The 57,671-nt window shown below is 46.7% G+C and carries 50 protein-coding genes (1 of these 50 running past the window's edge); 30 read left to right on the top strand and 20 right to left on the bottom strand.

Annotation, left to right across the window (positions count from 1 at the left end; genetic code table 11):
- From J3B89_RS15190 to J3B89_RS15175, 4 genes are all read left to right on the top strand, one after another.
- On the top strand, positions 1-631 hold the 3' portion of the coding sequence (locus tag J3B89_RS15190) for a TIGR04063 family PEP-CTERM/XrtA system glycosyltransferase (protein WP_215398456.1). The gene continues 575 nt to the left of window position 1, outside the view; 631 of the gene's 1,206 nt are visible here — the last part of the coding sequence; the start codon falls outside the window, past its left edge; its stop codon occupies positions 629-631.
- A gap of 58 nt (positions 632-689) precedes the next feature.
- Positions 690-1,733 carry a glycosyltransferase family 4 protein gene (locus J3B89_RS15185; RefSeq protein ID WP_251372474.1) on the top strand — a complete coding sequence of 348 codons (1,044 nt, stop codon included), beginning with the start codon at positions 690-692 and terminating at the stop codon, positions 1,731-1,733.
- Positions 1,730-3,088: a phenylacetate--CoA ligase family protein gene (locus tag J3B89_RS15180; protein WP_215398454.1), complete on the top strand. Its 1,359-nt coding sequence runs from the start codon at positions 1,730-1,732 to the stop codon at positions 3,086-3,088. Before J3B89_RS15185 ends, J3B89_RS15180 begins: the two co-directional genes overlap by 4 nt.
- A 79-nt stretch (positions 3,089-3,167) precedes the next feature.
- On the top strand, positions 3,168-4,517 hold the full coding sequence (locus J3B89_RS15175; RefSeq protein WP_215398453.1) for a putative O-glycosylation ligase, exosortase A system-associated: 1,350 nt from the start codon (positions 3,168-3,170) through the stop codon (positions 4,515-4,517).
- 50 nt (positions 4,518-4,567) lie between these two features.
- Here J3B89_RS15175 and J3B89_RS15170 read toward each other — a convergent pair whose 3' ends face one another.
- The gene (locus J3B89_RS15170; RefSeq protein ID WP_215398452.1) at positions 4,568-5,287 is read right to left on the bottom strand and encodes a tetratricopeptide repeat protein; all 720 of its coding nucleotides are present in this window, start codon (positions 5,285-5,287) and stop codon (positions 4,568-4,570) included.
- 158 nt (positions 5,288-5,445) lie between these two features.
- Between J3B89_RS15170 and J3B89_RS15165 the strand changes: the two genes are divergently transcribed.
- From J3B89_RS15165 to J3B89_RS15135, 7 genes are read left to right on the top strand one after another with little or no spacing between them, the layout of a single operon-like run.
- Positions 5,446-6,879: a lipopolysaccharide biosynthesis protein gene (locus tag J3B89_RS15165; protein WP_215398451.1), complete on the top strand. Its 1,434-nt coding sequence runs from the start codon at positions 5,446-5,448 to the stop codon at positions 6,877-6,879.
- A gap of 15 nt (positions 6,880-6,894) precedes the next feature.
- Complete coding sequence (locus J3B89_RS15160; RefSeq protein WP_215398450.1) at positions 6,895-7,812, top strand: polysaccharide pyruvyl transferase family protein; 918 nt, start codon at positions 6,895-6,897, stop codon at positions 7,810-7,812.
- 1 nt (position 7,813) lies between these two features.
- Complete coding sequence (locus J3B89_RS15155) at positions 7,814-8,779, top strand: glycosyltransferase (RefSeq protein WP_215398449.1); 966 nt, start codon at positions 7,814-7,816, stop codon at positions 8,777-8,779.
- Between the two features lie 45 nt (positions 8,780-8,824).
- A complete protein-coding gene (locus J3B89_RS15150) occupies positions 8,825-10,636 on the top strand; it encodes an asparagine synthetase B family protein (protein ID WP_251372472.1) in 1,812 nt (603 codons plus the stop codon).
- The gene (locus J3B89_RS15145; protein ID WP_215398447.1) at positions 10,626-11,570 is read left to right on the top strand and encodes a polysaccharide deacetylase family protein; all 945 of its coding nucleotides are present in this window, start codon (positions 10,626-10,628) and stop codon (positions 11,568-11,570) included. Before J3B89_RS15150 ends, J3B89_RS15145 begins: the two co-directional genes overlap by 11 nt.
- A complete protein-coding gene (locus J3B89_RS15140; RefSeq protein ID WP_215398446.1) occupies positions 11,563-12,633 on the top strand; it encodes a GNAT family N-acetyltransferase in 1,071 nt (356 codons plus the stop codon). Before J3B89_RS15145 ends, J3B89_RS15140 begins: the two co-directional genes overlap by 8 nt.
- The gene (locus tag J3B89_RS15135; RefSeq protein WP_215398445.1) at positions 12,630-13,631 is read left to right on the top strand and encodes a GNAT family N-acetyltransferase; all 1,002 of its coding nucleotides are present in this window, start codon (positions 12,630-12,632) and stop codon (positions 13,629-13,631) included. The genes J3B89_RS15140 and J3B89_RS15135 overlap by 4 nt, the downstream gene beginning before the upstream one ends.
- Before the next feature lie 31 nt (positions 13,632-13,662).
- Here the strand turns inward: J3B89_RS15135 and J3B89_RS15130 are convergent, their stop codons facing one another.
- On the bottom strand, positions 13,663-14,712 hold the full coding sequence (locus J3B89_RS15130; RefSeq protein WP_215398444.1) for an aspartate aminotransferase family protein: 1,050 nt from the start codon (positions 14,710-14,712) through the stop codon (positions 13,663-13,665).
- Between the two features lie 177 nt (positions 14,713-14,889).
- On the opposite strand from J3B89_RS15130, the gene J3B89_RS15125 reads away from it, so the two are divergent.
- The 4 genes from J3B89_RS15125 to J3B89_RS15110 are packed head-to-tail and all read left to right on the top strand — an operon-like array spanning position 14,890 to position 20,224.
- Complete coding sequence (locus tag J3B89_RS15125) at positions 14,890-15,720, top strand: alpha/beta hydrolase family protein (RefSeq protein WP_215398443.1); 831 nt, start codon at positions 14,890-14,892, stop codon at positions 15,718-15,720.
- Positions 15,713-16,555 carry a hydrolase 1, exosortase A system-associated gene (locus J3B89_RS15120; protein ID WP_215398442.1) on the top strand — a complete coding sequence of 281 codons (843 nt, stop codon included), beginning with the start codon at positions 15,713-15,715 and terminating at the stop codon, positions 16,553-16,555. Before J3B89_RS15125 ends, J3B89_RS15120 begins: the two co-directional genes overlap by 8 nt.
- 47 nt (positions 16,556-16,602) lie before the next feature.
- Positions 16,603-18,933, top strand: a complete 2,331-nt coding sequence (locus J3B89_RS15115; RefSeq protein ID WP_215398441.1) for a VanZ family protein — start codon at positions 16,603-16,605, stop codon at positions 18,931-18,933.
- A gap of 7 nt (positions 18,934-18,940) precedes the next feature.
- Positions 18,941-20,224, top strand: coding sequence for a hypothetical protein (locus tag J3B89_RS15110; RefSeq protein ID WP_215398440.1), 1,284 nt, complete (start codon positions 18,941-18,943; stop codon positions 20,222-20,224).
- Between the two features lie 11 nt (positions 20,225-20,235).
- Here J3B89_RS15110 and J3B89_RS15105 read toward each other — a convergent pair whose 3' ends face one another.
- Genes J3B89_RS15105 through J3B89_RS15085 form a run of 5 tightly spaced genes read right to left on the bottom strand, consistent with a single transcriptional unit; the run spans position 20,236 to position 26,578 of the window.
- Entirely contained in the window at positions 20,236-21,198 is a 963-nt protein-coding gene (locus J3B89_RS15105) for a sulfotransferase (RefSeq protein ID WP_215398439.1), read from the bottom strand.
- Positions 21,199-21,258: 60 nt separating this feature from the next.
- Positions 21,259-22,650, bottom strand: a complete 1,392-nt coding sequence (locus J3B89_RS15100) for an MBOAT family O-acyltransferase (RefSeq protein ID WP_215398438.1) — start codon at positions 22,648-22,650, stop codon at positions 21,259-21,261.
- Positions 22,647-23,699 (bottom strand): SGNH/GDSL hydrolase family protein, encoded by a 1,053-nt coding sequence (locus tag J3B89_RS15095; RefSeq protein ID WP_215398437.1) that lies wholly within the window; start codon positions 23,697-23,699, stop codon positions 22,647-22,649. Before J3B89_RS15095 ends, J3B89_RS15100 begins: the two co-directional genes overlap by 4 nt.
- A 30-nt stretch (positions 23,700-23,729) precedes the next feature.
- Positions 23,730-24,989 (bottom strand): pyridoxal-dependent decarboxylase, exosortase A system-associated, encoded by a 1,260-nt coding sequence (locus tag J3B89_RS15090; protein ID WP_251372470.1) that lies wholly within the window; start codon positions 24,987-24,989, stop codon positions 23,730-23,732.
- Positions 24,986-26,578 (bottom strand): acyl-CoA ligase (AMP-forming), exosortase A system-associated, encoded by a 1,593-nt coding sequence (locus J3B89_RS15085; protein ID WP_215398436.1) that lies wholly within the window; start codon positions 26,576-26,578, stop codon positions 24,986-24,988. The genes J3B89_RS15090 and J3B89_RS15085 overlap by 4 nt, the downstream gene beginning before the upstream one ends.
- A gap of 156 nt (positions 26,579-26,734) precedes the next feature.
- Here J3B89_RS15085 and J3B89_RS15080 point away from each other — a divergent pair, with 156 nt between their 5' ends.
- From J3B89_RS15080 to pepA, 4 genes are all read left to right on the top strand, one after another.
- The gene (locus J3B89_RS15080; protein WP_092790935.1) at positions 26,735-26,977 is read left to right on the top strand and encodes an acyl carrier protein; all 243 of its coding nucleotides are present in this window, start codon (positions 26,735-26,737) and stop codon (positions 26,975-26,977) included.
- A 64-nt stretch (positions 26,978-27,041) separates the two neighbouring features.
- Positions 27,042-28,286: a UDP-N-acetyl-D-mannosamine dehydrogenase gene (gene wecC / locus J3B89_RS15075; RefSeq protein ID WP_215398435.1), complete on the top strand. Its 1,245-nt coding sequence runs from the start codon at positions 27,042-27,044 to the stop codon at positions 28,284-28,286.
- Positions 28,287-28,317: 31 nt separating this feature from the next.
- A complete protein-coding gene (prsT, locus tag J3B89_RS15070; RefSeq protein ID WP_215398434.1) occupies positions 28,318-31,074 on the top strand; it encodes an XrtA/PEP-CTERM system TPR-repeat protein PrsT in 2,757 nt (918 codons plus the stop codon).
- Between the two features lie 242 nt (positions 31,075-31,316).
- Entirely contained in the window at positions 31,317-32,078 is a 762-nt protein-coding gene (gene pepA, locus J3B89_RS15065) for a flocculation-associated PEP-CTERM protein PepA (RefSeq protein WP_215398433.1), read from the top strand.
- Between the two features lie 104 nt (positions 32,079-32,182).
- Here pepA and J3B89_RS15060 read toward each other — a convergent pair whose 3' ends face one another.
- The 5 genes from J3B89_RS15060 to psrA all read right to left on the bottom strand — a co-directional run bounded on the left by J3B89_RS15060 (position 32,183) and on the right by psrA (position 38,638).
- Positions 32,183-34,150: a ThiF family adenylyltransferase gene (locus J3B89_RS15060; RefSeq protein WP_215398432.1), complete on the bottom strand. Its 1,968-nt coding sequence runs from the start codon at positions 34,148-34,150 to the stop codon at positions 32,183-32,185.
- A gap of 4 nt (positions 34,151-34,154) precedes the next feature.
- Positions 34,155-34,928 carry a PEP-CTERM/exosortase system-associated acyltransferase gene (locus J3B89_RS15055; RefSeq protein ID WP_215398431.1) on the bottom strand — a complete coding sequence of 258 codons (774 nt, stop codon included), beginning with the start codon at positions 34,926-34,928 and terminating at the stop codon, positions 34,155-34,157.
- Positions 34,929-35,062: 134 nt separating this feature from the next.
- Positions 35,063-35,560, bottom strand: a complete 498-nt coding sequence (locus tag J3B89_RS15050; RefSeq protein WP_215398430.1) for a GNAT family N-acetyltransferase — start codon at positions 35,558-35,560, stop codon at positions 35,063-35,065.
- Positions 35,561-35,634: 74 nt separating this feature from the next.
- Positions 35,635-37,950 carry an acyl-CoA dehydrogenase gene (locus tag J3B89_RS15045; RefSeq protein WP_215398429.1) on the bottom strand — a complete coding sequence of 772 codons (2,316 nt, stop codon included), beginning with the start codon at positions 37,948-37,950 and terminating at the stop codon, positions 35,635-35,637.
- A gap of 1 nt (position 37,951) precedes the next feature.
- Positions 37,952-38,638, bottom strand: a complete 687-nt coding sequence (psrA, locus tag J3B89_RS15040; RefSeq protein WP_215398428.1) for a TetR family transcriptional repressor PsrA — start codon at positions 38,636-38,638, stop codon at positions 37,952-37,954.
- 184 nt (positions 38,639-38,822) lie between these two features.
- Between psrA and J3B89_RS15035 the strand changes: the two genes are divergently transcribed.
- The gene (locus tag J3B89_RS15035) at positions 38,823-40,079 is read left to right on the top strand and encodes a cyclic di-GMP phosphodiesterase (protein ID WP_215398427.1); all 1,257 of its coding nucleotides are present in this window, start codon (positions 38,823-38,825) and stop codon (positions 40,077-40,079) included.
- A 167-nt stretch (positions 40,080-40,246) separates the two neighbouring features.
- Here J3B89_RS15035 and J3B89_RS15030 read toward each other — a convergent pair whose 3' ends face one another.
- Entirely contained in the window at positions 40,247-42,466 is a 2,220-nt protein-coding gene (locus J3B89_RS15030; protein WP_215398426.1) for a S9 family peptidase, read from the bottom strand.
- A 117-nt stretch (positions 42,467-42,583) separates the two neighbouring features.
- Between J3B89_RS15030 and upp the strand changes: the two genes are divergently transcribed.
- Genes upp through J3B89_RS15015 form a run of 3 tightly spaced genes read left to right on the top strand, consistent with a single transcriptional unit; the run spans position 42,584 to position 45,277 of the window.
- Complete coding sequence (gene upp / locus J3B89_RS15025) at positions 42,584-43,210, top strand: uracil phosphoribosyltransferase (RefSeq protein ID WP_215398425.1); 627 nt, start codon at positions 42,584-42,586, stop codon at positions 43,208-43,210.
- Positions 43,211-43,220: 10 nt separating this feature from the next.
- Positions 43,221-44,111, top strand: a complete 891-nt coding sequence (locus J3B89_RS15020) for an alpha/beta fold hydrolase (RefSeq protein WP_349814228.1) — start codon at positions 43,221-43,223, stop codon at positions 44,109-44,111.
- Between the two features lie 59 nt (positions 44,112-44,170).
- Positions 44,171-45,277: an META domain-containing protein gene (locus J3B89_RS15015; protein ID WP_215398423.1), complete on the top strand. Its 1,107-nt coding sequence runs from the start codon at positions 44,171-44,173 to the stop codon at positions 45,275-45,277.
- 79 nt (positions 45,278-45,356) lie between these two features.
- On the opposite strand, the gene rplT is transcribed toward J3B89_RS15015, so the two are convergent.
- The 4 genes from rplT to thrS all read right to left on the bottom strand — a co-directional run bounded on the left by rplT (position 45,357) and on the right by thrS (position 48,514).
- Positions 45,357-45,716: a 50S ribosomal protein L20 gene (rplT, locus tag J3B89_RS15010; protein ID WP_068235207.1), complete on the bottom strand. Its 360-nt coding sequence runs from the start codon at positions 45,714-45,716 to the stop codon at positions 45,357-45,359.
- 17 nt (positions 45,717-45,733) lie between these two features.
- Positions 45,734-45,931 carry a 50S ribosomal protein L35 gene (gene rpmI, locus J3B89_RS15005; RefSeq protein WP_027672243.1) on the bottom strand — a complete coding sequence of 66 codons (198 nt, stop codon included), beginning with the start codon at positions 45,929-45,931 and terminating at the stop codon, positions 45,734-45,736.
- Positions 45,932-46,019: 88 nt separating this feature from the next.
- The gene (gene infC, locus J3B89_RS15000) at positions 46,020-46,562 is read right to left on the bottom strand and encodes a translation initiation factor IF-3 (protein ID WP_215398627.1); all 543 of its coding nucleotides are present in this window, start codon (positions 46,560-46,562) and stop codon (positions 46,020-46,022) included.
- 41 nt (positions 46,563-46,603) lie between these two features.
- Positions 46,604-48,514 carry a threonine--tRNA ligase gene (gene thrS / locus J3B89_RS14995; RefSeq protein WP_215398422.1) on the bottom strand — a complete coding sequence of 637 codons (1,911 nt, stop codon included), beginning with the start codon at positions 48,512-48,514 and terminating at the stop codon, positions 46,604-46,606.
- 263 nt (positions 48,515-48,777) lie between these two features.
- Between thrS and J3B89_RS14990 the strand changes: the two genes are divergently transcribed.
- The 3 genes from J3B89_RS14990 to J3B89_RS14980 are packed head-to-tail and all read left to right on the top strand — an operon-like array spanning position 48,778 to position 50,696.
- On the top strand, positions 48,778-49,638 hold the full coding sequence (locus J3B89_RS14990; RefSeq protein WP_215398421.1) for a fructosamine kinase family protein: 861 nt from the start codon (positions 48,778-48,780) through the stop codon (positions 49,636-49,638).
- Between the two features lie 60 nt (positions 49,639-49,698).
- Complete coding sequence (locus tag J3B89_RS14985; protein ID WP_215398420.1) at positions 49,699-50,460, top strand: pteridine reductase; 762 nt, start codon at positions 49,699-49,701, stop codon at positions 50,458-50,460.
- 35 nt (positions 50,461-50,495) lie between these two features.
- Complete coding sequence (locus J3B89_RS14980) at positions 50,496-50,696, top strand: CPXCG motif-containing cysteine-rich protein (protein ID WP_215398419.1); 201 nt, start codon at positions 50,496-50,498, stop codon at positions 50,694-50,696.
- A gap of 44 nt (positions 50,697-50,740) precedes the next feature.
- On the opposite strand, the gene J3B89_RS14975 is transcribed toward J3B89_RS14980, so the two are convergent.
- Positions 50,741-51,364, bottom strand: coding sequence for a riboflavin synthase subunit alpha (locus tag J3B89_RS14975; protein ID WP_215398418.1), 624 nt, complete (start codon positions 51,362-51,364; stop codon positions 50,741-50,743).
- A gap of 59 nt (positions 51,365-51,423) precedes the next feature.
- Between J3B89_RS14975 and J3B89_RS14970 the strand changes: the two genes are divergently transcribed.
- Together J3B89_RS14970 and J3B89_RS21525 are read left to right on the top strand one after the other, a co-directional pair.
- Entirely contained in the window at positions 51,424-52,782 is a 1,359-nt protein-coding gene (locus tag J3B89_RS14970; protein ID WP_215398417.1) for an MATE family efflux transporter, read from the top strand.
- Positions 52,783-52,867: 85 nt separating this feature from the next.
- A complete protein-coding gene (locus J3B89_RS21525) occupies positions 52,868-53,266 on the top strand; it encodes an MATE family efflux transporter (protein ID WP_215398626.1) in 399 nt (132 codons plus the stop codon).
- 66 nt (positions 53,267-53,332) lie between these two features.
- On the opposite strand, the gene J3B89_RS14960 is transcribed toward J3B89_RS21525, so the two are convergent.
- Both J3B89_RS14960 and J3B89_RS14955 read right to left on the bottom strand, forming a co-directional pair.
- Positions 53,333-54,166, bottom strand: a complete 834-nt coding sequence (locus J3B89_RS14960; RefSeq protein WP_215398416.1) for a hypothetical protein — start codon at positions 54,164-54,166, stop codon at positions 53,333-53,335.
- A 2-nt stretch (positions 54,167-54,168) separates the two neighbouring features.
- Positions 54,169-55,872 (bottom strand): hypothetical protein, encoded by a 1,704-nt coding sequence (locus tag J3B89_RS14955; protein ID WP_215398415.1) that lies wholly within the window; start codon positions 55,870-55,872, stop codon positions 54,169-54,171.
- Positions 55,873-55,935: 63 nt separating this feature from the next.
- On the opposite strand from J3B89_RS14955, the gene J3B89_RS14950 reads away from it, so the two are divergent.
- Positions 55,936-57,117, top strand: coding sequence for an Eco57I restriction-modification methylase domain-containing protein (locus tag J3B89_RS14950; RefSeq protein WP_215398414.1), 1,182 nt, complete (start codon positions 55,936-55,938; stop codon positions 57,115-57,117).
- A gap of 216 nt (positions 57,118-57,333) precedes the next feature.
- The coding region (locus tag J3B89_RS14945; protein ID WP_251372469.1) for an MATE family efflux transporter at positions 57,334-57,671 on the top strand (338 nt) is incomplete at its 3' end.

Raw genomic sequence — 57,671 nt, 5'->3', positions numbered from 1 at the left:
TGACCCTGAGCAGTTTCAGCTTATTCGTGAAAAAAACACCGTGCTAGAGTTGCAGTTTAAACTGAAGAACAAGCCGGTACTGGGCTTTCTTGGTTCGTTTTACGCCTATGAAGGCTTGGATCTGCTGATCAGGGCTCTGCCATTGATCAGGCAAAAAGTGCCGGATGCCATGCTATTACTTGTTGGCGGCGGGCCACAACAAGAGGCATTGCAGCAGTTGGTTAGCGAGCTTCAGCTTGAAGACGCCGTAATTATGCCGGGCCGGGTAGCACACCGCGATGTGATGCAATATTACAGCCTGGTCGATTTACTGGTATATCCGCGTAAAGCCATGCGCTTAACAGAGCTGGTAACACCACTAAAACCGCTGGAGGCTATGGCGCAGGGTATGATGCTGCTGGCATCTGATGTCGGCGGCCATTTAGAGCTGATTGAACATGCCAAAACCGGCTGGTTATTTCAACGCGACAATATTGATGATCTGGCCGAGCAAGCTGTCAGAGCACTAAAAAATTTCAGCACCAACGACAGTATTATTGATAATGCACTGCACTATATCCAGACAGAACGTAACTGGGCGGTATCTGTGAACCGTTACGCTGATGTTTATGCGGGGCTGACTCGTGTCTGATAGCGTAAGCAACCTACATATCTGCCTTGTTGGCCCTATCCCGCCGCCCGCTGGCGGCATGGCAAACCAAACCCGGCAACTTAAAGCGTTGCTTAAACAAGATGGTGCTACCGTTGAACTGGTTGCAGTAAATGCGCCTTACCGCCCAGCGTTTATTGGCCGTATTGCAGGCCTGCGGGCCCTGTTCAGGCTGGTGCCTTATATTATTAACCTGTATCAGGCTGTTGGCAGAGCACAAGTGGTACATATCATGGCAAACTCTGGCTGGTCATGGCACTTGTTTGCTGCACCCGCTATCTGGATAAGCTACCTGCGGCGCACACCGGTTATCGTAAATTACCGTGGCGGGCACGCCGAAACATTTTTTGCCGCCAGTTGGCGCAAAGTGCATTTCTCACTGCGTCGTGCCAGTGCCGTGCTGGTACCGTCTGCTTTTTTGCAGCAGGTATTTGCCAGCTATGATCAGCCATCTGCGATAGTGCCAAATATTCTTGACCATACGCTGTTTTATCCGGCCTCAGCCACCAAAACAGAACCGGTAACAGCACCGCACTTTATTGTTACCCGTAATCTGGAAGCCATTTACGATGTAGCTACGGCACTAAAAGCCTTTGAGCTGATTTATCTGCAGTACCCACAGGCAAAGTTAACCATTGCCGGTACCGGCCCTTTGTTAGCACAGTTGCAACAACAGGTGCAACAAAGCGGCTTAACTCGGGCGGTACACTTTGCCGGTAGGCTGGACACACCACAAATGGCCGAACTGTACCGCAGCGCTGATATCATGCTAAACAGCAGCCTGGTTGATAACTCCCCTAATTCGGTTATTGAAGCCATGGCCTGCGGTGTGCCGGTAATAAGCACCAACGTTGGCGGTATTCCACGCCTGGTGACAGACAAAACCGATGCTCTGCTGACAGAGCCGGGCGATTATCAGGCTATGTTTATCTGTGCACAACAACTGCTGACCTCTCCGGCATTACGCCGGCATTTAGTGCAAAACGGCCTGCTAAACAGCAGCCGCTTTCACTGGCACATAGTTGGCAGGCAACTGGCCGGACATTACAATACGGCAATACGCGCCATGGAGCACCAGGCATGACAGCGCTTTATACCCGGTTTATCTCAGCCGTTATTTTTCCGCTGCAGGAATTTCTTAAAAAGCATGATAGCGTGCGCCGCCGCCGTCAGTTAGAGCAAAGCCAGTGGTTAGCAGCGGAAAAACTGCAGCAACTGCAAAACCACAACCTGCAGCGCTTTATTACCCAGCTTTACCAGCAGGTGCCGTACTACCGTAGTCTGATGCAACAACACAGCCTTACACCTGATGATATTCAAACTGCGGCCGACTTAAGCAAATTGCCATTTTTAACTAAAGCGCTGATCAGCGAGCATTTTACTGAGTTAAAAGCTGGCAACGCCGGTGAGCTGAAACGCTTTAATACCGGCGGTTCCAGTGGCCAGCCACTGATTTTTTTACTCGGCAACGAGCGGGTATCGCACGATGTAGCAGCCAAATGGCGGGCAACGCGCTGGTGGGGTGTAGATATTGGTGACAAAGAAATTGTAGCCTGGGGCTCACCCATTGAGCTTAATGTCCAGGACAAAGCCCGCATCTGGCGCGACCGGCTGTTTCGCTCAGAACTGGTACCGGCGTTTGATTTAACTGAAGATAAACTACTTAGCTTTTTGCAGCAAATACGCGATGTTAAACCACGTATGTTATTTGGCTATCCGTCGGTTTACCACTTGCTGGCACAAACGGCACAGCGCCATGGCATTGCCATGGACAACCTGGGTATTAAAGTGGTTTTTGTTACCTCTGAGCGGCTCTACCCTTATCAGCGTGAGTTAATAAGCACCGTATTTGGCGCGCCGGTAGCCAACGGCTATGGCGGCCGCGATGCCGGCTTTATTGCCCACCAGTGCCCGCACGGCGGCATGCATTTATCCTACGAAGACATCATTGTAGAAATAGTCGATGCCCAGGGCCAGGTACTGCCTGCCGGGCAAGCCGGAGAAATTGTGGTTACTCACCTGGCAACGTCTGAGTTCCCTTTTGTGCGCTATCGTACCGGCGATGTTGGCACCATAGCGACAGAACGTTGCAGTTGTGGCCGCAGTTTGCCACTGCTGGAATCAATTGAAGGGCGCAGCACTGATTTTGTTAAGGCTGCAGACGGCACTATGATGCACGGCCTGGCACTGATTTATATTCTGCGCGATATTAGTGGTATAACAGCCTTTAAAATTGTGCAGGAGTCACTCAGCCTGACAACTGTGCAGGTGGTATGGCAGCAGGGAGAACTACCAGTTGCAGTACGCCAGCAAATCAGTAGTGGCCTCAAAGCCAGGCTGGGACAAAATGTGGACATTGATGTGCAACAGTGTAGCGAAATAAAACCAGAAAAGTCAGGCAAGTATCGCTACGTTATTAGCAAGGTAACCGCAGCATGATCGACAGTTTTTACCTGTTAACAGCCATAATCGCGGTGTGCTATTTGTTATATTGGGCTGACAGGCAGGATAAAAGCTGATGCGCGATTTATTACTGGTTCTGTTTTTATTTGTCGCGATTTACTTCTGCTTTAAACGGCCATTCTTGGGTATTGCATCCTGGGCATGGATCTCGCTGATGGCCCCGGCGAACTGGGCATTTGGTTTTTCCAGCAGTTTCCGGCTTAACCTGACCATAGTACTGGTTACGGTTATCTCTTATATTGTGGTGCAAAAGCGAAAGACATTTGCTTTTAATTCAATAAGCTTCTGGATTTTGCTATTTGGCATCTGGACACTAATAACCTCGTTTACCAGCTTGCACAGTATCTCAACGTACGCCACTGACTACTGGCAGCAGTTTATTAAGGTATTAATTTTTTACTTCTTTATATCTCTGATTATTAATAAAAAACTACATATCGACACCTTAATATGGGCAATTGTGCTGGCTATTTCATCCTATGCGGCCATGGAGTCGGTTAAGTTTATTCTGTCAGGTGGCGGCCATATGGTTACAGGCCGGGCTGGTGCTATCCGCGATCGCAACGATTTCGCCGTTGCGGTTAATATGTGTATTCCATTGATTGTCTATCTGATCTACGCCACCCGGCATTATTACTTAAAACTGGGTTTATGGGGCCTGTTGCTAATGAACATTCTTGCTATTGTTGGCACGGGTTCGCGCGGTGGTTTTATTGGCCTGACAATACTGGCATTAGCATTCTGGTGGAAATCTAAACGTAAACTACTTTGGGCCTTGTTAGCCATTATCATTTTGCCCACGGCTTACCAATCGACACCGGAACATTGGCGGGAAAGACAAAGTACCATTGAAACCGCATCCACCGACGACGCCTCTTTTATCGGCAGGTTATGGGCCTGGAAAATTGCAGTTATGATAGCGCGCGACCACCCTATTACAGGTGCCGGCTTTATGGGCGCAACAGACCATTTGGTATGGCACAGCTATGCGCCTTTCACACCGTTTTTTGGCCCGATTGAAACACCGGAGATCCCCGAAGGTTCAGCGCCTAAAGCCGCACATAATATTTATTTCCAGGTATTGGGAGATCACGGCTATGTTGGCCTGGGCATTTTCCTGATGATTTTAATGAGTATGTTATGGGTAAACCGAAGTAGCCGGTTAAAAGCCAAAAAATATCAACAGCTCTGGTGCGAAAAACTCAGCGCGGCAATATCATTATCCCTGATAGGCTTTTGTGTTACCGGTGCTAACGTTAGCCTGGCCTATTTTGACTTATTCTATGCCCTGGCCGGCATCGTCTCTGCTATATCGATATATAAACTTTATCAGCCGGAACAGCCGCCAGCTAAAAGCGAAGTCGCGGTAGAAAGCACTCCCTACCGGCCAAAGCTGACCTACTAAATAACACCTGCACGGCCGAAACTCTGCGCTTAATTAAGCACAGATATGCCTTAAGGTATTATTCTGCCTTGTGCCTGCAGTTTATTTCTCAGCCCCGGCACAGGGTAGCCAAGCTGGTAAGCTCTGGTGGCATACTGCACGGCATCATCAGTTTGCCCGGCATCAAGTGAGTACCAGCCTAAAAAGTAGTTTAACTCTGCCGATTCTGCCTGCAAACTGTCCGGTGCCTGCTTCAATACTTTTAGTGCTGCTTTGGCATCGCCGTTTCTTTTCAGGTAATAAGCTAAAGCCGTGTAAGACAGAGAGTTATTTTTGTGTGTTTTTAGTAAGCCACGCAGCGTCTCAAAACCGGCTTTTTTATCACCCATTTCAAAATGCACCTTGGCCATATCAATATAAATTTCCGGATACCAGCTGTGGTCTTTATTGATATTACGTGCAGTAAACTGAATTTCACTCAAAGCCCGTTTTAAACTTGCCTCACGCAAATTTCCCGAGCTTGCCTCTGCACGTTTGAGGTACACCACGCCGGCACAATAGTGCCAGGCCCCGCCGGCAGATTCAGCAAAGGCCAGGGCCTTGCTACCTTCGGCTTTACTCTGGTTAGGATACAAACCGGATTTACGCGCAGCACCGGTGGCAGAGTAGGCCAGTTTACAGCGCTGATCCCAGGCATTGAACTCGGCCTGCGTAGGCGTAAAGTCAAAACCCAAAACAGATGTTGGTAATATTAGTGCTGCGGTATAAAGAAAAGCTGATTTTTTCATCATTACCATCCGTGATAAATATTATTGAACGCGAAAACGCATTAACCATAGCAAAATCCGGCCAATTTAGCATTAGTGATCATCCGGCTTTAACTTTAGTGCGTCAGACGTTAGAATGGCGCATTGCCGTAAAAGTTATGGCAACAATTCAAGAGGATTGCATGGATAGCATATCCAGCCGGGCCCGAACGGCCTTCAGATGGACATTAAGTTTACGCCTGCTGTCACAGGTATTCACCTGGCTGGCATCACTGTTAGTTATCCGTCTGCTTACTCCTGCTGATTATGGCATAGTTGCCATTGCTGAAATGGTCCTGATGCTGGCACTACAATTTGCCAGCGCCGGATTGGGTGATGTGCTGGTGCGGCAAAAACAGCTGGATGAGCCTTACATCAGAAAAATTCTCTGCTTACTGATGCTGCTAAACGGTAGCCTGGCCATATTGCAGCTCAGCTTTGCTGGTGCTGTGGCGGCTTTTTACCAGCAACCCGCTTTGCAATATGTGTTATACGCTTCGGCAACTGTGTTTTTGGTTATGCCATGGATCACAGTGTCATCTAACCTGCTTGCCAGAGAAATGAATTTTAAAAGCCGCTCTAAAATCGATTTTGCAGCCACCCTCAGCGGCAGTGCGCTGGCCTTACTGCTGGCATTTTACGGTTTTGGTTTCTGGTCATTAATACTGTCAAATATTGCGGTGGTGTTTATCCGTGCTGTTGGCTATAACCTGGCGCTGCGCCGGTTTTACTTACCTCTGTTTCAGTTCAGTGGCATGCTGCCGGCTTTAAAATTTGGCCTGACACTGATGGCTACCGGCATACTGTTTACCCTGTTTATGAAAGCCGACATTCTGATTGCTGCCAGATTCATTGAGGCAAACCAGTTGGGATATTACGCCGTGGCCATGCATCTGGCATTAATGCCAATGACAAAAGCCATGCCGCTGATTAATGAAGTGGCCTACCCGATGTATGCCGCTATCGGGCATGACAAGCAAAAGTATCAGCAGGTATTCTGCTATATGCTGCGCATTATTACGTTATTCTGCTTTCCGTTATTTTATGGTTTTGCCGCCACGGCTGACGAGCTGGTGCAACTGATACTGGGCCAGCACTGGAGTCATGCTGTGTTACCATTGCAACTGATACTGCTGACAATACCGCTGCGTATTATTTCAAACCTGTTTACCCCTCTGATGAAAGCATTAGGCTTTCCATCTACCGGGCTTATTCACGTTAGTTTTTCACTGCTGCTTACTGCTATTGCCATTTATTTTGCATCAGGTTACGGCATTACTGCAGTGGCGGCGTCCTGGCTTATTACCACCCCGCTGTTTTTTCTGTTTGCGGTATACTTGTGCGCTTCGCGCGCGGGTATCAGCAGCACGGCGATTATCGGGGCAGTGATACCACCATTGTTGTTATCCTGCACGATGTTGGGGCTATTGTACGCTATGCAGCAACTGCTATTGGCTGACATGGCAATGCTACTGCGGCTGGTGATCATGATAGTGGCTGGCGCAGTGTTTTATGCGCTTGCTCTGCGCTTGTGTTTTAAAGAACGTTTTAACGAAGCCCTGAAATTCAGGCTCTGATACAAGGACAGTATTTTGCAGCTTTATTATTTTAAAGACAAAGAAGGTAATTTCGGCGACGATCTGAATCCCTGGTTATGGCAGCAGCTATTCCCGGATTTTTTCCGTGCCGATGCAGCCGAGCTGTTTGTTGGTGTAGGTACTCTGCTGAACCACCGTATTCCACCGGCACCAGCGGTAACCGTTTTTGGTTCCGGCCACGGTTATGGCCAGTTACCAGCCATTAATGCAAACTGGAAGTTCTATTGTGTCCGCGGCCCGCTAACAGCACAGGCGCTGGGGCTGCCCGCAGAGCTGGCAATTACTGACCCGGCGTCATTGTCTGCACAGTTGTATGCTCCTGCTGTAGAAAAACACTATAAAGTCAGTTTTATGCCGCACTGTGAAAGCGCCCGGCTGGGTGACTGGGAAACAGTATGCCAGCAGGCGGGTATCCACTTTCTTGATCCGAGAAAACCTTTCTTGCAGGTGTTTGACGGCATCCGCCAGACTGAATTGCTGCTAACAGAGGCAATGCATGGCGCCATACTTGCCGACTCATTCCGTGTGCCATGGATCCCGGTAAAAGCCTATCCGCATATATCAGAATACAAATGGCAAGACTGGCTGCAATCAGTACAGCTAACAGCAGACTTTGCCACTATTCCGCCGGTATGGCGCGGCGATCAAGCGGCAGAAAAAACCGTACGGCTGAAAAACATGCTTAAACGCACCCTGCAAAATACACCGCTATGGCGCTCAGGCTGGGGAGCACCGCCACCGCGCCAGTCTGCCCGGCAACATATCGATCTGGTGGCAGCAAGGCTGACAGATATTGCCAGGCTCACACCGCCACATCTGAGCAGCAACACGGTGTTTAGTAACAATACAATACGCCTGCAGGAAAAAGTACACCAGTTTAAGCAGGACTTTGGTATTTGCAATGGTATCTGAAATGACAAGCCCTTTAGTCAGTGTCATTATCCCGTGCTATAACAGTGCAGCACATATTAGCGCAGCGATTGACAGCGTACTGGCGCAGGATTACAGCAATATCGAAGTCATCGTAGTTGACGATGGTTCAACCGATAACAGCATTGATATTTTGCGCCAATTTGGTGACAAAATTACCATACTGCAGCAAGCTAACCAGGGGCCCGCCGCCGCACGAAATGCCGGTATGCGCATCGCCAACGGTCAGTTTATTGCATTTAATGACAGCGATGATTTATGGTTACCCGGTAAATTAACCGCACAGATTTCCTATTTACAACAACACCCGGATATCGGTTTATGCTATTGCGGCTGGGTCATCTGGCATGATGAAACGTCGCTGGAGCAAATCTCAGCTCAACTGGCTGATACCAAACAGGCTGATACAGCTGAAGATACCTATTACAGTGGTTGGTTATACCTGAAGCTGCTGAAAGATTCGGTTATCCATACCATCACAGCCGTACTACGCCGGGAAGTAATAGAAGACATTGGTATGTTTAATACGGATTACCGCATTGGCGAAGATCACGATTTATGGCTGCGGATATCGCAACGTTATCAAATGGCCAAGCTGTCCCGAACCTATGCGGTTTACCGCGATAACCCTGACAGCACAACAAAAAAAGTACATGCGAAAAACTTCAGCCTGCTGGTGCTTGAATCTGCGGTGGCACGCTACGGCCTTACCTGCCCTTCCGGCGCACGCGAATCTCAGGCGGTTGTTAACAACTATCTGGGCGGCCGGCATTTTACTTATGGCTATAATGCCATGATGCAAGGCCACCGGGATAAAGCGCTGGTATCGTTTAAAGGCTGCATTCGCTATCGTTACCGGTTGGGTAAAGCAATACTGCTTAGCGCTATATGCGCAGTACCGCCGCTGTATAAACTGTTTTTACGTAAAAAAATACCGGCCAGTAGTTAAGTGAAACAATGATTGTTAACTGTGAATAAAGTAAGGAATACAACAATGTGGCGCCATGCAGGAACTTACACCTCTACAGCAACTGATGCCGGTGCTACCACACCGCACACCAATATGCTTAGCCTTAATGGTACAGGTGCATTGAATACCCTGCATATTTTCAGCCAGCGCCCGTTGCAGGTAGCAGAAGACGACCAGACACTGGTGTGTCTGCTGGGCCGGGTAAGGCCATATAACCAGGATTACCTGCCAGGCGATGCCGCACAATGGTTTCTACAGCTGTATCAGCAACAGCCACATCAGTTTTATCCGCAGATCGCCGGTTTCTTTGTATTGATTATTGCCGACAAACTTCAGGGCACGATCCGGATAGTTAATGACCACGTCGGCGCCGTGCCTTGTTATATCGACAGCAGGCAGCACGGTACACTGCTGCTGAGCGATAGCCTGTCGTTATTGCGCCGGCACAACCCCAGCGTAAGCCTGGATACTCAGGCAGTTTATAACTACTTGTATTTTCACTGCATTCCATCGCCTGATGCGATATATCAGCAGATTAAAAAACTGGAACCGGGTGTCGCCCTTACAATAAACGCCGACGGTAACCTACACAGCGAAACCTATTATCAGCCGGATTTCACCCCATCAACCGCACCGCAACAGGTATTACAGCAGCAATGTCAGCAACTGATCTCTGAAGCCGTTGCTCGTAATATCAGCCCTGGTTGTGCCGCCTTTTTAAGTGGTGGGCTGGATAGCTCAACTGTTGCCGGTATGCTGGCAAAACACAGCGCTGATACTGGTGTTAGTGCAAAAACCTACTCTATTGGTTTTGAAGCCAAAGGTTACGACGAAACAGCCTACGCCCTGATCACAGCAAAACATTTCGGCACCGAACATAAAGTGCATTACCTGCAACCGGAAGAGATTACACAGCATTTCAGCACTGTGGCTGCCGCCTTTAACGAGCCCTTTGGTAATTCTTCTGCCATGGCTGCTTATATCTGCGCCAAAGTAGCTGCAGACGATGGTATAAAAGTGCTGTTAGCCGGTGATGGCGGTGACGAAATATTTGCCGGTAATGAGCGTTACGTAAAACAAAAAACCTTTGAACATTACCGCGCCCTGCCAGGCTTACTACAGTCATCACTGGACTTATGTTTTTACAACAACTTTGCGGCGAAATTACCGGGGCTGAAAAAAGCATATAGCTATATTAATCAGGCCAAAGTTGCCTTGCCGGATCGGCTGGACAGCTACAACTTTTTAAACCGGTTTGATATTAAGCAAATGTTTTGCCCGGAGTTTATCGCCCATATTGACAGCCAGTTGCCGCTACAGCAAAAGCAACAACGCTATAAAGCTTGCCGCTCTGCTGATGCCGTTGATTGCATGATGTACCTGGACTGGAAGTTTACCCTGGCCGATAACGATCTGGTTAAAGTTAGCAGCATGTGTCAGTTGGCAGGCGTTGAAGTGCGTTACCCGTTGTTTGAAAAAGAAGTGGTCGACTTTAGCTGCAAAGTCAGCGCCGGTATCAAAGCACCAGGGCAAAAACTGCGTGATTTTTACAAACGTAGTTTTACCGGTTTTCTGCCCGATGCCACCCTGAGCAAAAGCAAACATGGTTTTGGCCTGCCGTTTGGCGTATGGATGAAACAACAACCAAAACTGCAGCAAATAACGGCCAACAGCCTTGCCAGCCTGAAACAGCGCAATATTATTCAGCCAGCCTTTATTGATCAGGCGTTGGCAACCTATCAGCAGGGCCATTCGGGTTATTATGGCGAACTGGTATGGATTATGGTTACGCTGGAGCTGTGGCTGCAACAACATGAGGCTGGTTATGTTGCATAAAATACTGCAAGTTACCGGTAAATTGCTGGGCCGCAATAAGCTAAATATTCTGATTTACCATCAGGTACTGGCAAAGCCCGATCCTATGCGGCCAAGCGAACCTACCGCAGAGATATTCGACTGGCAAATGCGCTTATTGCGCAACTATTTTAGCCCGCTGTCACTACAGGATGCCCTGCAACACCTGCAAAACAATACTTTGCCTGCCAATGCAGTGTGTGTCACCTTTGACGATGGCTATCTGAATAACCTGACCGTAGCGCAGCCTATTCTGGCTAAATACGGTATCCCGGCCACGGTGTATGTTGCTACAGCGTTTAGCCAGGGCACCAATATGTGGAATGACCGGCTGATTTATCTGTTCTCGCAACCTGAGCGCCAGCGACTGTTGCTGGACGATACACAGCTAACCTTAACTGATGCCGCAGACCGGCGCAGTAAAGCACAGCAATGGCTGAAAAAACTAAAATATTTACCCGTAGCCCAGCGGCTGGAAAAAATTAACCAGTTTTATCAGCAAAATAATGCCACTGAGCAAGAACCACTGATGATGTCACCTGCACAGATAAAGCAGCTATCGGATAGCGGCGTTACCATTGGCGCTCATACGGTAAACCACCCTATTTTAAAAGTGTTGCCTGAAGAACAGCAGTTGCAGGAAATTACTCAGTCCAGGCAGCAACTGGAAAACTGGCTTGGCAAAGCAGTACAGCATTTTGCCTACCCTAACGGGGTACAAGATACCGATTTTGATGACTCTACGGTAAAACTGGTCGCCAAAGCCGGTTTTAGCAGTGCGGTGATTACTAACTGGGGCATTTGCACGGCAGCTACCCCGCCCTATTTGCTAAACCGCTTTACCCCCTGGGATAAAAGCCCGCTAAAATTCCACTGCCGGCTAATCCTTAACTATACCAAGCCTGCATATGTCTGACCCGGTTTACTGGCAAGTACAGCTGTTTAACATTGACGATCCGCAATTTTTTGCGGATTGGGCAGTATTAAGCAATAGCTATCATGGCAATAATCAATTACTTGGCACTGAGTTTCTTACCTCATTATTAGCTTATTTTAGCCATACTCCGTTGTATCAGGTACGGGCTGTGTGGCAGGGGCAAGTACAATGCCTGATGTTGTTACGACAGCGAAACAAGCTGATTTGGGAGTTGTATAAGCCCAGCCAGGCTCAGGTAGGCTTGCTGCTGATCAATCCTGCTTTTAAGCCCGATATAACCACATTACTTCGCGCTTTACCCGGCATAGCAGCCCGTATCGATTTTCTCAGCCTGGATCCGGCAGAACATCTGGCGCTACTCAATACACTGAATGAACAACAGCAGGCATTTTATGCCACCAACATGCAGATCAGTTTGCAAGACACCTTCGACAGCTATTGGCAACTACGCTCAAAAAATCTGCGTAAAAATATGTCGCGCTATGAAAACCGCCTGCAACGTGAAAATACCACGCTTGATTTTCGTCAGATCAGTAGCGCGCAGCATATTAAAGCTGCTGTAGATCGCTACGGTATGATCGAGTCTAAAGGCTGGAAAGGTAAACTCGGTACAGCCTTGCACCCCAGTAACCGGCAAGGTCAGTTTTACCGTGATTTTTTATATCAGTTGGCACAACAAAATAATGCTGTCGTTTATGAGTATTACATACAAGACCGGCTTGTAGCCTCCAGGCTATGCTGTATCAAACAAGATATGCTGATTATTTTGAAAACTACTTTTGATGAAGAGTTTAAAAGCTTCGCATTGGGCCGCCTGTTGCTAAAGCAGATCCTGCATACGCTGTTTGCCAACCACTGCGTAAAAATCGTCGATTTTTATACTAACGCCTCACCAGAACAACTTGAATGGGCCACCGACACCCGCTCTATATACAACGGTACCGTGTATGCAGAAAACATCGTGGGCAAAACGCTGCAATTATTAACCCGGCTAAAGCAAAAACTGAAGAAAAAACCCATGGCAGAGGTAGCAGAGCCATGACTGAGCCCGCAGTGCAACCTGGTCCCTCAGCTTTACCGCCGGTGTTTGTCAGCGACTACTGGTTCAGCGCTTTTGCTGAGCATGTAAACCATAACAAACACAACTTTAGCCTGCCTTTAACAGGGCAGGCAGGTGTCGCTTTTTTTAGCTGCAACCCAAGCCCGGCAGACCATACTCTGCACAGTATGGCAAATTACTACTCGCCAATCTTTGGTATTGCCGGGCAGCCAATAACAACTGTGCCCTGCGCCTCGGCATTACAGCAGCACGCCAGTATATTTTCAGCCTACGATTACATTAATATTTTGCCGCTGTATAGCTGCCAGGCGCAAGCCTGGTGCCAAAGCTTTGCCACAATAGGCTTTAAGGGGTTTATTTATCAACACTCAGTAAACTGGTACGAACCCAATATCAGTAGCTTGACGCAATACTGGCAACGCCGGCCCAGTCAGCTGAAAAATACGCTAAAACGTAAACAGGAGCTGATGAATAAAGATGGTAACTTTACCGTAAAAATATACAGCGAAGGTTCGGCAGAGGTACTGATGCAAGCCCTGATTGATTATCATCAGGTGTATTACCGCAGTTGGAAACGCTCTGAACCCACCCCGGCCTTTATCGACTGTATATGCCAACATAACTGGCAAATTAATGCACTGCGCATTGGCGTCATATACTACAACAACGAACCAATAGCGGCACAAATCTGGTTTGTTTACGACACGACAGCCGCCATTTTCAAACTGGCTTATAACAACGATTTTACCCGTTTCAGCCCCGGAACTGTGCTGACTGCTGCATTACTTGAACACGTTATTTGCCACGACAACGTTAATACGGTAGATTTTCTTACCGGCAATGACGATTATAAAAAAGACTGGATGTCAGCAAAACGGCCACTTTATGGTATTCAGCTTTGCAATAAACGGACTTGGCGCGGCAAACTAAGAGCGCTGGCTAACTATGCCGGTAACTTTAAACGCAAACCAACGGTGTAATAAGCACACTGCCTTTAGCACCGCTTTACTATCACCCTACTGCTTTCACTATGCTTCGCAACTGCAGTTTTGACAGCGCCTGATGCACTGGTAGTTGCACCAGATGCTGTTGATAATCACCAGCAATACCTGTGGCTGGTGTTGCCAGCTCTTCCCAACGCAGTACCTGGATCTGTTGCAGCCGTATTCGCGTAAAGCTATTAACGTCATGCAATAAAAATGGCAGTACATAAGGCACGTCATGCTGTGTCAGCGCCGGATATAATACCCGCCCTGCACTGCTGTGCTTAAGCTGCTCTGCAAGATACTGATAATTGTCCCGTCGTTGTTTGCTAATGGCAGCGTAATTACTACGTAACATCAGCCAGCGGCTGGCGCGTAAACAATCAGCTGTTTGCATAGCAGCACGAAAATAACGCAAACCTGCATCAGCAGCGCTGTTAACCGGCCGGTTACCGGCTCGCAGCGCTTTTAATTCTGTTATAAAATCCGGCGCAACCTGAGCAGAACCGTTGTAGCCAGGCAGATATAATACACCACCATCTGCACTGCCGAGTGTTTTAGCAACACTGCTGACACTGGCACTGATAGCTGTTGGTGTTGCCGCACAGGTTTGCCAGAAATGCACCAGGCTGTGTGCGTTATCTTCAATTACCCGTTTGTTCGCCGCAAACGCCTGCTGAATAAGATCATCAGCATTCTGGCTAAAACCAAAATAACGCACCACCACCACATGGGTTACCTGCGAGGTAAGTAAGTGGCTAAAAGTAGCCAAATCGGTGCTTAAATCGGCCAACTGCGGATAAAATACAATGTTGTAACCGGCATAAATAAATGGTTCGACTAAAGCCGGGCAATGATACGCCGGTAACAACACGGTATTTTGCTGCGTGCTCTGTTTTAAATACAAAGCTGCTGCTGCCAAAGCATATCTGGCACGGCTGAAAGTGCTGATATCGTTAACAGGTAGCGGATGCCGCCGTAAGCTACTACCTGCTAAGCTAAAGGCTGGTTGCGCTTTAATCAGCGAAGGCGGGAAATGTTTGGCATCCATCAGCGGCGCAGAAAATTGTACAGACATTGACTCAATCCATGAATTCACACCCGCACTATGCTATAGCAGTACCTCTGCACAAACAACAACACAAATAGTTGCCATAGCTGTCTAAATACTAAAAGTAGCAACATACAAACTTGGTCATCGCCTCAGCAACGGGTATCATATGGCCTGCTCAGGTTTAAGCACAAGGAAGGCAAGGTGCAACACTCCCCCCTCAGTACCGGTTTTATTCAACTGCAGCAGCGGCAGTTATTTCTTCGCACCGAGCAAAACAGCGCTGACAGCGGCCATGCCGTTATGGTTATTCCGCCTTTTGCCGAAGAAATGAATAAATGCCGCCATCTGTTAAGTGCTGCTATGCGTCAACTGGCCGCTGCCGGTTACAACTGCTTTATGCTGGATAATTATGGCACTGGCGACAGTGCAGGTGATCTGGATCAGGCCAGCATAGACATCTGGCGCGATGATCTCTACCAGCTATTGCTGCTGTTGCAACAACAGGGCTACCAAAGCATTAGCTTTATTGCTGTGCGCTTTGGCGTAATACAACTGTTTGATTTGATGAATAAACACAGTTTACCCTTGCCATTACAACAACTGGTGTTATGGCAGCCGGTATTTGATGTCAGCAAATTCTGGCAGCAGTTTGTACGCTTGAAGGTGGCAGAGGCTATGGCAGCAGGCAATAAAACCAGCCAGAAAGATCTGGAGCAACAGCTAACGAATGGCGACAATATCGAAATTGCCGGTTATCCGGTAAGCCCGGCGTTTTATCAAAGCCTGTTAAATAGCAACAGCAGTATTCCGGCGCAGCTGCACAACATTAAGTTGTACTGGCTGGAGACCTCGCAACTGGATACCGTGGCCTTACCGGTACAAAAAATGCGTGAGCAATTGCAACAGCGCTGCCGGCTAAACTACACCCAGCTGAAAGCTGAACCCTACTGGCAAACCACGGAATTGGCCAGCGCAGAGCAACTTATTACCCTGACACTACAGCACTTAACTGAAGGCACGCAGCATGACTGAACACTATCTCAGCCTGGCAGGCGCCGGTTATCAGCTAAGTGCCATTTTGCATCAGGGCGTAGCAACAACCGGCGTATTATTGATCGTGGGCGGGCCACAGTACCGTGTTGGCAGCCACCGCCAGTTTGTTAAGCTAAGCCGCTATCTGGCTACTCAGGGCGTACCATCAATGCGGCTGGATACTGCTGGCATGGGTGATAGCAGCGGCAATAAAGCTGCGTTTTATCAGCAAACAGCAGATATAGAGCTGGCGATTGATGCCTTTTTTCAGCAGTGCCCGCATCTGACACAAGTGGTACTGTGGGGCCTTTGCGATGCTGCCAGTGCCATTTTGATTAAACTCAACCGGCCAGATCCACGTATCGGTGGTGTAATACTACTAAACCCCTGGGTGCGCCAGCAGCAAAGCCATGCCAAAGCCATGTTAAAGCACTACTACTTAAAGCGCCTGTTAAGCCGGCAATTCTGGCATAAGCTATTTGGCGGTGGTATGGCACTGCGGCGCAGCCTTGGCGTGTTCTGGCAAACATTACGGGCCAGCAAAACCCGCGCTGATGCAGCTACTGCCCAGCTTACCGTAACAGAGCAAAACTATGTTGCGGCTATGCTTAGCGGCTGGCAGCAATTTAACGGCAAAGTGCTGCTTATAAGCAGTGGTAACGATTTAACCGCACAGGAGTTTTTGCAACTGTGTGCCGACAACCCGGCCTGGGGCAGGTGTTTACAGGCAGCCGGACATTATCATATCAGCGATGCCAGCCATACCTTTTCCACTGCGCTCTGGCGCGAACAGGTCGAACAGCAAAGCTATAATTTTACGCAGACTATAAATTAAGTGCTGTTAATACCGTTTGGCTAAATAACGCCAGGGAGCAGGATGCTATGCACAGCAATAATAACAACCCCGCCTTGCATAAATGGTTGCTGCTGGCTTGTGTGCTTTATCTGGCTTTTATTATTTACGGCAGCCTGGTGCCGTTGCATTATGTCGCATTGCCGTTTGACGAGGCAGTAGAGCGGTTCAGGCATATTCCCTATCTGCAGCTTGGTATACGGTCCAGAGCAGACTGGGTAGCCAATATTCTGCTGTTTATTCCATTCGCTTTTTTACTTTGTGCGCTCAGTTTCCGCGTTGGTGCAACAACACTAAACCTGTTTCTGGCTGGCGTTATCTGGCTGTTCTGTGTGGCTTTGGCCATCGGCATAGAATTTACCCAGCTGTATTTCCCTCAGCGTACCGTGTCTATCAACGACATTATGGCTGAAGCCACCGGCGCCATGCTGGGGATCATTTTGTACTGCTTCAGTGGCCGTCAACTAAAACAGTTCTTGGCTTCACTGGCGCTTATTCGTGGCCAGTCCTCCGTCGTTACCTATCTGCTGATTGGTTATGTTGCTATTTTTATACTGTACAACCTGTTGCCGCTGGATCTGACCCTAAGCCCAGTCGAGCTGTATAAAAAATGGCGTGAGGGCCGTATTGTGCTGCTGCCATTTTCCGCTTACCGCGGCTCAGCGGCTGAAATTACCTATGCGGTATTAAGCGATATTCTGCTTTGGTGCCCCATCGCTGTACTGCTGTATCTGCAACAGCAGCAGGCTGGCATCCGGCTATATAGCAAGGTGTTATTACTGGCGCTGCTGCTGGAGTTTTGCCAGTTGTTTGTTTACAGCCGGGTCACTGATATCAGTGATGTGCTTTGCGCTTTAATTGCCACCTGGTTAAGCATCACGTTACTGCGTTTCTGGCAGCAAAAACCGGCCACTAAAACAGACACTACCACTGTACAGCTTAAACACGGCTTGCTATGGAGCCTGGCGATACTGGCTTACAGCTTGTTTGTTCTAATCCTGTTTTGGTATCCGTTTAACTTTAATTTTGACTGGGCTTTTATCAACCAAAGGTGGCAAGTTGCACAGGGTAAGGTGCTGCTGGAATCGCTATACTTTGGCACTGAGTATCGTGCAATAACGGCATTGCTGCAAAAGCTACTGGCGTTTTTCCCACTTGGAGTATTACTGGCGTTGTTTCAGCGCAGATTAGCAGCGCGCTGGCAGCAACTAACCTTGCAGACTGCTGGCAGCATTTATGTTATTGGCCTGGCATTATTATGCGAAGCCATGCAGCTGGCACTGCCCGGTAAAACTGTGGATATTACCGATGCCATACTGCAAATAGGTGGTGCTGCAGCAGGCTTTGGTTTTACTGTTTTTTTAACAAACCGTCTGTACCAGCCAGAGCCTACTGTAGCTTACAAGCCCACCGCTGCTGCATCAGACGTATTAGCTGTGCCAGCTGCTAAAGCTGCAACAGGGTTTTATCTCAGGTTGGCCGGCCATTTAGCTTTATCCGTGCTGGCCCTGTTTTTGTTAAGCCGGGTGCCGGTGTTACCTTACAATGTGCGTGAACTGCTAAGCGATAATTTCAGTGCAGTTCCGGGCTTGTGCCTGATGCTGTACCTGCTGGCTTTACCCGCTGTTTTTACCTTTAACACATACGCCCGCTTTATTCTTTGGGCGCCACTAATGTGCCTGGTGCAGGGCATTGTTATATTCTGGCTGCTATATGCTACTGTGCCGACAGAATCACTGCATGATATTATTGGCGCCCCGGTGACAACGCTGCCACGGGTCATTGAGCTAATGCTGCGTTTTGCCGGCTTTTTTAGTCTGATCCAGTTTAACTGTATGGCGGCACTGCAATTTATTTACAGCCGAAGCAAAATACCCGCCACCATTTTATGGCTCGGTGCAAATGTCGCTGTAGCGCTGCTCTGGTATGTAGTAGTTGTAAAATTGGCCGCAACCGACAATATTGTTGAGCTGCTGGCCGACGGCGGCAGCCTGGTTGCCATAACAGCACTTACTGCCTGGTTGATGCTGTTATTCAGCGTTGGTGCTTATTTAGCTCAGCAGTGCTGTACCCCCGTTGCCAGCCGCTGGAAATATGTAGCACTGCTGATCTTATGTATGCTGCCGCTGTCCTGGTGGCTGCTGCAAAATGCCACTGAAAGTGTTATCGTTAAATATCAGCAAGCTTATTCAGCGCTACAGTTTTTGCTCAGTACAGACAGAACCCAGTATGCCGCTCCGCTGCAATTATTTACGCGCTACAGCCTGGCTTTTATCACACTGCTTGGGCTGTTGTGTTGGTTTTTTATTCCGGCTATAGCGCTGCGGCGCAATATAAAACTCTCGGGTTCAGGGGCTTAACCATTCCATGCTAAACAGGTTATCGCGCTTTTTTTTGCGCAGCGTATTGTTGTTAGCAGTGCTTAGCGTAGCTTTGTTTTTTCTGATTACGTCAAAACCGGTTTCATCACAGCGTACTATAGAAGCCAGTGACGTTACCACGGCACAACGTGTACTGTCAGACACAGTGCAACATCTGGCGCAGCACAGTGGCAATATAAAACTGGTTTTTGAGCAAAAGCAGCTAGATGCGTTAATGAACGTAGCCAGCTATGCCCTGCCCCAGGTCGAGTTTAGTGGCGTACTTAGTCCGTTTGGCGTAGCTTTACATGGCCAGGCCAATCTGCCGCTAAGCTGGCCCAGGCGTAGCGTTCAAATGTCCTGTTTGTTTATGCCCTCAGACAAAGGTTTCGCTATTGAACACTGCAAACTGGGCGTAATTACGTTACCGGGCTGGATTGCTAACCCGTTACTCAGGCTGATGGTGCGCTCTGTCATTGCCGAACCGGCAGATCAACAGTTGCTGGCGTTGTTCGCCAGAGGCGAGCTGATAAATAACCGCCTGCACTTTGAGGCAGCCAATGCCAGCCAGATTAAACTAAACCTGCATCCGCAAATTCACCGGCCTTTTAGCTTTGGCTCTGTTCAAGGCGCTGCAGCGGCAGATATCGAATTTTACCTGCAGCAATTAAAGCAGCTGCAACGCCAGCATAGACGCGAGCGCAGGCTGGCATTTTTTGCCCACCAACTGTTGCAGGTGGCCGCAAACCGTGCTGACAACAGCGATTTAGAAACTGAGTACAAAAATGCGCTTTGGGCTTTGGCCGTAGCATTTGCCAGCAAGAGATTTATTTACTACGCCAACCCTGACGTAAAACTGCATCAGGTGCCGAATATGCCGCCCATGCTGCTAAATGGCCGGCGCGACCTTACGTTACACTTTCTGTATTCGGCAGTGCTGCAAATGCTGGGCAATACTCAGCTATCGCAACAAATTGGTAATCTGAAAGAAATCATGGATGCAGACAGAGACAGCGGCGGCTCAGGCTTTAGTTTTGTCGATCTGGCAGCAGACAGAGCCGGCACCCACTTTGCCGAGCACCTGCCGTCAATAACGCCGCAACAGTTAAACCGGTTTAACAGCCTGACCTTTGAACAGGCGATAATGCCACCAACACAAGACTTACCAGAAGGTTTAACTGAGCAGCAATTACAGCAGCAACTTGGTGGTTACAACGGTGCCGGTTTTAAACAGCTGGAGCAGGAAATTACCGGGCGCATTAACGCATTAAAGCTGTATAACAGCCAGTAACCGGCTGTTAATTAGAAATCGTCACGGTAATAGTGCCCGGCATTAAACTGCTGCACGATATTTTTTATCCGCAACTGCATATCTTCCGACAGTTGTTTACGCCACTTATAAGCAGATTGCAACGGGTCTTTAGTGGTACTGTAATAAGCACTGTTATCGCTACCATGGACCGACTGTGCCAGGTATTGCAGGCATTGCCGATCAGCTTTTAAATCACAAAATGCCAGGCACTGCTGCAACACTTCTTGTGGTTTTTTGCATAAGTTCTCATATACCAGCACCATGTTGCTGCTATCGCCAGCGCATTGCGCCAGAGCAAAATCATTAATAATGCCCCAGCGCACTGCCAGCCGCTCTTCTTTGCTCATCTGCTTTAAGCTATCCAGACTAAAGCGCTGCTCGCCGCTTTGCTGCAGTAATTTGCTGTACAGATCCCAATCTTCCCAAATTGGCAAACCGCCATCAAACAAGCCAGCGTCCTGCCCTTTCAACGTAGAAGCAATATGGCCACACGGATGGCGTAATATATGAATACTGCGGGCTGGCACCAGCTGTTTAATAGCAGCCATACGGCCAAGCGACTCGATTGACTTCCAGACAATTTGCTGTTGTGCAGATTGTAACCGTAAGGGCTTAATAAACCGCAACACACCCAAACGCCCGGTTATTTTGGTGGCATAGGCACTGCCCAGAAAAAGTAACCAGCTAAATGGGTTAAGGTAGTCTTTAGCAAAAAACGGCCGCGAGGCAATCACTTTTTCTGCTTTGCTGGCAAACCACAACTCAAGTTGCGACTGCAGCGGATACTGCGTAGCTTCATCTGCCTTTAACAATAACGGAATAGCCATATTGGGCTGCACACTGTCTGGCTCATGTAAATAGTATGTCTGGCGCTGGGCGTCAAACAGTTTACCAAGCCAGGTAGTACCTGAACGGGGCATGCCAAATAACAAAATACAGTGTTTACTCGTCATTAAAATATCCTTATTAAGCCCGTTATGTTGCTAATTATTCACACCCGACTGGCTGGTTGTTCAGAACTGAAAATAAATAAAAGGTGCTTCGCCCGATCCCAGCATAAGCATACTGTAAAGTAACAGCACTATTACCGATGCCTGCAACAGTTGTGGCGTGGTCAGATAACGCTGTTGCCATAACGCAATATAATGCTGCGGGATCAAATGCAGTATTACGGCCACCAGCAATGCCACCGCGCCGGCAGCAGTTAGATGAAATGATAACGCCGTGTTATGCCAGATAGCTTGCAGGTAACCACCGGCATGATACAGATCCTCAGCCCTGAACATTACCCTTAGCAAACATACCAGGAAAAACGTTCTAAGCACTGCCAGCGCCCAGCGCCAGCCTGTTTGCCTGCCAAACCAGCCGTAATTACGCATATAGCGCTCAAACGCAACCAACACACCATGACACAACCCATACAACAGAAAATTCCAGCCGGCGCCGTGCCACACACCAATGGCAACAAAGGTTAGCACCAAATTTATATAAACATTGCCGTGTTTACTACCACCCAGCCCGTGATAAAGGTAGTCGCGAAAGAACGATGACATTGAAATATGCCAGCGCTGCCAGAAATTAGAAATACTGTCGGCCAGGTAAGGCCGGTTAAAATTCACCGGCAACTGATAACCCAATAAACGGGCGCAACCTCTGGCAATATCGGTATAGGCTGAAAAATCCAGATATACCTGAAAACTGTAGCCAATTAATGCTAATACTAAAAAAGCAGACGACTGATTAGCATAGTCAGCAAAAGCCGGGTCAACCAGATGCAGTGCCAGTACATCTGCCAGCAGTACTTTTTTGATCAGGCCGCGGATAATAAGCATAACGCCTTCCTGCTGCGCAGCGTTGTCAGCAGGGATATGCTGGGCCAGTTGCGGCAGAAAATAACTGGCGCGCACAATTGGTCCGGCAACTAACTGCGGAAAAAACGACACAAACAGCGCAAAGTCAGCCAGTGATTCAACAGGGTCCAGCTGCCGCCGGTAAATGTCTATCGTGTAAGACAGCGCCTGAAAGGTATAAAACGAGATCCCCACCGGCAAAATAATATGCAGGATGTTAATATGCGATGACATGCCCAGCATGGAAGCGACAGCATCCAGATTAGTGAGGAAAAAATTAAAATACTTAAACAGCCCCAGCACACCCAAACTAAACAGCAGCGATACCGCCAGCCAGATTTTAGGCCTTGCCGAGTAACGCATTAACCGGCCACAGTAGAAATTCACTGCCGTCATGGCAAACAGCAAAGCACCAAAACGCCAATCCCAGCTCATATAAAACCAGTAGCTGGCCAGCAACAGCAGCATTTTCTTCTGACCGTTGTGCCGGAGCAGCCGCAGCAAAATAACCAAAGCAATTAAAAACACATAGAAATGAAATGACGTAAAACTCATGGCGCCACCTGCTGCGTGTTTTTTAACACCTGCGCCAGCGCTGCGGCGATGGCCTGCTCACCTTTGGCAGAAAAATGCACACTGTCGGTAAAATATTCACTACCGCCGGGCACCTGCTCCGACAAACTGACATAATGCACACCGGTAAACTCAGCTGCTACTTGCTGCTGCACCCGGTTGTACTGTTCAAACACCTCAGAAAACTGCCCGACAGTTAAACAAGGGGTGTAATAAAGTGCTGAAGCGGCTAGTTGCTGCTGTAGCTGCAGCGGCTGTTCGCTGCGAAAAGAGCGCAAATTTTCAGCAAGCAGTATAGTTTTTACCTGTCGTTGCTGTGCCAACTCCACTATCTGTCGCAGCGAAGCAGCATATTGCTGCAGGTAGGGACTAAGATCAGGCATAGGCGAATATTTGTATGGCACATAACGTAAATTAGTGCTGTTTTTCAACAGTAAATCAACGCTTAATAACCATTTTGGCGCCTGTAACTGTGGTAAAGCATAACTTTTAGCGCTGCTGCTGCGCTGACACAGCCGGCCAATATCGTTGCTTAAACCGGAGTACAGAATTAACACATCTTCAGACAAACCCGCCAGTTGCCCGGCATACAGCAAATACTGGCTGCCAATGTCATTCCCCGGTATACCGGCATTAATAACCTGAAGCGGCATCCCGGTGCTAATCCGCTGCAATATTGCCGGAAAAGTATCGTCGTTAGTCGCCGCATAAGCGCCATAAGTGCTGGAGGCCCCCAGTGCAATGACTCTGGCAGTACCGTTTGTTTTAGGCTCTATAGCCGCAGAACGCAGCCCCAGTTGGTTACTTTGTACTTTAATGCTACTGCCGGCAAACTCGATATTCGGTACCAGCAACTGATAGCCATCATGTTGCACAAAAAGAGAAACAGCTTGTGCGCTGTCAGCAAAGGCTGCGTTAAGAATGCTATTTCCAAACTTTAGCTGCGCCCTAACTTGCAGCACAAATTCCATCAGTACAAACAACAGCAGGGCCAGTAATAAGGTCTTCCCTATCTGACTGTCCTTAGCCATATTGAAGCTCTCTGTTTAGTGGTTATCGGATCACAGTAAAATCTCTGCCACTGCGGCATGGCCAAGAAAATCCTGTGGGCTTGCAGTGGGCCCGTAAGCCCCGGACTGGTACACCACTATCCAGTCTCCTATGTCAGCCTGCGGCAGGCTGACTTTATCTGCCAATATATCCAGTGGCGTACATAAGGGCCCAACCACTGTTACCGGTTCAACGGCAGTTTGCTGCATTTTATTACCAAGCATCACCGGGTAATTTTTGCGGATCACCTGACCAAAATTGCCGGAGTTAGCCAAATGGTGATGCAAGCCACCGTTACACACCAGATATGTGGTGCCACGGGACACTTTTTTATCAACTACCTGACAAGCATAAATCCCCGCTTCGGCTACCAAATAACGGCCAAGTTCAATCACCAGTTCAATACCGGCAAGTGTTTGTTCATGTTGCTGCAATAGTTGCGTAAGTGATAAACCAATGGGCTGCAAATCAAGCCGTTTTTCACCGGGAAAATAAGGAATGCCAAACCCGCCACCCAGATTGATTAAATCGGGCCGGTATGGGCAAGCAGCAACCAGCTTAACCGCCAGAGCAAATGTAAGCTGATGGGCTTCTGTCAATGCTTCAGTTTTTAAATTCTGCGAACCGCAAAAAATATGAAAGCCGCGCAACCTAACCGGCATGGCGGCTATCTGTGTCAGCAGTTCAAATACTTGCTCTTCATCAATACCAAAAGGCTTAGCACCGCCAGCCATTTTCATGCCTGAAGCTTTAAGTTCAAACGCCGGGTTAACCCGCAGTGCCACCTGCGGTGTAACCTGAAGCTGTTCGCCTAACCGGCAAATGCGCTGCAGCTCAGTGGCCGATTCTACATTTAGCGTTACGCCTGCCGTAATAGCAGAGGCTAGCTCAGTATCAGTTTTGCCAGGCCCGGCAAAGCTGATATCGGCTACCGGCATACCGCTTTGTATCGCCAGCAACATTTCTTTTTGCGATGCAACATCAAAACCGTCGACTAATGGGCGCATATGTTGCACAACCGGCCAGTATGGGTTGGCTTTTACCGCATAGTGCAGCTTAATTCTGCCAGGGATTGCAGCCCGGAAACGTTGTATCTGCTGGTTAATTATCTGACGGTCATAAGCATAAAACACGGCTTTGCCAAGCATAGTGCTGATAGCATTAAGACTGAATCCACCCAGCAACAGGTTATCGCCCTGACAGCTAAACTGTGACATAAGCTCATGCTGTGGTGCCTGGGGCCTTGTTTCGGTATTCAGGATACTACTCATCTGGATGCCTCATTAAAATAACCCCGGTACTGCTCTGACAATAGCTTGCGATCAATTTTACCGTTGGCATTTTTTGGTAAACCCACCTGCAAAATTAACGCTTTGGGCTGCATAAAATTAGGCAAATTACGTTTTAGCTGAGTTGTCCAGTTAGCAATATCTGGCTCACTACCCTCTTTACAGGCAAATAACACCAAAATCGCCTGCTCCAGCTCCGGGTGTGGCACACCAATAGCGGCAACATCAACCAGTGCCGGGCTAAGTTGGTAAACGGCCTCTTCTACTTCTGTTGGGCTTACCCGATAGCCTGAAGTTTTAATCATTTCATCGCGCCGGCCAATAAAATACAAAAAGCCGTCTTCGTCATAGCGCACCGTATCACCAGACCACACTGCAAGTTGAGGTAGCTGAATACCTTTGGGTGCCACCGGGTCAAACTTAAAGCGTTCTGCTGTTTTATCCGGAGCATTCCAGTAACCCATGCTCACCAGAGGACCACGATGCACCAGTTCACCTGGCTCATTTGGCGCACAGATACTGCCATCTTCACGCACAACGACAATCTCGGCATTCGGAATAGCTTTGCCCATAGAGCCGGGCCGTCTTTCCAGCTCAGTTGGTGGTAAATAAGTAGAACGAAAGGCCTCGGTTAAGCCATACATTAAATAAGGTTCGGCCTTATTAAATACCTGCTGCAGTTGCTGCAGCAAAGCTTGTGGCATAGCACCGCCAGAGTTGGTCAGATAACGCACAGTGTCCGTGCTGCCTTCCACCCAGTTAGCTTTGGCCAGTTGCGCCCACAAAGGCGGTACCGCAGCAATACCGGTTACGCCGTACTGCTGCACCGTACGTACGACATCCTGCACCAGGAAGAAATCCAGCAACACTACACTGGCGCCGGTTAAAAATGCAGTTGTCAGTTGGCTTAAACCATAATCAAAACTCAGCGGCAACAACGCCAGTAATACATCATCGGGGGTGTTGTTCAGGTAGCTTGATACGCTTTGCGCGCCTACCAGCATATTGCGGTGTGACAGCACCACCCCTTTGGGTTTACCGGTACTGCCCGAGGTGTACAAAATAGCTGCCATATCCTGTTCGGTTGCATGCGGATATAACTGCAATGTTCTGTGGCTGATATCAGCATAAAATGATTTTAACTGAATATGCGCCAGTGGGCTCAGATCTTCAGCAACGTCAGTTAATAGCACCGTATGTAAATCACTGCACATATGCAGCTCTTCTTCTAACGTAGCCAGCCGGTCTTTGCTGGTAATCAGCACCCGGACATTACAATCCTGCAGGATATGAGCTACCTGCGCCGCCTTTAAACCCGGATTAACCGGCACAAATACCGCACCGGCCATGGCGCAGCCAAACAGGCTGAACACGGTTTCAAATTGTTTGGGCAGGTACACCGCGACCCGGTCAAAACGCTGAACATCCTGCGCTTGCAGTTGCATAGCAGTCGTTGTTACGCCTGATGCAAGTTCAGCATAAGTTAAGGCGGTATTTTTAAAGTACAGTGCAGGACGCTTAGGAAAACGTGCAGCAGACTGGGTAACGATATCGTGGAGATTTTTGGTCATAGTATCCTTCAGACCTTTCACTTTTTATCCCTTTGTGTGCAATAATAAAACAGTTTTGCGGAAATTCCGACTGTAATTTATCTACTCAGTGTAGTTTAACCGCAGCGGCCCCTTTTACGCAAATCAGGGAACTACCTGTCATTTTAAGGAAGCATTATGCCACACCAGCAACTTCTCGCTGATATCTTACGCGCTGTCTTACAAATAGATAAACAATTTACCGACGATACCCCTTTACTGGGTGCGATTCCGGAGTTTGATTCTATGGCAGTTATTGCTGTAATAACCGAACTGGAAGAGCAACTGGGTATCCAGATTAATGATGATGAAATATCCGCCGACGTGTTTGAAAACTTTGGCCAGTTAAATAAATTTGTCACTCAAAAACAAGCTGCCTGACATCGCATTATGCCTTATATGGTACCGCGTCAGACAGTAAAACCTCAGGTATAAAGGACACAATATGCAGAGTTTTTCCCGTGTATCAGTAATAGGTTTGGGCTATATAGGTTTACCTACCGCCGCAGTTATCGCCTCCCGCGGGGTGGAAGTGCTTGGCGTTGATGTGTCAGAGCATGCGGTTAACACCATTAATCAGGGCAAAATTCATATTGTCGAACCTGATTTAGATATGCTGGTACAAGCCGCAGTTACCACCGGAAAATTAAAGGCCTCTTTAACACCGGAACCGGCAGAAGCTTTTATGATCGCCGTGCCCACACCGTTCAAAGAAAATAAAACCCCTGATTTAAGTTACATCAAGGCTGCGCTGGAAAATATTGCCCCGGTGATCGCTAAAGGTAACCTTATTGTGCTTGAATCGACCTCTCCGGTTGGTACTACCGATAAAATTTCAGCCTGGCTGGCTGAATTACGCCCGGATCTGGTCATGCCACATCAGGACCCGGACAAAGCTGATGTTTTTATTGCGCACTGCCCTGAGCGCGTATTACCGGGTCGTGTGTTACAAGAGCTGGTCAGCAATGATAGGATCATCGGCGGTATTACCGAGCGTTGTGCACAAAAAGCCGTTGCCCTGTATCACCTGTTTGTACGCGGCGAATGTTTATTAACCAACGCCCGCACAGCAGAAATGGCTAAGCTGACAGAAAACTCATTCCGCGATGTCAATATTGCCTTTGCCAATGAACTGTCGATGATTTGTGATCACTTAAAAATTAACGTTTGGGAATTGATCAAACTGGCCAACCGCCACCCACGGGTTAATATTTTAACACCCGGCCCGGGTGTAGGTGGCCACTGTATTGCCGTTGATCCATGGTTTATTGTTGACTCCGCGCCAGAGCAGGCGCAGATTATCCGCAAGGCGCGTGAAATTAATGACAGCAAACCACTTTACGTGATTGATAAAATAAAGCAGGCCGCTGATCAGTTTAAAAAGCCAGTTATAGCCTGCTTAGGCTTAGCGTTTAAAGCCGATATTGACGACTTACGTGAAAGCCCGGCGCTGGATATTGCCATGTCGTTATTAAAAGACAATATTGGCGAAATTTTGCTGGTAGAGCCTAATATTAAACAGCTACCGAAAAAATATGCTGACCACAATAGCCGGTTAACCTCTTTGCCACAGGCATTAGAGCAAGCCAATATATTAGTGGTGCTGGTTGATCATAAGCAGTTTAAAACCCTGCATCCGGTAGATGTAGCAACCAAAGTTGTTATTGATACCAGAGGCATTTTCGGTTAACGAAAACCATTATGCTACAAGGAGTGTAACTATGAAAAAGACTACCCTGCTCGCCAGCGCCGTTATGCTGGCGCTGCTTTCCGGTTGTGGCAGTAAAGATGCGACAGAGCATTATAGCGATGCGCTGAACTTTATTCAGAATAAACAATACAGTGCTGCTGTGATCGAATTGAAATCAGCAGTACAACAGGAACCGGAGAATGCAGATTACCGTCTGGCACTTGGTTTACTCCAGTTACAGATTGGCGACAGTGTGTCTGCAGAAAAAGAGCTGGCGCGTGCACTAAGTTATGGCAGCGACAAATATAAAGTCGCTTTACCTCTGGTTCGCAGCAGCTATCAGGCTGGTGATTATCAGGCAGTTCTGGCGCACTTTGCAGATGAGACACTGCCACCAGAACAACAAACCTATATTGACGTATACCGTGCCCTGGCTCAGTTAGAGCTGGGCGATGCTGATGCTGCAATAGCACTTTTTGACAAACTGGCAACTCAAAGCGGTTTCAGCGATGCAGCAATTTATGCTCAGGCGCATTTACTTATTGCCAACCGCAATAACAGTCAGGCGCTTGAAATCATTAAGCAAGTGCAGCCTGACAGCTTACTTTATGCCGAAGCATTATTTCTGCAAGGCAGAACCCAACTGGCAGAAGAACAGCATGCCGCCTCTATTGAAAGCATGCGCAGCTACCTGACCATGGTGCCCAATAACTTGCAGGCCCGCCTGATGCTGACACAAAACCTTGTCAGCACAGAGCAGTTTGATTTAGCAGATAAAGAATTAGCCTTGCTGCTAAAAGCCTTTCCAAACCAGCCGTTTACTAATTATCTAAAAGCAGTGCTGGAGTATGAACGTGAAAACTACACCCTGGCCAAAGAACACATTGAGAAAGCGATCAATAATGGCCTGCGTAATACCAGCGCACGTATCATTGCGGCATTAGCGTCACTGCATCTGGGGCTGGAAAGCCAGACATTAAACCACCTGAGTGCGATAGAAAACCAGTTGCCGCAATATCCGCCGTTACAAAATCTTTATGCCTCTTTGCAATTAAAGTCCGGTCAGCTTAATCAGGCGCAAGCGATTCTGGCGAATCAGGATCCGCAGGCAATGGATTACAAATTACTCGCTGCAACCTCATTTCAGCTGATTAAACAAGGTTCGGCTACTGCAGCGCAGGAGCTGATTGCCAAGTATGAATTAAGTGAAAATAGTAAAGATGTCACATCAATGACAACTTTAGGCTTGTTAAAAATGGGCATTGATGGTCAGGAGTCAAGCGGCTTAAGGGATCTTGAGCAGGCTTTGCAACTGGACCCAAGCCATGACCAGACCCGGGTGGTGCTGGCTATCAGTTACCTCAGACAAAAAGAGTATGACAAAGCATCAGCCATAGTTGACGAATGGCTGTCAGACGAAAAGCTGGCTGTTGTTGGCTACAATCTGAAAGCTTATGGCGCTATGCTGCAAAAGCAGTTTGCTGAAGCCGAAGTTTTTCTGCAACAGGCACAGCAAGCCACTGCTGACCAACCTTTTACTTTGCTATTGCAAGCCCTTGTTGCCGGCACGAAGAGTGATTTTGTGCAAGCAAAACAACTTCTGGTCAGATCAATAGAGAAACACCCAACATACCTGCCAGCCTTACAACAATATTATGCGCTGAGTAAAGATGATGACAAAGGTGCTGATGCCATCAAACGGGCGGCGGCTATTTTAAAAGATAACCCTGGCAATAACGCACTGCGGCTAACGCTGGCCCGTATGCACTACCAGCAACAGGACTTTAAAAAAGCTATAGAGATTATTGGTGATCCATCAGTAAACATGGTGAATGCCACCGCCGCTTACTGGTTGACATTAATAGACTCACATGCCCAGCTTGGTAATCAGAAAGAGGTACTGACATTAAGCGAGCGCTGGTACCAGCAAGAGCCCGAAAACCTGCGGGCAGCATACTTCTATGCTACCAGCCTTAGTCTGGCTAAACGCCATGCCGAAGCAATTAAGGTTGCAGATAAACTACTGACTAAATATCCGAAAAATCCAATGCTGCTGCGCAGTAAAATCATGGCTTTGTCTGAATCGAAAGACTATGCCAAAGCCTTAGATAGTTTCAAAAACCTGACAGACGCAGACGCTGCAACGGCTGAAATGCAGTTTTTAAAAGGCCGGATATTGTTCTTAAACGGCCAGATCCCACCGGCTGTTGCAGCTTTTAATCAAAGCTATCAGTTAGCACCAACCGATCAGACAGCCATGTTTATTGCTGAAATTTATTCAAAAGACTACTCGCATCAGCGTGCAGTAGAGTTTTTAGAAGGTCATTTCAGTAAAAACCCGGCCAGCGGCAACCTGAAACTGTTTTATGCCAACCTGCTACTGGAATCTGATAAGAAAAAAGCCTTTGAACTGTATGATGAAATCTTGCAGGCGTCTCCTGACAATTACATCATACTGAATAACTATGCCTGGATCCTGGCAGAGCAAAACCAATTACCTGAAGCCAAACAACATATTGAGAAAGCGATAAAGCAGGCACCAAAACATCCAGATGTATTAGACACTTACGGCAAAGTGTTGATGAAAATGGATAACCTGCCTGATGCGATAAAAGCCTTTGAGCAATCGCTGGCGATAAGACCAGAGAATGATCTGGTTAAGCTCAATTATGCAGAAGCCCTGGTGCGCTCTGACAATAAAAGCAAAGCTAAAACCATACTGGCCAATGTAAAAAGCCGCGATGCTGAAGTTGTCAAACGGGTTGAAGCTATTAATAGCATGTTGTAATACAACAGCTGTGCTGCAGCAACGCAGCACAGCTTCTGCAACCCCTTTATACTACAGCGCTGCCACTGTCATGTAATTTTACAACCTCAGTTTCCAACTCCCCCACCAAGCACGTAACCAGCTAATAAATAACAATAAAAAAAGTTGGCACCAAAAGTGCTTATATGTAAGTCGATTGCTTGAGGATAAGTTTGCAGGGCAACCCAACAGACTTGTGTGGAAACTTCACTAAGGAAATGAAAATGAAAAAACTACTTGCAGGGTTAATTTTAGCTGGAGCTACGGCCTTTAACGCCAGCGCTTCAGTAATTATGTTTGACGACAGTTCATTCGGTGGCACTGGCAACACCTTCTTCGATGAAATCGACTGGGATCCGGATCTGGCGAATGTGACCCAAACTGACACTAACGGCAATGGTTCAATTTTTGGTGGTCAGGACGATTTTATGGAGTTTGGCCAGACATTAATGGTTAACTTCAAAAATTCAGGCATGCCAAACTTTTTACCGTCAGCATACGAAGTATTTCTGGACTATGAATTTAATGGTACCGCAGAAGCCTTTCCTGATTTTGGTGGTTTAATTGAGGTTTTATTTGCCGGTGGTTCTGCCACTTTGTGGGCTGACACTACTGTAAACGGTGCTTATGATGCCGGTACAGCAACAGCATTAGGAACCTTCTCTCTTGCCAGTGGCACCTGCCTGACCAGCGTAAGTGGCGTAGGCTCATGCGATATCACCATGAAATTTAATGCTAACCCAGGTTACTTCTACTACAACGGTAACGATATCTCTGGTAACAACTTTGTATATTCACAACTGATTGTTACTGTGCAGAATATTATCGGTTTATCACCAAACTATAACGGCATTCCAGGCTCTACCCAGGAATTCCAAATCCGTCACGATGGTAACCAAACCTTTTCTGTGCCAGAGCCAGCAAGCTTAGCCTTGTTAGGTTTAGGTCTGTTAGGTTTACGCCTGAACCGTCGTAACAAAGCCTGATTTATCAGCGCTGGTAAAAAGGGCATCCGATGATGCCCTTTTTTATTGTCTTTTACACCGTGCCTGCTTATTAGGCATTATTTTTTGCGCGACAATCTTCGCCTTTAATCTACCAGTAATTGTTCCAGGCTAAACCGCAACGATCGCGAGGCGGGTTGCTCACTGCGCCCTAAGCGGCCAAAAAACACCTTGTTTGCAAATACCTGTGGCGGTAACAACGCAGCCAGCTTTTTGTCCATCACCACGGCGTTGTCAAATGCTTGCTGGTTAGTGGTAAACTGCAGGTTGTCGCGCAAATAGCCGGAAAAAATAACCGGTGTCTGCTCAGGCTGAAAGCCTAGTTTTAGCTTAGTTGCGGTAAGCCAAAAACGTTGTAAAGCACCACCTGCAGCCACCTGCTGCTCCAGAGTTACCGGTGCCTCTGCTGCAGTGCTATACAGTACAAAGTGTGCGCTACAGCGTAATGCAGGTATTAAATCAAGTTGTAACCTGGGGGCTATGGTCCCGCCCATATACTTGGCCATAAACTCAAAGCGCTCCCAACTTGCCAGCGCCCATTTCATCAGTTTTGCCGTGGCTGCATCCACTCCCAGAGCCTGCTCCGGAATTTTATCTATGCTGAACTGCTTGCCCCAATCTATGATTTTACTATGTACATCATAACCCTCTTTCATAATCAGCCGGGTGTAAGCATTACCATATAATAATTTAGCAATGGACCAGCGCTCAGCTGTGCTTTCAAACCAGTGCACCGCAAAGCCAGGCGGTAAGGCCATTTCAAGCTGGCGTTTTTCTTCTGTGCTTAGTGCCGTAGTACCCATTGGCCTGCGTTGTACAGTTCGGGTTTCAATATAAGGGGCAAGCCCATCAGCTTTAATGCTGCTGTCTTGCAGCAAAGCAATTTTGTACACCGGATGCTCTGTATCAGAGCGGTCAATATCGCTGATCTCCAGCTGATATCCGCGCTCAGAAGCCGCAATACGGGCAGTTTCCAGTAAAGCGCCATGGGCCATGTTGCTGGCAAAACCGTTTAAATCGTACACCACATCGTGGCGGGTATCATTACCCAGAATATCGCAACTTAATGCTGATGTTAGCCGGAAACGCCAACATTGGGTATTGTCACCGCTGGGTGCCCAGCGGGCTTTATCTAATACATAACGCAGCGGATCCTGTTCCGGTGCGGTTTTGGGTGCTATCTGTACGGGCTGATTCAGAAAGTACTTCCGGCCCAGATGAAGTGCCAGCCGGTTTATCGGATTGGCATTGCCAAAAGGCCGCCAGCTAACTTTATAGCTATTACGATAGGCATCAAACTGTAAGCTTCTGGGTGCGGCAATCACCTTCCCGCGGTTCAGCATCAGCTTTAATGCCTGAGTTGCGGCAACACCGGCACAAAGCTCGCAAGCCATAATAGTTGACGGCCCTTTGCGCTCAGGCAAATTAATACTCTCTGGTACTACTAAATAGGCGCTGTGCAGTCTGGCAGGCGATAAGCCAACAAAAAAACGCAAATACTGTTCATTTTCATCACAGCCATCAAGCAAAAAATACTGTTCAAATGTCATTTTGCCGGGTAAAAAGTTCAGGTTAGCCACCCCCATTCCCAAAGGTGCAGCGGTTACGGCAGGAATACCTGCATCATAGGCTTTTCTGAACATCAGGCTTCTGATCTTCAGCGCAAAAAAATCAAGGCCATCAATGTAGACATCAACATCCTGTAAAAAAGCATCAATATTGTCTTCAGTAACACCCTCTGCGAAGGTAGTAATGTCCAGATCCGGGTTAATATCCAGTGCCATTGCAACCAGCGTATCAAGCTTTTTCTGGCCAACCGAAGATAATCTGGCACCGGCCTGACGGTTAAAATTCTCAATATCGAAACTATCAAAATCCGCCAGGTGAAACCGGCCCACACCAAGCCGGGCCAGCGTTAGTAAATGTGCTCCCCCAACCCCGCCCATACCAGCAATTGCCACGCGCTTACTGGCCAACAGTTGCTGCTCTGCTAAGGTAAGCCAGCCAATATTGCGCGAAAATGCTTTGTAATAGTCAAAGTCGGATGAAATCATGCGATTAGTCCTTTTGCCGGATTAAATAAGGATAAAGCCGCAATTGCGGAGCTAACTGGCTTTTGAGCATATCAAACAGCTGCAAAATTTCCGGATTAAGTGCCGAAATATACTTATGTTCAGGAAGGTAAAACAACGCACGGGTGCCATGATAATCCATTTCATCACCAATTTGCTCAAACGCCAGCCCCAACCGCTCAAGGCGTTTTTTTAATCTGGGTTCTACCACAACGAACATTGCCTTGTGATGACACATTTGTACCAGCGCAATAATGCTCAGATACAAGCCTATGGCTATATTAGGGAAATTTCTGCGTTCTTCTTCTGAAAATACATCTTTTTCCAAATTAATCTCGTTAATGACATAAGGCGTATTTTTTTCCCCTAAACGACGGCGAAATGCCTCTGGCACAGCAAGCCGGGAAATCTCGCTGAAAGAACCGCGTTCAAACTCCGACAGGTCAATTAAATCGGTTCTGACTGATGATAAACAGTGCTGCTCAAACGGCAGTTGATAAGATGGGTTTTCCGCCGGAGGAATAACCAACCTTGCAGTGCCAGCATACTGGCCTGTCCTTTTATGCACCAATAGCAAGGCAAAAGAGTAGTCGTCACACTCATCGGTTTCCATACCATTTTCGCGCAACGGCTCCCAGCCCAGTTCTTCACAGTAAACTGAGTGTCTGATCTTAAAAGACTCTTCCCGTAACGCTGTTGAAGCGGCAAACTTAATTTCAAAATACTGCTTAAAATTGTCGGCCAGGCTGACACAATCCATGATGATATCCAGTTAATACATTAGACTCAGTAAATATAGTAGCCACTCTTTGTTTGTTTTACATAGTAAAATCATCTAACAATGCGAATTTTATATACTAAATTATTTAGAGTCACATCAAGTTCACAATAATATTAACTAACCGTATATTTAGCCGCCAACTGCTGCAACGATGCACCGGTAACCCGGTTTATCCGCCAATCATGCAGCATCGTGGCCCCCTGCGCCTGGTAAAAATCTATCGCTGGTTGATTCCAGTCTAGTACAGACCACTCAAGACGGCCGCAGTCGCGCTCGACAGCCAGTTTCGCCAGGTAGCTCAGCAGTACACGGCCTAAACCTTTACCGCGGTGTTCAGGCAATACAAATAGATCTTCCAGATAAATACCTGGTTTAGCTAGAAATGTTGAATAATTATGAAAGAACAATGCAAAACCGGCTGCCTTACTATCATATTCTGCAATGACAACCTCAGCATAGGCTTTGTGACCAAATAATGTCTGCTGTAATGTTTCTTCAGTAGCTACAACCTGATCTGACAGCTTTTCATATTCTGCCAGCCCTTGAATAAAAGTTAATATAATAGGTACATCTTGCGGTGTAGCTAAACGTAAATGAATTTTATCTGACATAACAGTTCCTTAAAGCAATAAAAAAACGCCGACACAGCATCAGGCTCTGTCGGCGTTTGAGTTTAGCAAGTTGTTTAGACGACGTCAGCTGAGGTTAAAGCACGGCTTTCCAGCTCACCTGCTTTAAAGCTATCCACGCTGATAGCGCTAAAACGCAGGGCGTTCATTTTTAATAACTGTTTCGATTCAGTGTCGCTAATCACTTCCGCCAACAGGGCCTGTTCAATGGTTTGCTCTAATGGTTGTTTACGTGGCAGCTTACCGTCACGCTGGGCCTGATAAATTTTTTTCATTACAGGTTGCGCTTCATACATGGCAACAAAAGCGCTTTCCATCAACCCCGTAGCGTCATCTTCACCCTCGCCGATATAACACAGGTGGGTTAAGCGGTCCCGTACTACACCAGGTTTGGACATTGTTTCACAGATCTGAATTACGGTATCGTCATCCGGCATTTTGTAACCAATGCCAAACGGGAATACCAGTACACGCAATACTCCGGCAACAAAACGGTTGGGAAAGTTGGCAAAAAAGCCATCAAAAGCACGGCCAATTTCAAACAACGCCCGCTGCAGACTATAATGCACGAATGGCAAGTCACATTGCTGACGACCGTTGTCTTCATAAAATTTCAACACGGCAGAGGCAATATACAGCTGGCTTAATACATCACCCAGGCGCGCTGATAACATTTCACGGCGTTTTAATTCACCACCTAAGATTAACATCGAAAAATCGGCACTTAATGCCAGACCACGGCTCATTCGGCTTAATTGTTTATAGTATTTGGCTGTTTCACCAGATACCGGCGCGGAGTTAAAGGCACCAGCCGTTAGCCCTTGCCACAGTGCACCAAAGGTATTGCCGATGGCAAAACCAATGTGTTTCAGTAACAGGTTATCAAACTGTTTTAAGCCCTGTTCTGCATCCGGGTTTGCCGCTGCTTCCAGCTCAGCCAGTACATAGGGATGACAACGTGTTGCGCCCTGACCGAAAATCATCAGGTTGCGGGTCAGAATATTCGCCCCCTCTACTGTGATGGAGATAGGAATGCCCATATAACCATGCGCCAGGTAGTTTTTAGGACCTATCTGAATAGCACGGCCAGCATGAATATCAAAGGCATCATTCATCAGGGTTCGCGACATCTCTGTCATATGATACTTGGCAATAGCGGTTACCACGCTTGGGCTTAAGTTCATATCGATAGCACCGGCAGTCATCACCCGCATTGCTTCAAGGCTATAAGTAAAACCACCGATACGGGCAAGAGACTCCTGCACACCTTCAAACTTACCAATTGATAAGCCAAACTGTTGGCGCACATAGCCATAAGCTCCTGTCATTCGTGCGGCCAGATGCCCGGTAGCGGTGGCTAATGCAGGCAGGCTGATCCCCCGGCCTGCAGATAAACACTCTACCAGCATCCGCCAGCCACGGCCGGCATATTCTGGTCCGCCAATAATCCACTCCAGCGGGATAAACACATCTTTACCGTAAGTAGTGCCGTTCATAAACGCCATGTTCATCGGGAAGTGGCGATCACCAATTTCAACACCTTTATGACTGGTAGGAATAAGGGCGCAGGTAATACCCAGCTCTTCTTTGTTGCCGATTAAGTTATCCGGATCATACAGCTTAAAGGCCAGGCCCAGTACCGTTGCTACCGGTGCCAATGTAATGTAGCGTTTATCCCAGTTAAGACGAATACCAATAACTTCTTTCCCTTCAAACTCTCCTTTACACACAACACCGGTATCTGGAATGCCGCCAGCGTCAGAGCCTGCCTCAGGGCCCGTCAGAGCAAAACAGGGTACTTCGGTACCATTTGCTAAACCGGGCAACCAGAAGTCTTTCTGCTGCTGTGTGCCGTAGTGCATTAGCAACTCACCAGGGCCTAAAGAATTAGGCACCATTACCGTTACCGCTGCGGTTAAACTGCGGGTAGCAATGCGCGATACTATGGTTGAATTAGCAATAGCAGAAAACTCGCGGCCACCATAAGATTTAGGGATAATCATCGCGAAAAAGCCTTCACGTTTTAAGAAATCCCATACTTCAGCAGGCAAATCACGTTGTTCCTGCACAATTTTGTAGTCATCCAGCATTTTCAGCAGGGTTTCTACCTGATTGTCCATAAAGGCCTGTTCATCAGTATTCAGTTCAGCTTTAGGAAAACTATGTAGCTTTTGCCAGTCAGGCTTGCCCTGAAACAGATCACCATCCCACCATACATCACCTGCCTCCATCGCCTCACGCTCGGTATCTGACAGTGGCGGCAGAATTTTTTTAAACATGGCAAAGACAGGTTTGGTAATTAAATTACGGCGAATATCTGCAACGCCGAAGATAACTGCCAAAGTGACAATCAATACTAATAAAATCAACATATTATATTCCTTCGCTCGCCAATGCAGGCGCGGTATGACTTAATTGAGTAACAGTAGTAACAGGCGCAGCAATAGCTGCAGATAAGTACGGTAGTAAACGTAAAATTACGCCTTCAATATCAACCTTTTCATTAAAGTCTGCTTCGGCTATTTCAGCCAGAGCTTCATTAGATGCCATGGTAAATACCACAGTACCCAGTGAAAAGTGCAGTCGCCAGAATAGCTCGCTGGGTGGCAAATCCGGACAGGCTTGCTGTACCAGTAATACCAGCTTATCCAGTACACGGCCATAATGATGGTTAAAAAACCAGCGCAAGTGCCCTTGTACGTCGGTATAACCACGGCCCAGCAGTTGTAAAAAAATTCGGGCACCATTCTGATGTACTTTGTTTAACTCCAGCAGCGGCTTTACAAACACTGATAGTACCTGGCTTAAGCTGTTTGGCTGTTGCACTGCAAGCAAACGGGTAAACTCCTGGTCCAAACGCGGCATTAACACTACCAGATAGCGCTGTAGCACGGCCTGAATAAGCTCTTTTTTTGAGCCAAAATGGTAGTTAACCGAGGCTAAATTAACCTCCGCCATGCTGGTTATCTGCCGTAAAGAGGTATCGGTAAAGCCGGTTTCGGCAAACAATGTTTGTGCCGCATCAAGAATTTTATGTTGGGTGCTGTGCTTAACTGACATAACTCCACCAATATTTAAACAAGTGTTTGAAATGTACGTTTGAATTTGAATACTGTCAAGCGGCAAATCAACAACTGGTCTAACCTGAAGCGTTTAACCAGCTTTTTTGTTTTACATCATTGGTATTATGCTGTTTGAAACTTAAACTAGTGACTTACCCTTATTTGCTTTGCCGGAGTTCTGGTTGTCTGTTCTGAAAATAAAACCTGATGCGTTAAAACTGGGTTACGCCATTAAGCTGCCTGCTGGTTGGCTGAAACATCCATTCTTGTCCAGCAATATGATCATAGAAAATAGCCAGCAGCTGCAAATCATCCGTTCGCTCAACCTGGATTATGTGTTTTTTTATCCGGGAAAAAGCATAAAAATGGCACAGCCGGAAGAACTGAATGATGACGATACGGCCAGTTTTAATATGGCCGCCAGCGAAGCTCAACTGAAAATGCAGCAGGAAAAAATGCTGCGTATTGAGCAAGCCAAAGCGCACCGGCGTGATTTACAACGCACTGAAAAAGCTTTTGCACAATCGTTGTTACAGGTAAAAAGTCTGATGGGCAAAATTAACAGCCGGCCACTGAATGCCATAGACGAAGCCGGTAGCCTGATCAGCGCTATGGCAGATATTCTGCTTGGTGCTGATTCGCTGGTACTGCATTTAATTTCCGGCGCAGCTAAAGAGCAGGAAGGCTTGTATTATCACTCATTAAATGTGGCTACATTGTCGATGATGCTGGCAAAAAACCTTAACTTACCGGCTGCGCAGATTAAAGCCGTCGGCATTGGTGCTCTATTCCATGATATTGGCAAAATAAAAATACCCAGCCAGATTTTACGCAAAACCACAGATCTGAGTGCGCCAGAGCAAAACCTGCTAAAACTGCATACCAAATATGGTGTCGAGTTAGTGGGTTTAACCGATACCTTTCCGCTGGAAGCCTGGCCTATTATTGAGCAACACCACGAGTATATTGACGGCAGCGGTTACCCTAAGGCTTTAAAAGAGCCACAAATCGATGCGTTAGCTAAAATTGTCGCAGTGGTTAATGCGTTTGACAATTTATGCCATCCGCTGGATATCAGTAAAGCACGCTCGCCGCATCATGCACTGTCGTATATGTATCGTAGTATGAAAGGCAAGCTGCCTGATCGTGAGATGAAAGTGATGATTAAAATGATGGGCGTCTACCCACCAGGCACCATCGTTTTATTGTCGGATCAACGGCTGGGTATTGTGATGTCGGTAAACAGCGACAGCCTGTTGTGTCCGAATGTGCTGGTATATGATGCCGATGTACCAAGGCTGGAAGCGCCGATTTTAACATTAGAACCGGATAAACTCAGCATCAGCAAGGTAATTAAAATTCAGTCGCTCCCGCAACATATTGCTGAATACTTAAACCCCAGAGCCCAGGTCAGTTACCATATTCAGGGCAAGCCCTGATGCTACTTTACAGATAAGCATGACCGGTTTGCTCTAAATCAACCGTTGGAGGCCATGGATGGCCGGAATCGAGCCTCAGGGAAGATTCATGGCGTGTTGATGTGAGCAAACCGCGTCATGTAACACGATAAACTGACCACTGTCAGATACAAACAGCGGCCTTTTTATTACTTCAGATGCCGGTCAAAAAACTGCGTAATGCTTTTATGCAGATGGGTTTGTACCGGTTGACCAAACATAGAGTGCTTACTGCCCGGATAATTAATCATATCAAACAGTAAGCCCTCATCCTGCAGCTGCTTATACAGCTTGGTACTGTGGGTAAACAGCACGTTGTCATCCGCCATACCGTGATAAATCAGTAAATTACCTTTTAAGCCAGCGGTGTAAGGAAATACCGCACTGTCGGTATAGCCCTGAGCATTTTGCTTAGGGTGGCCCAAGTAGCGCTCAGTGTAATGGGTGTCATATAATGCCCAATCAGTAACCGGCGCACCTGACACACCGGCAGCGAAGTAATCACCGGCTTTAAACATCGCCATTATTGCCATATAACCGCCATAGCTGTGGCCATAAATAGCAATCTTATCTGCAGCAACATAGGGTAAGCTGCGCAGGTATTCTACACCGCGGATTTGGTCGTTTAACTCTACCTCACCCAGTTTTAAGTAAATCGGATCTTCAAAGGCTTTGCCACGGTTATAAGAGCCGCGGTTGTCGAGCTGAAATACCAGATAGCCCTGCTGCACCAAATAATGCAGATATAAGTCGCGCGGGCTCCAGCTATTGGTAACACGCTGTGCATGCGGGCCACCATAAACGCTGACGATCACCGGGTATTTTTTATCCTGCGCCAGGGTTTTCGGCGCAAATAAACGGTAGTGCATAGTCTGGCCATCTTCAGCCTCTAAAGTGCCAAAACGCGGTGCCATCAGTTCAGCGTGGTACGGTGTTAGCACATGGCTGCTGTTCAGCTCGTTTTGTTCCAGCCAGGTAAGCACCTTACCGTCCAAGCCGCGCAGTGCCACTTTAGTCGGTGTACTGACATTAGAAAAACTATCGATAAAGCTGCTGCCATCTTTGGCCATCACCAGGGCATGGTCAAAACCAGCCTCGGTTAAACGTCTGATCTTGCCGTCTTTTAAACTAACCTGATACAAATGGCGCTCCAGCGGTGTATCTTTACGGCCGGTAAAATATACCATACCCTGCTTTTCGTTTACTGCATCCAGCTCATCTACTACCCAGTTACCGCTGGTTAGCTGACGTTGCAGCTTGCCGTTAAAATCAAAGTGATACAGGTGTTTATAACCATCACGCTCAGAGGCCCAGATAAAGCCCTGTTCGTTATCCAGGAAATGTAAATCATCATGCAGGTTCAGCCAGGTATTGCTGTTTTCTCTGAGTAATACCTTTTGCTGATTATTGTTTAAGTCAACCAGCCGCAGTTCTAACTGCTGTTGGTTGCGGCTTTGCCACTGGTAACTTAAATAACGGGCACTTTTCGTCCACTCTACCCGCGGAATATAGATATCTTCGTTATCACCATGTGGCAGCCAGTTAATGCTACCGTCTTTGAGCGTTACTACACCAAGCTGAATTTTGGCATTGGCAGTGCCGGTATACGGATAGCGCTGGTTAAACAACTTAATTTCGTCGGCATAAATCTCGTTACGCACTACCTCAGCTACACCGCTTTCATCGGTACGGGTAAAGGCAATTTTGCTGTCATCCGGAGCCCACCAATAGCCAGTCATACGGCCCATTTCTTCCTGGGCAACAAATTCTGCCATACCGTTTTTAATATCACCGCCGCCATCAGTGGTTAGCTGTGTTTCTTTGCCGCTGGCAATCTCCAGTACAAACAGGTTCTGCCCCCGGATAAAGGCAACATAGCGCCCGGTAGGTGAAATAGTAGCGTCAGTTTCAAACTCGCTGGTATCGGTGAGTTTTTTTGCGCTTTTGCTGCTTAATTCGTAGTAGTACAAATCACCGTTTAGCGGAAATAACAGTGCATCGCTGTTTTTCGACCAACTGTAACTGATAATACCGGATGCGAATAACCGCATGCGTTCGCGGCGGGCTTTTTCTTCATCAGATAAGGTTTCAGCACCGCTGATTAAGCTGTCAGCGTCAACCAACAGGCTGTGCTTGCCTTGTTTGATATGGTACTGCCATAAATCCAGGCGGTTGGCATCATTCACCTTGCCTTTAAGGTAGGTTACCCGGCTGCCATCCGGTGCCATACTCAACGAGCGTGGTGTGGCGCCGCTTAATGCCGGATCAGCAAATAAGCGCTCTAACTCCAGTTGCTTTGCATTAAGCATGTTGCTGCCTCCGAATAGTAAACACAGTGCCAGTACAAAACGTGGTAATTTAACGTGCATTATTGTCCCTGCGACTTTGATTTAATTTTGCTTGCCGTTTGTATAATGCTTCAGGCTAAACTGCAAGAAAAAGCCGCTTGCGTTATGCCTGACTGCGATAAAAAGAGGATCTGACAAATGAAACTGACCGAAGTTACCCATCCGCTGGTAAAACATAAAATTGGTTTACTGCGTGTTGCTGATATCAGTACCAAGCAGTTTCGCCAACTGGCCGCTGAACTGGGTAGCCTGCTAACCTATGAAGCCACTAAAGATTTAACCACCGAAACCGTTACTATCGACAGTTGGAGCGGCCCGGTACAAATTGAACAGATCCAGGGTAAAAAAGTCACTATAGTACCGATACTGCGCGCCGGCCTGGGTATGCTTGATGGTGTGCTGGAACTGTTACCCAGTGCCCGTATCAGTGTTGTGGGCATTTACCGCGATGAGCAAACCCTGCAACCAATACCGTATTTTCAAAAACTGGCGTCAGATCTCGATCAACGCCTGGCGATAGTAGTCGACCCTATGCTCGCCACCGGCGGCTCACTGATCGCCACTATTGATTTGCTAAAACAGCACGGTGCCAATCATATCAAAGCCCTGGTGTTGGTAGCCGCGCCTGAAGGCATTGCAGCACTGCGCCTGGCACATCCTGATGTTGAGCTGTATACCGCCGCAGTTGACCGTTGCCTGAACGAGCAAGGCTATATTCTGCCTGGCCTGGGTGATGCAGGTGATAAACTGTTTGGCACCAAATAAGGATAACATAGTGCAGTTAATTCCCTGGTCTTATCATACCCGCCAAGGCTTTACCCTGCGCGGCTATCGCAGCGTTGCCAGCGGCAAGCCAGTGCTGCATATGCTGCATGGCAATGGCTTTTGCAGCCGAATGTACCAACCTATGCTGCAACTGCTGGCAGCAGACTATGACTTGTTTTTATCGGATGCTCAGGGCCACGGCGACAGTGATCACGGCGGCGCTTTTGTCGGCTGGAATAGCAGCGCGACATTAGCAGCCGAAGCCTGGCTGGCGCACAAGGACAGCTATCCCAATGTAACGGTATATGGTGTTGGTCATAGTTTTGGCGGTGTTTTAACCGCATTGATACACACCTCTGCTCACAGTCCCTTTGCCGGTGCTATCTTGCTTGATCCGGTGTTATTTACTCCCGGCATGCTAACAGTAATGAGCACATTAAACGGCGTGCGGCTGTACCATAAAAACCCGCTGGCTAAAGCGGCACTGCGACGCCGTCAGCACTGGCCTGATAAAGATACCGCACTAAATTACCTGAATAATCGTGGCATGTTCGCCAACTGGCACCCCGATGCACTGGCAGCCTATATTGACCATGCGCTAAAACCGTCAGAGCACGGCCTGAGCTTAAAATGTTTACCGCAACGCGAAGCCGATATTTTCGCTTCTTACCCGCATAAACTCTGGCAACAACTGGCGCAACCATGCCCGCCGGTGCATGTTATTTATGGTGATAGGAGTTATGACTTTATCGGTAAATCACTGCGTAAATGGCAAAAATGTAATGCTGCTGTCAGCGTTGAGCAAGTCAGCGGCGGTCATTGCTTTATGCAGGAAGATCCGCAGTCAGCGGCACAATATATTCTGCTTGCGGTTAGATCACTGAATTGTCAGTTGAAATAGCTGTTAATGCCTAGCCTGAATTCCGTTATAATGACGAAAATATTAACCTGGAACCCCAGATGAAAAAGCGTTTATTAGTTACCGCACTGCTGCTGTCAGCCTGTAGTCATTTACCGTCTGAGCGACCGGCAGACACAACTACCCTTAATGTGCCACCACAGCCTGTCGCTGTGTCTGAGCCTGAAGAAGTAGTAATAGAAAATTCTGACACGGCAGAATCTGTCGCCACCGATTTTGAGCACATCTTTGTTGATAGCGATATGACATTCAGTGGCACTCTGCCGTGTGCCGATTGCCCGGGTATCAGCTATCATATTAACCTGTACCGTGATGGCCGTTTTGAAGCACGCCAGGAGTATCTGGAGCGTAATCAGGTTAATCTGGTAAAAGGGATCTGGTTACTGGAAAACCGCAGTCTGCATCTGGTTAATCAGCAGCAAACCCTGCCTGCTTTTCATTTTTTATCTAACCGTCAATTAACAATGCTGGATTTAAGCGGCAAGCCCATCAGCAATAATCAACAGTATCAGTTGCAACGCGCTGCTGAGTTTAAAAAGCTTGATACCCGCCAGGCTATGCTTGGCTTATATATGCTGAGCAATAATCAGGCAACCTTTACCAGTTGCCGCAGTGGTGACAGCTTAAATGTGGCTAATACCCAACATCACTTGCCGGTAATGCGCCAGTATCAGCAAGACGCCCGTTTTAACGGCAATGCCGTTATTGCTACTCTGGTTGGCCGCAGAGGCCAGGACGAGCAAACCAATACGTTGTTTATTGATAAATTTGAACAATTCTGGCCGGGAGCAACCTGCCCCGATCAAATTCAACCTGGCAAAATGCAGGGTATTGTCTGGCGTGCAGAAAAGCTGACAGATCGTTATGTACCGCAGCAGCTAAATGTCAGAGTAATTTTTGATCAGAACGACCGTTTATATGGTTTTGCCGGCTGTAATAACTTTAACGGCAACTACAAGCAGCGCTCTAATCAGTTAACCGTGCAACCACTGGTAAGTACGCGGAAGTTCTGCGCTGAAAGTAGTGAGTTGGAGCAACAATTTACCCAGTCACTGCAATCGGCCGACCGCGCAGAAGTAAATGGCGATAAATTACAGCTGTTTAAAAATAATCAGCTTATTTTGCAATTCAAGCCTGCGGTTAACTAACCGCAGCCACTGCTTTGCATAGCAATTACATGCAGACATAAAAAAGCCACCTTGCGGTGGCTTTTTTTTGCGGCGTAAATTACGCTGCTAAGGCTTGTTTCGCTTTGCTCACTAAAGCAGTAAAGGCTGCTTTATCGAATACTGCGATGTCAGCTAAAATCTTACGGTCGATTTCTACTGAGGCTTTTTTCAGGCCATCAATGAAACGGCTATAAGATAAACCATTCATACGTGACGCTGCGTTGATACGCGCGATCCACAGTTGACGGAACTGACGCTTACGTTGACGACGGTCACGGTAAGCATATTGGCCGGCTTTAATAACGGCCTGGAAAGCAACACGATAAACACGACTGCGGGCACCGTAGTAACCTTTGGCCTGGTTTAATACCTTCTTATGACGCGCGCGCGCCGTTACACCACGTTTTACTCTTGGCATGTCAGACTCCTAATTAATTATGCGTATGGCATGCAACGGACTAAGCCGGCGATGTCTACTTTAGCGACTAAGGTTTTTGGACCTAACTGACGCTTACGCTTAGAGGTCTTCTTCGTCAGGATGTGGCGAAGGTGTGATTGCTTACGTTTAAAGCTACCAGAAGCGGTTTTTTTGAAACGCTTCGCAGCACCTTTATTGGTTTTCATCTTTGGCATAGTTAAAAACTCGCATTGTTAAATTACAACGAATAATAAGGCGTTAACCCCACACTTCGCAGTGTGGGGCTACACTTGAAAGCACCTATTACTTCTTATTTGGGGCCAGCATCATGATCATCTGGCGACCTTCCACCCGTGAAGGGAAAGATTCACACAAGGCAATGTCTGATAAATCTTCTTTAATCCGATTTAACATATCAATACCAATGTCAAGATGCGCCATTTCACGACCACGATAACGTAGCGTTACTTTAGCTTTGTCACCCTCTTCAATGAAGCGACGCAGGTTGCGTAGTTTTACCTGGTAATCGCCTTCATCAGTTCCAGGCCGGAATTTTATTTCCTTAATCTGGATCTGTTTTTGCTTCTTCTTCTGCTCTTTCAGAGCTTTACTCTTTTCAAACAGGAACTTACCGTAGTCCATCAACTTACATACTGGCGGTTCGGCAGTTGGGCTGATCTCAACTAAATCGGCACCACTTTCTTCAGCCAAACGATTGGCCTCAGCAATACTTACTACACCCAGCTGCTCACCTTCCAAACCAATTAACCTTACCTCTGGCAGATTAATTTCTTCGTTTATCCTGTTAGGACGGTTTGCAGGTAATGTTTTCTTTCCTACTTTAATAGTATGTTCCTCCGAAAATTATTCTTATCGCTTAATCTGGCTTAAACCCGGTTTTTAATTTCTGTGGTCAGCTTCTCTACAAAAGCGTCAACAGACATTTTACCCAAGTCTTCCCCCTTGCGCGTTCTCAGTGCAATATCACCGGCTTCCATTTCTTTATCACCAACGACAACTAGGTAAGGAATGCGCTTAAGCGTGTGCTCGCGAATTTTAAAGCCTATCTTCTCATTTCTCAAGTCACTTATGACTCTAATACCGTGAGATTTGAAAGTTTTTACCAAATTCTGCACATATTCGGCCTGATTATCGGTAATGTTCATCACCACCACCTGAGTTGGTGCCAACCAGGCAGGAAATAAACCGGCATATTCTTCAATTAAAATACCGATAAAACGCTCGATAGAACCCAAAATGGCACGGTGGATCATTACCGGCGTTTGCTTTTCGCCGCTTTCAGCCACAAAAGTAGCACCTAAACGACCCGGTAACGCAAAGTCTAACTGCACCGTACCGCACTGCCAGGCACGGCCTAAACAGTCGTGCAGGGTAAATTCAATTTTAGGGCCGTAAAAGGCACCTTCGCCCGGCTGTAAATCATAGGCAATATCATTGGCTTTTAACGCTTCGGTTAAGCCCTGCTCGGCGCGGTCCCACATCTCGTCAGTACCGATGCGCTGTGCCGGCCGCGTAGACAGTTTTACTGCCACGTTTTTAAAGCCAAAGGTACTGTAGGTGTCGAACACCATCTGGATACATTTGGTCACTTCAGCCTGTACCTGATCTTCCGTACAGAAGATATGCGCATCATCCTGAGTAAAACCACGCACCCGCATTAAGCCGTGTAAACCACCTGATGGCTCGTTACGGTGGCAACAACCAAACTCAGCCATTCTTAGCGGTAAATCACGGTAAGACTTTAAACCCTGATTGAAAATCTGCACATGGCCCGGGCAGTTCATTGGCTTAATGGCATATTCGCGATGCTCTGACTGGGTAGTAAACATATTGTCGGCGTACTTTTCCCAGTGGCCGGATTTCTCCCACAGCACGCGGTCCATCATTAACGGGCCTTTTACTTCATCGTATTCGTACTGGCCCAGCTTCTCACGGACAAAGCTTTCCAACTCACGGAAGATAGTCCAGCCATCATTGTGCCAAAACACCATACCCGGTGCTTCTTCCTGCCAGTGGAATAAGCCCAGCGCCTTACCAATTTTACGGTGGTCGCGCTTTTCGGCTTCTTCTAACTGCAGTAAATAGGCTGCCAGCTGTTTTTTATCGGCCCAGGCGGTGCCGTAAATGCGCTGCAGCATTTTATTTTTCGAGTCGCCACGCCAGTAGGCACCGGCCACTTTCATAATTTTAAAGTGCTGGCAAAAACGCATATTCGGCACATGCGGGCCACGGCACATATCAATATATTCTTCGTGATGATACAAACCCGGCTGATCGTCTTTACTAACGTTTTGCTCAAGAATCTCAAGCTTGTAGCTCTCGCCACGGGCTTTAAAGGTATCTACCGCTTCCTGCCAGCTGACTTTTTTCTTAATAACGTCATACTCGGTTTTCGCCAACTCCAGCATGCGCTGCTCCAGCCTGGCTAAATCGTCGCTGCTAATTGGCTGGTCTAAATCAACGTCATAGTAAAAGCCGTTATCAATTACCGGACCGATGGCCATTTTTACGTTTGGCCACAGCTGCTTAATGGCATGGCCTAATAAGTGCGCACAGGAGTGGCGGATAATTTCCAGACCTTCCTGATCTTTGCTGGTGATAATACTTAAGGTTGCATCAGTATTAATAGGGTCGCAGGCATCAACTAACTGGCCATTCACCTTACCGGCAATAGTGGCTTTGGCTAACCCCGGGCCGATGTCTTTGGCGACATCCATAACTGAAACAGCATGATCAAAAGCGCGCTGGCTGCCATCTGGCAGAGTAATAACTGGCATGATAAATCCTTATACAGTGGTGGCCCATACCAAGGGTCACATGTTAAATAACGTGGCTAAAGCCGCAGTGCAGCAAAGCAGTTAATGGCCTATACAAGAAGCCATCTGCTAAACCGGGCACGGCAGCCGGTAAAAAAAGCAGCGCTATAGTAGCATCAGCCCGCTGGCTTGACCACAATATGACAAACTTTAAGCCAGGCAACAGCCGTGATTTTTTAGCGTTATCAGCCATACTTCACATTAAGCGTTTACGGAGGCAACATATGTGGCAGGCAATTGCTGAGCATATAAACAGTGAGCTGGATATTGATTTTCAGATTGAACAAAAAAGCCAGTTAACAGGCGGCAGTATTAACCTGGCCTGGCATATCAGTGGCCAGGGGCAACATTTTTTTGTCAAAATTAACCAGCGTGAACAACTGGAGCAATTTGAAACAGAAGCGCTTAGCTTACTAGCTTTAAAGCAAAGCCACTGCATTAGGGTGCCAAAGCTGATTTGCGCTGGCCAAACCATTGATAAAGCCTTCCTGGTGTTGGAATATTTACCCCTGGGTGGCGAAACAACAAATGGCTGGCGTGATCTGGCCCAGCAACTGGCGCAACTGCATAAGCAACATGATCAGGCCATGTACGGTTTTGACTGGGACAATATGCTTGGCAGCACACCTCAGCCAAATAAATGGCAGGCAAACTGGAGTAGTTTTTTTTCAGAACAACGGTTGGGTTGGATCTTACAGTTGCTACTGGAACAAGGCTTTGGTTTTGGCAATATCGACCAGTTGGTAGAACAATGCCGGCAACGCCTGCATCACCACCAACCGGCACCAAGTTTGCTACATGGCGATTTATGGCGCGGCAATGTCGGCTTTACCGGTGATACCGCAGCAGTATTTGATCCTGCCTGCTATTTTGGTGACAGAGAAACTGATCTGGCCTACAGCACCTTGTTTGGCCGTTTTCCGGACGATTTTTATCACAGTTACCAGCAATATTATCCGCTGGATGACGCTTACAGTGATCGTAAAGATCTTTATAATCTGTATCATATACTTAACCATGCTTATTTATTTCGGGGTGCATATCTGGTACAGGCACAGGAGATGATTAAGCAATTATTTCATTAAACTTATTGCGACAGGTTGTTTTACACCCCCAGCAGTACCTGACTTTACGGAAAGCAAGTTATGCAAATTGCCCAGCAACCCGTGGCGCTTATCACCGGCAGTGCCAAACGGCTTGGCCGGAAAATGATTGAAACCCTGCACACTAATGATCACCGCGTAATAATACACTGCAATCGCTCACGTCAGGACGCTGATGCACTGGCACTGCAACTAAACCAACAACGCCCTGACAGTGCCGCCGTATTGCAGGCTGACTTACTGCAAGAAGCCAACTGGCCGGAGTTGGCCCAGCAGGCAGTCGCCTGTTTTGGCCGGCTGGATGTGCTGGTAAATAACGCATCCAGTTTTTACCCTACCCCGGTAGCTACGGCAAGTACTGCACAATGGCAGGATTTATTTGGCTCTAATGTTAAAGCACCATTTTTTTTAAGCCAGGCACTGGCCCCCGAGCTGGCACGTAATAATGGTGCTATTGTTAATATGGTCGACATTCATGCAGGCAAACCTTTAGCAGAGCACAGTATTTACTGTATGGCAAAGGCTGCATTGCTAATGATGACAAAATCGCTGGCGCTTGAACTGGCACCGGCTGTAAGAGTCAATGGTATAGCGCCTGGTGCAATTTTATGGCCAGGTGAACAATCGGTTGCATTAAAACAGCAAGACAAAGAAGCAATACTGGCGCAAATTCCGTTGCAGCAGTTGGGCACTGCCACCGATATCGCTCAAACGCTGTTATTCTTGCTAAAAGCACCTTATATCACCGGGCATATTATTACGGTGGACGGAGGTCGCAGTTTAAGTAGTGCCCATAAAGCCTGACACTTAACAGGCTAAACCGGCCGGAGGAAGTCACTATGAGCGTGTTGCAAAAAACAATTGAATGCCCGTTTTGTGGCCATCCAATGCATTTAAGTGTAGAAGTTACCGACGAAGATCAGGATTACACCGAGGACTGCAGCAATTGCTGCAATCCTATTCATATCAGGGTACATAAAGACGAGCTGCACCACAGTGTGCAGCTGTTTATTGATGCCGACGATGAACAGTACTATTGAGCCCCGCTACAGTTAATCAACCGTACCGTTAATCAGCAGTACTGTTAAGCCGGCAAAAACCGCTCAGCCATAATGCGTTCTACCGTTTGCACTATGGTTTGCGTTTGCTGATCCAGCTCGATATTCAGCCTATCGCCCGGCTGCTTTTGCCGTAAGGTGGTAATGCTGAGTGTTTCAGGTATCAAATACAAATTAAAGCCATCAGTATAGGTTTCACCCACGGTTAAACTACACCCTTCAACTGCAATAAAACCTTTGCTAAGAATATAACGCATATATTCCGGCGCCAGTGTCAGGCGCATAGCACAATTATTGGCGCTTTTATCCAGTGCTGTTATTGTCGCCGTGGTTTGAATATGGCCCGAAACAATATGGCCACCCAATTCGCTGCCAAAGCTTAGCGAGCGCTCAAAATTAACCATATCGCCCACGTTTAGCTGACCCAGGTTCGTTTTGCTTAAGGTTTCAGCAATCACATCAAAACGTACCCAACCGGCCGTGCTATCAAAATCTGTTACCGTTAAACAGACGCCATTAATGGCAATACTGGCACCACGGCTTAAATTCTGCAGGTGTGCAGCGCCCGGCTGCAGGGTTAACTGACGAAATGCTGTTTCATCGTGGACGGCCGTTAACTGTGCCTTTGTTTGAACTATTCCGGTAAACATAAGCCCCCATTTGTGCTACATTGCGCGCCATTGCACGCTGCTGATACAACAAGCTTATTATGTTACCTTTTTCCCGCTTCGAAGCCAGAACCATACTAAAACTTTCCGGCCCCATAGTGCTGGCACAGCTGACACAAACCTTAATGTACTTTGTCGATACCGTTATGGCCGGCCGTTACAGTGCAGTAGATATGGCCGCGATAGCCGTGGCGTCCGGTTTATGGTTTCCGGTAGTTATGACCATGCAAGGCCTGTTGCTTGCGCTAACACCAATAGTGGCACAGTACTACGGCAGTAAACAAACCAAACCGGTTACCCACTTTACTGTGCAGGCGATGTATCTGGCCATGGCATTAGCAGCAGCGCTGTTTGTTGTGATGTTATACGTACATGTGCCGATTGACCTGTTAAATATGGATCAAACCCTGCGGCAAAAATCGCTGGATTATCTGTATTACGTTAGCTTTGGTTTATTTCCGGCTGCAGGCTACATGGTGCTGCGCAGCATGTTTGAAGGTATCGGCAATACCAAAGCCAGTATGTGGATCAGCTTTGTTGGTATTTTGGTGAATATTCCGGCCAACTATGTGTTTATTTACGGCAAGCTGGGTATGCCGGCGCTGGGCGGAGCTGGCTGTGGTATCGCCACCGCGCTGGTGTTTTTTGCCATGTTTATCGCCATTTTAATTTATGGCTGGTTTAGCCGCACAACTGAACGCTACCGTACCCCCCCCGACAGTTACCGGGTTCATCTTAAAGATATCTGGCAAATTGTTTGTATTGGCACCCCTATTGCCTTTTCCATCTTCTTTGAAGTGACCTTATTCGCCTGCATCCCACTGGCCATAGTACACCTTGGCCCTATTATGGTTGCCGGGCATCAAATTGCACAAAACTACAGTGGTATAGTATTTATGCTGCCGCTTAGCCTGGGCATGGCCACCACTATCCGCGTGGGGCATCTTGTAGGCCAGCAAAGCATTATGGAGCTGAAAAAGGCCGTATCTACCGCCATTGTGCTGGCGGTACTGATGTCGTTCGTCATTGCCAGCCTCACCTACGTGCTGCGTGGCGGCATAGCGTCGCTGTACTCACCGGATGCCTCGGTTATCGCGCTGGCCAGTTCATTGCTTATTCTGGCCTGTTTTTATCAGGTGTCTGATGCCATCCAGGTGGTATCGGCCTGCGCGCTGCGCGGTATGAAAGTGACCAAGCCGGTATTTTTTATTACCTTTATTGCCTACTGGCCAATCGGCTTTGGCCTGGGTGCCGTACTGGGATTAACAAACTGGCTGGTACCGGCAATGGGCGCGCATGGTTTCTGGATAGGTATCATAGTTGGTTTAAGCGTTGCAGCAGTGCTACTGGCCATGATCTTAAAGCGCACTTTAGTTAAATTTGAACAACAAGCAGGTTAAAATGCGAGGCCGTTTAGAAGAGCACGATGCGACATCTTGACGGTCAGCAGGACTTAGTGAATTAAGGAAAGCGGTTAGTACAGCAATCATTCTCGGTATCGTAATATCCGCAATAACAGCAATGCTCACATTCCTATTAAGAGAGCAAATTGCATTGCTGTATACAGGCAATCCCGAAGTCATTGCAATAGCGTCTTCTCTGTTGTTAGCGTGTATTTACCAAGCCACAGACTCGATACAGGTAACCTGTGCATCTATCCTGTGTGAAATGAAGATAACCAAACCTACCTTCTTTATCACCTTTATAGCCTATTGGCCGGTAGGGTTTGGTTTAGGGTATGTTCTTGGGTTAACAGACTATATCGTTCCTGCTATGGGCGTTCATGGGTTTTGGATAGGTATTATTTTTGGATTAACACTGTCGGCCTTACTACTGTCAATTTTCCTTAGAAGAGAGTTGGTCCGTATGTCAGCTTATATATAGCTAAAAATCAATAAAATTGCTCGAATTAAACAATACAACAAAGGTGATTGCATTATCATATTATTCCTACTTCAACCCATAATGCTTTGCAAATTTAATGTATATAGTTTTCAAATCGTCATCACTTAATGGATTAGGTGAAAAAATAGAAAGCAATGATTTGAAGTATCTTTTATCTTTAGTTAAGTTTCCAGTCCATATACCTTTAGCTACTGTTCTGTGAATAACAGAGTCGAAAACGAAATCATTCATTTCAAAAACAATGTTCTGACAAATGTTAAATGCGTTATTTACAGAGTCGAGAGAGGCTTTAATAGGTTTTTCAAGAAATTCAGAATGCTGATCCAAACCTAATACAATAGCATTCTTTGAACCCAAAAGACCTGATCGGTGAGCTATGCAATGCCTAAGCTGGCAAATTTTTTCATACTCGTCCAAAGCGTTGCTGATGACTGCATTTTGCTGCAAGTTACAACTTATACCTAGAAAACCTTTCATGTTTTCTACAATATTTTTTTTACTCGTAAAAGTACAATCCTCAAGTAAAGCTTCTGGTAGGAGTTCGTTATCGTGGTAGAGTGCAGCACCATAAGAAATAGCCTTACTATATGATGTTACCCTAGAGTCTTCGTCAACAAGTAATATCTTTCGGATAGTCTCTCTAAAATATGATTCTACACCAGAAACTATCCCCAGCATGACCAAGTTAGCTTTTATACGCCACTGTTGACTTTCATCAGTCGCACCGAGAATAATTGTTAGGTCTGTACGCAAAGAGACAAAACGCGCTATGGGAGAGCTGTCTAACGATAATGTTTCTTGGTCAAAATATAATGATGAATCAAACCGTGCTGAAGTTCTTACACCTGATATCTTGCTATTAAATATAGTGTTATTCATTTTTAAACCAAAAATTCGTTAATCCAAGCGTTGATTTTTCCATAAATGGCATTTGCTCTAGCAGTCTTCACAAATTTAGCTTTTTGCAATTCGCTTGCTGGATCCTGACTCATAATCACGTCTTCAACTGTTACAAAACTAGTTTTCTCTTTAATTGCTCGTTTTTGGAAATCCGAAAGAGGAAGTTCACTTAAAGGCTTAGCCATACAGTTTCTGAAAGTTGAGTGATCGACCAACGGCGCACCACATTGATGACAGAACTTCTGTTTCTCTGTTAGTCTCGTTGCCTTGCAAACAGTACAAGGGGGCAAGTCCAGATTTAGTTTTGAGAGTTTTTCCGATGGAATAATTGTGGCGAATGACGGCCTAATAGGATGTTTGGCTGACTTACCTTTTAAAACTGTTAATAACTCACCAGCATTGAACCCCTTGCTCTTAGTGAAAGCTCTCACAGCAAGCAAAAAAGAAATGTGAGGAATGAAACGTCTTAACTTTCGATCGACGCCGTGTGAGATTGGTTCAGCTTCATATAATAAACCTGCCTCAATAAGAAACCTTATCATTCTATCAGCTTTGTTTGGAATATCCGCAATGCCTACCGCTATAACTTTTTCAAAGTTTAAATTATCTTTTTCTAAATTGTCGTGATTAGCCTTCTTTAACAATTCCACTATGCTGTTTAAAAACTCTTCGCCCAAATTAATGACGCCTTTGTACTGCATTAGTTTTTCAGCTATTGAAAGGTATTCAGCGAGAATATACTTTCTTCTTTCTTCAATAATACGGTTAAACTTGACCTGACTGCTCCCAGTGGAGATTTGAGCATAAGATCTAACCATCATTATAAATGCTCGCGGTATTCCAAACGCTGCATATTTAAACAAATCAAGTATCTCACTCGGTATTGATATATCTGACGAGAATCGCTGCTCTGTTAGTGATGTCATGAATTCAAGATACTTTGGATTCTCAACACTCAACCAAACATGAACAGGTTCTGCATCATGCCCTAGGTGAAATCTTGGTCCATATTGGGTAGAACCTGGATACACTGAAGCTTTAGGTGAAATATAGGCACTTTTTAGACTTCTAAAAACCTCAAAAAATTCTGCCATATATTCAGGCGTAAGTGTCAACGCAGCATCATCCAGAAGTAAAACCGCTCTTTTTCTTGAGTTACGATGCATTATTTCTTGAATGAATTCTTGCACTTTGCTTACAGAAAGTGAATTAATGATATTGTCAAAATCTGAACTATATTGCTGTTTTTCAACAGCCCCTATAAACAACTTGAGGTCATCCTCAGTAAAATCGTCTAATTTTCTTTCATCCGTATAATCTTGCATACATGAAACAGCAATTTTCGCTAATACCCACGCATGAAATATACCAATAGCATTCGAAGATTCATTTATATATGTTTCGAGTCTAAGATAATGGTTGAAAGTCACATATATAGGCAGTGGCTTTGAAATATCGTTTTTACATGAAATGTAGGCACATCTCATGTGGTGAGTTTTTCCTGTTCCCCTTGGCCCAATAAGCAGCTTCGCACCGACCTGAATAAGCTTTTTCTGAATATCATCAAAAAACTGACTTTTTGCTGTTCTATCAGTTATGTAACTTTCGGGCAGGTAGTCAGCTCGTTCTTCAAATTCATGTGATTCAATGTCTTGAAGATCTTTGTCTTCACCTAGCTTCGACATAGCTTAAGTCCTTTACTAAACAGCCGTATTTTGATAAATTTTTGGAATATCAAGGAGTAAAAAATGACAAGTTTAGAGCAATACTACACCGAAGATCAGGTAGGTGAAAGACTTACGTCGATGCTACCCGATTTTGCTCCAAAAACTTGTCTTGAGTTAAGCGCTGGTGAAGGCGCACTTATTGGGCAAGTGCTTAAAAAGTGGCCAAACTTAGCGGTGACAACTTGTGAGCTAGATTCTAATAACGTACTTAAGTTATGCCAGAGATTTAACGGGCATCACGTCAATATAAACGCTTTATCGCCCCAATTCGAAACTCATTTTGGTATGCTAATTGAAAATTTTGATTTATCAATAAGCAATCCACCATATAACTGGATCATCCTAGATGATTATATAAAGAAAATATTAGCATCATTTAGCATATTAAATTTCTTTAAAGGCAATAAAATAAGAAGTGAAATTGTATTTATACTTCAATACCTTAGATTAACTAAGAATAATGGCGTTCTCGCATTTATTTTGCCAGAACTTTTGATTGCTGGGACTACCTTTGCAAAATTTAGAGAGTTTTTGTTCAAAGTTTGTACACCATTATCTCTTGCGGAAATTAAAAGTGGTTCATTTAAGGGTACTGAGGCAAGAACTTATATTTTATCTTTAGCTAAAACACCTTCTCCTATTGATCACAAAATTTCTTATATTGCGGCAAACGGAATATCATCAACTCTAACGTTGACAGATTTGACAAATGGTTTTAGAGATATTTTCCCCAAATTGGATCCATCAACTAAGTTCACTAACATCGAAATTTCCAGAGGCACATTGACAGGAAAGGAATGTAAAACCCTCAATTTCCCTTTCTATCACACGTCAGGATTTAATTTTAATAAGAACCAAGGCATTACTAGGATAAAACCGCTCAAACATGCAGGCAGTAAAGTCGTTTATGCTGAAAAAAATAATGTTTTAATAGCAAGAGTTGGTAGCAGAGTTTTAGGAAACGCAGTCTTTGTTGAAGATGGAATTTATGCTGTCTCTGATTGCGTATTCGTGATTCGTATCTTAGACAGAGCTATGGCAAAGGATTTTATAGATTATTGGCGTATTTTCTTTTCTGAAAATAGTGGGACTATTGCAAAAGGAACCTGCGCCAAATACATCACAAAAGACGTAGTTTATTTTGCCCTACAGCATTTCCTTAAACAGAACTTTAATAGAAATAAGTTAATACAAAACTCGTAGCAAGCTTAACCTCTTTTGGTAGTGCCTCGTCTTTTTAAGAATCAAATACTAACTTAATTCTTAAGGGGGTAAATGATGTGTATATTTGGTAACATAAACACATAAATTGGCCTTTTTGAGTTTGAAACTCAATTTAGGAGACTAAAAATGCGTTTTGAATCAAGATGCAGTCGATATTTAGCATTTATGCACTGTTTACACGGATCGTGCAACTGAATGCCGCTTAGCCTGGGCATGGCCACCACTATCCGCGTGGGGCACCTGGTAGGCCAACAAAGCATTATGGAGCTGAAAAAGGCCGTATTTACCGCCATTGTGCTGGCGGTACTGATGTCGTTCGTCATTGCCAGCCTCACCTACGTGCTGCGTGGCGGCATAGCGTCGCTGTACTCACCGGATGCCTCGGTTATCGCGCTGGCCAGTTCATTGCTTATTCTGGCCTGTTTTTATCAGGTGTCTGATGCCATCCAGGTGGTATCGGCCTGCGCGCTGCGCGGTATGAAAGTGACCAAGCCGGTATTTTTTATTACCTTTATTGCCTACTGGCCAATCGG

The sequence above is a fragment of the Rheinheimera oceanensis genome, assembly GCF_018831085.1.
GTDB classification, from domain to species: Bacteria; Pseudomonadota; Gammaproteobacteria; order Enterobacterales; family Alteromonadaceae; genus Alishewanella; species Alishewanella oceanensis.
This window is presented reverse-complemented; position numbering and strand designations above follow the sequence as displayed.

Excerpts from the sequence above, each read along its gene's own strand:
- thrS (WP_215398422.1), bottom strand. The coding sequence starts at position 48,514 with ATGCCAGTTATTACTCTGCCAGATGGCAGCCAGCGCGCTTTTGATCAT.
- J3B89_RS15015 (WP_215398423.1), top strand. The coding sequence starts at position 44,171 with ATGAAAAAGCGTTTATTAGTTACCGCACTGCTGCTGTCAGCCTGTAGT.
- rplT (WP_068235207.1), bottom strand. The coding sequence starts at position 45,716 with ATGCCAAGAGTAAAACGTGGTGTAACGGCGCGCGCGCGTCATAAGAAG.
- J3B89_RS14990 (WP_215398421.1), top strand. The coding sequence starts at position 48,778 with ATGTGGCAGGCAATTGCTGAGCATATAAACAGTGAGCTGGATATTGAT.
- J3B89_RS15095 (WP_215398437.1), bottom strand. The coding sequence starts at position 23,699 with ATGGCTAAGGACAGTCAGATAGGGAAGACCTTATTACTGGCCCTGCTG.
- J3B89_RS14975 (WP_215398418.1), bottom strand. The coding sequence starts at position 51,364 with ATGTTTACCGGAATAGTTCAAACAAAGGCACAGTTAACGGCCGTCCAC.
- J3B89_RS15165 (WP_215398451.1), top strand. The coding sequence starts at position 5,446 with ATGGATAGCATATCCAGCCGGGCCCGAACGGCCTTCAGATGGACATTA.
- J3B89_RS14985 (WP_215398420.1), top strand. The coding sequence starts at position 49,699 with ATGCAAATTGCCCAGCAACCCGTGGCGCTTATCACCGGCAGTGCCAAA.
- J3B89_RS15060 (WP_215398432.1), bottom strand. The coding sequence starts at position 34,150 with ATGATTTCATCCGACTTTGACTATTACAAAGCATTTTCGCGCAATATT.
- J3B89_RS15110 (WP_215398440.1), top strand. The coding sequence starts at position 18,941 with ATGCTAAACAGGTTATCGCGCTTTTTTTTGCGCAGCGTATTGTTGTTA.
- J3B89_RS14955 (WP_215398415.1), bottom strand. The coding sequence starts at position 55,872 with ATGTCGAAGCTAGGTGAAGACAAAGATCTTCAAGACATTGAATCACAT.
- J3B89_RS15180 (WP_215398454.1), top strand. The coding sequence starts at position 1,730 with ATGACAGCGCTTTATACCCGGTTTATCTCAGCCGTTATTTTTCCGCTG.
- J3B89_RS15120 (WP_215398442.1), top strand. The coding sequence starts at position 15,713 with ATGACTGAACACTATCTCAGCCTGGCAGGCGCCGGTTATCAGCTAAGT.
- J3B89_RS15155 (WP_215398449.1), top strand. The coding sequence starts at position 7,814 with ATGACAAGCCCTTTAGTCAGTGTCATTATCCCGTGCTATAACAGTGCA.
- J3B89_RS15090 (WP_251372470.1), bottom strand. The coding sequence starts at position 24,989 with ATGAGTAGTATCCTGAATACCGAAACAAGGCCCCAGGCACCACAGCAT.
- J3B89_RS15045 (WP_215398429.1), bottom strand. The coding sequence starts at position 37,950 with ATGTTGATTTTATTAGTATTGATTGTCACTTTGGCAGTTATCTTCGGC.
- psrA (WP_215398428.1), bottom strand. The coding sequence starts at position 38,638 with ATGTCAGTTAAGCACAGCACCCAACATAAAATTCTTGATGCGGCACAA.
- J3B89_RS14980 (WP_215398419.1), top strand. The coding sequence starts at position 50,496 with ATGAGCGTGTTGCAAAAAACAATTGAATGCCCGTTTTGTGGCCATCCA.
- J3B89_RS15085 (WP_215398436.1), bottom strand. The coding sequence starts at position 26,578 with ATGACCAAAAATCTCCACGATATCGTTACCCAGTCTGCTGCACGTTTT.
- J3B89_RS14950 (WP_215398414.1), top strand. The coding sequence starts at position 55,936 with ATGACAAGTTTAGAGCAATACTACACCGAAGATCAGGTAGGTGAAAGA.
- upp (WP_215398425.1), top strand. The coding sequence starts at position 42,584 with ATGAAACTGACCGAAGTTACCCATCCGCTGGTAAAACATAAAATTGGT.
- J3B89_RS15115 (WP_215398441.1), top strand. The coding sequence starts at position 16,603 with ATGCACAGCAATAATAACAACCCCGCCTTGCATAAATGGTTGCTGCTG.
- J3B89_RS15150 (WP_251372472.1), top strand. The coding sequence starts at position 8,825 with ATGTGGCGCCATGCAGGAACTTACACCTCTACAGCAACTGATGCCGGT.
- wecC (WP_215398435.1), top strand. The coding sequence starts at position 27,042 with ATGCAGAGTTTTTCCCGTGTATCAGTAATAGGTTTGGGCTATATAGGT.
- J3B89_RS15080 (WP_092790935.1), top strand. The coding sequence starts at position 26,735 with ATGCCACACCAGCAACTTCTCGCTGATATCTTACGCGCTGTCTTACAA.
- J3B89_RS14970 (WP_215398417.1), top strand. The coding sequence starts at position 51,424 with ATGTTACCTTTTTCCCGCTTCGAAGCCAGAACCATACTAAAACTTTCC.
- pepA (WP_215398433.1), top strand. The coding sequence starts at position 31,317 with ATGAAAAAACTACTTGCAGGGTTAATTTTAGCTGGAGCTACGGCCTTT.
- J3B89_RS15105 (WP_215398439.1), bottom strand. The coding sequence starts at position 21,198 with ATGACGAGTAAACACTGTATTTTGTTATTTGGCATGCCCCGTTCAGGT.
- J3B89_RS15130 (WP_215398444.1), bottom strand. The coding sequence starts at position 14,712 with ATGTCTGTACAATTTTCTGCGCCGCTGATGGATGCCAAACATTTCCCG.
- J3B89_RS15140 (WP_215398446.1), top strand. The coding sequence starts at position 11,563 with ATGTCTGACCCGGTTTACTGGCAAGTACAGCTGTTTAACATTGACGAT.
- rpmI (WP_027672243.1), bottom strand. The coding sequence starts at position 45,931 with ATGCCAAAGATGAAAACCAATAAAGGTGCTGCGAAGCGTTTCAAAAAA.
- J3B89_RS15170 (WP_215398452.1), bottom strand. The coding sequence starts at position 5,287 with ATGATGAAAAAATCAGCTTTTCTTTATACCGCAGCACTAATATTACCA.
- J3B89_RS15030 (WP_215398426.1), bottom strand. The coding sequence starts at position 42,466 with ATGCACGTTAAATTACCACGTTTTGTACTGGCACTGTGTTTACTATTC.
- J3B89_RS15055 (WP_215398431.1), bottom strand. The coding sequence starts at position 34,928 with ATGGATTGTGTCAGCCTGGCCGACAATTTTAAGCAGTATTTTGAAATT.
- J3B89_RS15145 (WP_215398447.1), top strand. The coding sequence starts at position 10,626 with ATGTTGCATAAAATACTGCAAGTTACCGGTAAATTGCTGGGCCGCAAT.
- J3B89_RS15185 (WP_251372474.1), top strand. The coding sequence starts at position 690 with ATGGCAAACCAAACCCGGCAACTTAAAGCGTTGCTTAAACAAGATGGT.
- J3B89_RS14960 (WP_215398416.1), bottom strand. The coding sequence starts at position 54,166 with ATGAATAACACTATATTTAATAGCAAGATATCAGGTGTAAGAACTTCA.
- J3B89_RS15135 (WP_215398445.1), top strand. The coding sequence starts at position 12,630 with ATGACTGAGCCCGCAGTGCAACCTGGTCCCTCAGCTTTACCGCCGGTG.
- J3B89_RS15175 (WP_215398453.1), top strand. The coding sequence starts at position 3,168 with ATGCGCGATTTATTACTGGTTCTGTTTTTATTTGTCGCGATTTACTTC.
- J3B89_RS15050 (WP_215398430.1), bottom strand. The coding sequence starts at position 35,560 with ATGTCAGATAAAATTCATTTACGTTTAGCTACACCGCAAGATGTACCT.
- prsT (WP_215398434.1), top strand. The coding sequence starts at position 28,318 with ATGAAAAAGACTACCCTGCTCGCCAGCGCCGTTATGCTGGCGCTGCTT.
- J3B89_RS15100 (WP_215398438.1), bottom strand. The coding sequence starts at position 22,650 with ATGAGTTTTACGTCATTTCATTTCTATGTGTTTTTAATTGCTTTGGTT.